Here is a 56,175-nt window from a genome sequence, read left to right as displayed (position 1 = left end):
ATTATTTTACCACGTTTGCGGAGAACGTTAGCTTTATTGGCATATTTTCTACGTTTGCGTATACATCTGCATATTTATTCACTGCTCCGTCAAAACTAGAAGAATCAAATTTTAAATTCACGAAACCTTTTTTACCAGGAAGAATAGGAGTTTTTGTATAATCTGGAACTGTACAACCACAACCAGGCTTCACTTCGGAGATAATTAAAGGATTTTTTCCTGTGTTTGTAAATTCATATTTATGATCTACAACTTGTCCTTTTTTAACGTCTTTAAAATCAAAGTTACTTTGAGACAACACCAAAGTAGTAACAGGATTTTTCTTTGCTGCTTCCATTGCTGCTGCTTCTGGATTAGCTTCTGCTGGAGCAGGAGGAGGTGGAGGTGGCAAATTTGGATCCATTGTTTGAGGTTCCATACTTGCATCTGGACTTGCAGTTGTAGCCATTGTAGAATCTACTACAGTATCTGCTTGTATTGTGCTAACTTCTTTTTTACAAGCAACCAAACTGATAGCTGCTAATCCTAAAATAAATGTTATCTTTTTCATGTTTGAATATTTATATTATTTAGTTGAAATTTAATTAGTATTTCTAAATTCTATTTATTTCTTTGGTATATTTATCTAAAATACCATTCACAAATACATTAGATTTCTCGGTAGAAAACACCTTAGAAATTTCTATATATTCGTTTAAAAGTACTTTTGTGGGCGTCAATGGAAAATAATCTAATTCTGTGATTGCAGCGATGATGATGATTTTATCCATCAATGAAATACGATCCAATTCCCAATTGATAAGCTTATCCTTTAATTTTCCTTCTGTTTCATCCCAGTGTTTTACGCTTTCATTCAAAAGTTTTTTTGCAAAATCTCTATCTTCGTCGTCTTTTATGGTTTTAATTAAAGTATGGCTTTCTTCATCTTCTTTCAAAAATCCTATTGTTTTTTGAAACATAGAATTAGCTATATGAAAATCCGAAGCCCAACTTAATTCTTTCTCTTCCAAATGCGCATGAAAATCTTCATTTTCTGCAATATATCTTAAAAAAAGTTTGCCAATAAATTTTTGATCTTCTAGATAAGAACTTGTTTCCAAATTCATAAAATCTTGGTAGCGTTTACCTTTTTTAATTTTTTGAAAGGTAGAAACCAAAAGATGCTCTTGCAAATCCCATTGCAAATCCTTGTGTTTACCCGTGAAAACAATGCGCTCCGCATTCGCTTCCAACTGCAATAATACTTTGTTATCTACAAATTTTCTATTGGGAGCATCTTCATTATCATCTTTGATGTATTTTGCTTTTCCAATTTCCATTTGCTTTTCCGCAACCTCTTTTAAGGACAATAAAAAATTTAGTTGATATATGTAAAGATGATAAATTTTATCGATCTCTCTTAGCATATTTCTTTCTAAAAAGTCATATTCCAACGGATTTTGTATGTTTCCGTACAAGCTTTCTATTACCTTCTCTCGTATTTGTCTTCTTCCTAGCATTTATATGAACTTTTGTGAGTGCAAAGATAGCAATTTTTTAATATTTCTAAAGGATTATAGAATGTTGCTTCAATAGTAAATCGTATTTTTGCAAAAGATATTATGAACGCATTAAAAACCCTAAACCCATATTTCTACAAGCACAAAATTCTACTTCTTTGGGGATTTCTGTTTATCATTTGTAGCAATTTTTTTAATATTTACAAAGTTCAGTTTGTGGGAAAATCTGTAGACGAAATTTCTAAAAAAGGACAAGCAGGTTTCAACCAAGATGTTTTGATTTACGTAGGAATTATCGTAGGAAGTTCCCTTTTGACAGGATTTTTCACCTTTATGATGCGCCAAACCATCATCGTTGCATCCAGAAGAATTGAATATCAACTGAAAAATAAAATTTACAGACATTACCAAGAAATGTCTCTCACAGATTACAAAACTACTAGAATTGGAGATTTGATGAATAGACTATCCGAAGATGTAGTTGCCGTGAGAATGTATCTTGGACCAGGCGTTATGTATATTGCAAATCTCATTATACTATTGGTAATAACAAGTATTTACATGCTAAATACGGATGTAGAAATGACGCTTTGGTCTTTGCTGCCATTGCCAATTTTATCTTTCCTGATATATAAGGTAAGCTCCATCATCAACAAAAAATCTAAAATTAAACAGAAAAGCCAATCTGATATTTCAACTTTTGTACAAGACAGCTTTTCCGGAATTCGAGTGGTGAAATATTTTGCCAAAGAAAAATATATAGAGAAAAGCTACGGAGAAAAAGTAATAGATTATCAAGATAAATCTTTAGATCTTGCAAAAACAGAAGCTTATTTCTTCACCATTATTTTATTCGTAATTGGGCTTTTAAATGTTGCAATCCTCTTCATTGGTGGAGAAAAATATATGGCGAAAGAAATTTCTGTAGGCAAAATTGCAGATTTCTTTTTGTACATCAATATTCTCATTTTCCCATTTTCTATGGTTGGTTGGGTAACTTCTATTAACCAAAGAGCAGAAGCTTCTATGTCTAGAATTAATGAATTTTTAGACAAAAAATCCAACATCATCAATAGAAACAATAGAGATTACGAGATAAAAGGCGATATAGAATTTCAAAATGTTTCTTATACCTACCCAAATACAGGAATTCAAGCTTTAAAAAATGTAAATTTCAAATTAAAAGCGGGGAATTCTCTAGCAATAATGGGTAAAACTGGGAGCGGAAAATCGACCATTGCATTGTTGCTTTGCAGATTGATAGATCCAACGGAAGGCAAAATTTTAATTGACGGGAAAGATTTACGTGAACACAACATCAATGTTTATAGAAAATACATCGGTTATATACCACAAGAAAGCTATCTTTTTTCAGATACTATTGCAACCAACATTGGTTTTGGAGTAGACGATGCTACGCCAGAATTGATAGAAGAATTTGCAAAAAAAGCAGATATTCACAAGAATATTTTAGGCTTCAAAGAAAAATACGAAACCATGGTGGGAGAACGTGGCGTAATGCTTTCTGGCGGACAAAAACAAAGGATTTGCATTGCAAGAGCACTCATAAAAAAGCCAGAAATTCTCATTTTTGACGATTCTCTTTCTGCTTTAGATACAGAAACGGAAGAAAATATTTTGGAAAACATAGAAAAAGATCTCAAAAACTGTACTTCCATCATCATTACGCACAGAGAAAGCAGCGCGAAGAATGCAGACAATATTTTGAACCTCAGTAGTTTGGACAATAGTGTTGTTGCATGATTTTGGCTCTAGTTTACAAATTTAAAATAATTCTCGAAAAATTTTTCTTAGGTAAAAGATTTCCATTATATTTGTTTGAGAAGATAATATTATCCAATTAATTTTTACGAATGAGTGATTTTAGAGAAAGACAAGAAGAAATTTTCACAAAAGTTTTGAAAGCTGGTAGAAGAACCTATTTTTTTGATGTACGTGAAACAAAAGCAGGAGATTACTATCTCACGATTACAGAAAGCAAAAAAATATTCCACGAAGATAGAGATCCAAGTTTTGAAAAGCACAAAATTTATCTTTATAAAGAAGATTTTGAAGATTTTAAACAAAATTTTGAGGAAGCCACAGATTTCATCATCAACGAAAAAGGCGAAGATGTAATATCAGACAGGCACGACAAAGACTTCAAAGGCAGAAACTTCACGATAGATTCTGAAGACGAAATATAAAAAAACGAAAAGCATTTAATTTAATTAGATGCTTTTTTTTGGCGGACAATTCTTGCTATCCGTTATATCTTTTTTGTCTGAAAAATTTTAGCAAGTTGAAAACGACGGCAAACAAAAAAGGATGCCACTTCTATCAAGGCCGCGGATTTTTGTAAGTTGAAAATTTGTATTTTTGATTGAGAAATTTTAATCAGAACCTATGCCTACTTGTTTATTATGTCCGATTTTATAAATGATAAGATATTAAGTTCAAAATGGATAGTAACTATACAATATTAATTATATTTTCTTCTGTACTATTTATTTCAGTTTTGTATTCATATATAAAAATGAACATCGACTTATATCATTCAAAAAGAAAGTATTCAAAAAATTTTAAAGACGAATTTGATTATGATAAAAATGTCGATTTCTATTATCATAATCTTATAAATTCATTAATTCTTTTCACATATACCAGCGAAGAATTGCAACAACTAGAACCAATTCTGATTGATCCAATTTCTGAATTGTATGAAGAAATTGATTATGCCTTCATCCCTAACCTATTCGAATCTGTTTTTCGGAATGGATTAATTGAGCAAAAAAATAAAAATTCACTAATAAATTTCAAAACAAAAATTGATGAAATCCCAAATGAATATTGGAATTATAAATCAATGGACACAATTCCTATTTGGAAAGAAATAAATTTAGAGGCCAATAATTTATTAAACAATATCAATTGTAAGCAAAGAATTTATGAGGATAAATACGTTTATTTTAATACTGCAAAATAATTAAATAAACATTTACATTTCTAAAGCAATTTAACAAAAAAAAACGCTTAAATAAATCTATGCGTTAAATTCAAAATCTTCTACAAATTAAAATTTGTAGAAGATATATCAATTTCAATAGAATTAAATACTCTTTAAATATTAATCTATATAATTATTAAATGCTCTTGCATTCGTATTCACATTTTCCACATATTTTTGCGGTGTTTTAATTCCTGTAACTGTACTAAGAATACCAGACGGATCATTTAAGAAAGTTTGCCTCGCATTAAAAAATGCTTGATAAGTTGTTGCAGCTACATTTTTCATTAAAATCATTGGTTTCTGAATATTCTTAAATCCTACCATTGTAAAATTTATAAAATCACTTTTATCATAAACTTCTAATATTAAACCCGGCAACCCTTTGAAAACATATGGACCATCTGGAATTGGAATAGTATCTGTATACCAAGCAATATAAGTACGACCTTTATACTTTCCTACTGCTTTTTTACATTGATAAGAGGAGATTTTTTTTGTTTCATTTTTCAATTCCCATACGATCTTATTTTCCAGAGGAAAAGAAAATTTCGTTTTTAATAGTTCTTTGTAGATAATTTGATTTCCATTATCAGAAAATACTTCAGATCTAAATATTGGTGTAGGAATACTACTGACATCTATAATTACTTTTCCATCCACTATATTACTAAAGCTTTTTACTCGTACAACTTCAGTGATAGAGTCTTCTGCATATTTAACAGAACTTCTAAACAAGGATTTTTGACCATTTAAGAGTAAAAATAAATCTTCCTCCGCAACTGCTCCATTTGCTAACGTATCCCCAACTTGTTTTAAACGATAAGTAACTTGGATTTGAGAATTTTGTTTATCTGTCTGCCCAAAAATATTTATAGAATACAATATGAAAATGAAATATAATAAACGCATAAGAATTAATTAACTAATTTGAGAGTGTATTATTCTGTCTTCCATAAAACCCTGGACAATAATAATTAACAAGACCTCTTGCATTATCAATGTGACACCTTTGTGCATCTTCGTAAGTGGGACTACTTGTACCTTCTCCCCAGCAAATAGTATCACTCAAAACTTCATTGGTACATGGAATAAGTATGCCTACAGATAAACATTCTGCTGTAATTTTTGGATTAGAGATTTTTACTACTTCATTTGATGTAGGATTTTCTAAACCTTTAGCTTGCGCTGAACTAATAGCTATAAAAGCAACTGCAAATGAAAACTTTTTCATTTTGTTTAATTTTAATATTTCTAAATTATTTTTCGTTGTAAATTGTGCACATCTAATCAACGATACAAAGCAAAAAAAAAAAAAACCAATTACGCAATAGTTTTTTTATTATTTTAAAAATAAAAAAAATTATGTTGCAAGTTTTTATTGAATTAATACCTATTATATCTACCCTTTATAAATATAATATTTTCAAAAGAAAGAAAGAAAAATTAAAATGAAAATGTTTCAGCATATCTTAAAAAACTAAACATGTAGACATAGTGAAGATTTTTAGATTTAGAATAAATTTAAATGAAAATATAGATGCATCTTGAAATTTTTAATTTCAAATTTTTTTTATTATTGGAAAATGTATTAAATGAGGAATTCAAAAAAAAAACGCATAGAAATAAATCTATGCGTTAAATGGGTGACTGACCGGGTTCGAACCGGCGACCTTCGGTACCACAAACCGACATTCTAACCAGCTGAACTACAATCACCGTTTTGTGGGTGCAAATATAGTAAATTTCTAAATGCTACAAAAGAATTCTATCAAAATTTTTCAAAGCAATTAACTTTTCTGTCGTAAAGCCTTCTGCAAAGGCTACACCAGACAATCTTCCCAGGTTTTGTGCTCTGTATGTTAAGCTTTCTTGGAAATCTTTAGTAGCAATTGGCGTCATTGGTTCTTTGCTATTTTCATCGTAAAATTGCGTTTTGTATGCCAAACAAGCTTCTAGTTTTTGCTCCATAAACTCGGATATATCAATCACAAAATCTGGCACAATTTCTTTCCACTGTATATAATTAAAAATATATTTTGGTCTCCAAATTTCTTGCAAATTTCCTTGAAACGTCGTTTCTATTTTTCGCAATCCTGACAAAAAACAAGCATCTGAAACTAGTTTACTAGCTTTTGCATGATCTGGATGGCGATCATCAATTGCATTGGCCAAAACAATTTCTGGTTGGTACTTTCTAATGATTTGAACTATTTTTAGTTGATACTCCTTGGTATTTTCTAAAAAACCGTCTGGTAAATCTAAATTTTCCCTTGCAGAGATGCCTAAAATCCTCCCTCCTTCTTCTGCCTCTTGCATTCTACTCTGTGCTGTGCCACGCGTTCCTAATTCGCCTCTTGTAAGGTCTAGTACTGCAACATTTTTACCTTCCGAAATTAATTTTGCAATGGTGCCACCACAACCTAGTTCTATATCGTCTGGATGTGCACCTATAGCTAATATATCTACTTTCATAAATTTTGTATTAAAATCAAAAAAAAACCTCAATTTTTCAATTGAGATTTTTTTATAATTGATATTTTTATTTTGCCATTAAAGCAGTGTTCAAAGTAACTGCTGGTTCATACGTTGGATTTAAGTTTACAGCTTGTTGAGCGTAGTCTTTTGCTGTAGCTAAATCTTTGTCTTGCTTGAAAAATGCTACTAAATAGTATGCATAAGAAAGTGCTTCTTTGCTCTTCATCTGTTCTGGTACTGGTTGCGCTCTTACCATATCTATATATTTTTGGTAAGATGCTTCTGCCATATCATTATTTTGTAATAATTGATAAGCAGCGCCCTTTGCGTAGTAAGAATAAGTGTAATCTGGTGCAACTGCAATCATCTTGTCCCACGCGATTATTGCGCCATCATAATTTTCTGCCTGAGTGTACGCTGTACCCAATGCTACGATAGATTCTACATCTTTAGGATTTGCAGCAATTTTTTTCTTCAAAGCCTCTATTTCTGGGGTAGTTGCACCTGCATTTGCAGCAGCCATATCTGCACCACCACCTTTAATTTTAGCCAATTCCATATCCCAATCCATTGTTTCATCTTTTGCAGCTTTTGCAATGGCAACTTTTTGCATTGCATCATTCATCAACAAAGTTTTCTTGCTTTCATCTGTCTCATTCTTAGCAAGACCTGCAGAGATTAGTCCCATCAAACCTTGATCTCCAGCAGAAAAAGTACTTTTATCTGCTTGAGACATAAATGTATTCAAACTTGCCAATGCTTCTGGATACATTCCATCTGCATATTGCAAAAATGATTTTAATTTATACTTAATAGGATCATCAACTTTATCAAATACCTTATCCAATGTTACCTTAGAGTTAGCATAATCATCATTAATAAAGAACAATTTTGCAATTTCTAATTGTGTATATGGATCTTCATCGGCATTTTTGGCATAATTAATAAGATTTTGCGTAGCCTCACCATTATTCTGATATTTTATGTTATAAGCTGCTAAAGCTTTATAAGCTGGCGCATAAGTAGCATCTGACAAAACTGCTTTATCCAAGCTTTCTTTCGCTTTTTGCCATTGTTGTGCAGCCATCCAAAGTGTTCCGATTCTTGTAAAAACAGAAGCTTTGTTTTTTGCACTAGGCAATGCTTTATCATAAGCAGTCATTGCAGAACCTGCAACTTGCGGGCTATTCGTCAATTTCAATCTATAAGCATCTCCCAAAGTATAATAATAGTTGGTCGGTACTTCTTTTCTTTCTCTTTCAATCGCTTTATCCAAATATTCTATTGCTAAATCTGGATTAGATGCTTTTTCAAATAAAGTTAAAGCTTCTGCTGCTCTATAAAGTATTTCAGAATCTTTTTCTCTAGAATCTTTCACCGCACTTTGAATTTCTGCAATTCCAGATTTGTCTCCTCTTCCTAATTTAATAGATGCCAAACCAATTTTATTCAAATTGCTTCTTTTATCAGCTGCCAAACCTTTGTCAAAATACTCTTTCGCTTTCGCAAAATTCGGTTGAAACTGTGTTAAATAAACATTTCCGTTGTAGAAATAGTTTTCCGCACTTGCATCTTTGCTAAGCATTTGCTCAAAATTTTGCTTTGCTTGTGCATATTTATGGCTATCAATATTATTGATTCCTTGTTGAACAGATTGTGCCAATGCAAAATTTGCAACTAAACCGAAAGCTACTCCGTAAGCTATTTTTCTTGATAATATCATGATGTTTTTTTTATTTTAAATTTCTAATTCGTGTTATACTACGCAATTTTTAGACCAAAAAAATTTAAGAATGTACAGTATTCATTTTCAATACATTTGCACTTCTCTGCTGTAGAGGTTAAATTTTTGCAAACCTTCTTTTGCTACAACTATTTGCCCTAGTTGCGTGCAAGAATATCTAATAAAACCATTTGCCATCCCAAAAGTACCGTCGCTGGTCAGAAAATAAAGTACTCTTGTAAAAGGATAGGTCATATTTCGAAGGTTTTCTGCATTTGGTTCATAAGTTTTTCCATTTTTTTCAATTGCAAGCACTTTAACTTTTGCTCGCAAAGCTTCCGCCTCTTTAGAATATGGTCTGCTGAAAGTATTAAGGGAAACTACTCCTATTTTGTCTTGATATTTGGATAATTGCTCTACTACATTTTGATTACCACTGATGATGGAATAATTTAATGAAGAAGGTAGTTTACCAAATTTTTGAGCCACAAAATTTAAATTGCTAGAATTTGTTCCATCAAAAATTAACTTTTTATCCTCAGACAAAAGCTCTTTTTGAATATCCTCATAGGAAATAGAATTTAATGAAGATTCTTTTGGTACAACAAATAAAACTGCATCTGCGGCAAATTTAGCTGGTTGAAAAGGTAGATCTATTTGCTTTTCGTATTCTGCTATTTCCTTAGCAGATAAATCTCTAGACATTACTATAATGTTTGATTTTTTATTCAACAGATTTAGAAATGCAATATCTTCCTTTGTGTTTTTCACCTCAATTTTTGCGTCTGGATAAGCAATCATATAACCTTCTGCCAAAGCAGTAGTGACGCTTTGAAAAGAATCATCTGCTGATATTGTCATCGTACCTTTAAAGTAGGATTCTGGCGGTTTTTCTTTTTTCGTACAATTCAATATAATTATACATAGTAATAATAATAATCCACTACTCTTCATCAGTATCTTGTTTTACTTTATACATCGCTCTTATTATACGGAATAATCCATATGCAATCAATAATGCTCCCAATGCATAAGATGTAAAATCTTCCAATGGATTGAAAAACCATTTCTTCCAAATCACAAATACACCCAAAACCATATAAAAAAATCCGATTACTGCGGACAACCATTTAAAAGCCATTTTACAAAAATAAGATTATTTTTTAAAACAAAAGAGAAGCAATTGCTTCTCTTTTTATAATATTTCGTTAAAATTTGATATTAGAATTGCATCGCTATCGGCATTCTAAATCTATATCTTACGTTTTGTCCGTTAATTTTTGCTGGTGTCCATTTGTTTTTAATAGATTTCACAGTTCTTTCTGCTTCCTGATTAAAATACTTGTTGTTTCCTGAAGCTTTCACATCACTGATTTGACCGTCTCTTTCAACGACAAATGTAACTTCTGCTCTCATTGTTCCTTCTTCACCATCCATTTCACCTTGATCAAAAGTAGTTTCAACTTTACTTCTAAAGGCTTTAATACCTCCTGGAAATTCTGCTAATTGCTCTACTTCACTGTAAACTTTTTTATCGTCCAACTGTGGTTTAACTGCAACCGAAACTGCTTTACCTGTAGAAGGTGGCGGTGGTGGTGGAGTATAAACTGGAGTTCTAACGCCTTCAACGTTTTCTGTACCAGTAGTAGTTTTCAACTGCTCCGAAATTGGCGGAGGTGGAGTTTCTACTTTTGGTGCCTTCACAGGTTCTGGAACAACATTTTGAATCACTTCTTGTACTTCCTCTTTTGGTGGTGGAGGTGGTGGAGGTGGTTCGTCTTCTTTTGGTTGCTCAATAACTACATCATCTGGTAGAATTTCTATCAAATTTGCGTTGACCTCTGTAGCATCTTTCGCATTCATTTGATTTATTTTCATAATTACAAATGGTGTAATTGCGAAAAATAAAAAGAGTATTGTTCCAAGAATGAAGGATTTCGTTAGAACTGAACGGTATCTAGATCTTAGATCATAGGCACCATACGTTCTATTTCTATTTTCAAAAACGATTTCGTCCAAAGTTGGAGAGCCATCGTATGATTTTTCGTCTGCCATTATTCTTTCTTTTAAAAATTAATTTAATTAGTAGGAGCTGCTGGTGTTCCAGAACTGCCTACTTTTCTATCATAAATTGCTTGCTCCCACGGCTTAAGATCGGTAATACCATACCTTTCATTTTTAGTAATAGCCATCTCGTCTAGCATATCTACGAAATTCTTATATACTGCATCGTCCGTCGGCTTAATAATAACTGTAAAAATGTCTTTATTTATCGCTCTGGCTTTTGCTTGCTGAATTATTTTAGTAATTCCTTCTCTATCAAAACTAGTTTCTTGCAAAGTTTGATCGTTCAAACCTGCTTCATCTAATTGATGATAGAAAATTTTATTGTCTTTACCTATAATTAATGAAATAGAATTAGATAAATCAATTTCTGTAGGTGCTGGTGGTGGTCTTGTTGGGTCCGGCTTCGCTGGTAATCCTAAATCCATTACGTTAGGTTTGTTAAAAGTGGTCACTAACATAAAGAATGTGATCAAAAGAAATGCCAAATCTACCATAGGAGTTAAATCTACGTGAGGCACTTGCTTTTTCGAGCGTACCTTTCCGCCTTTCCCGCTGCTGTCTTTTACTTGTACTTCTGCCATTTCTTATTTATTGTGCCTGTTCCTGACTTGTTATTAACCAGAATTTATAGAATTCAATATCTCTTAAACCTTCAAATAAAGATTTTACTTTTGGATATTTGGTACCAACATCACCTTTAATAGCTAATTTGTACTCTGGGTTTACTGCTAAACTTTGCTGTACCCAATCTATCAATTCTTTTTTTGTACTATCCATTGGAATTCCGTTCGGGCTTTTATAAGCTTTACGGTCTTCATCTGAAAGATCTAAAAATCCTTTTAATTGATTCATAGGAACACCAATTGCTTGAGCGTTAGAGAAAGCTACTTTTTCTTTGTTGGAAAAAGTCATATTATACTTCGCTCCCATTTTTTCTAAAAGCTCAATTCTCTCCGTTCCGTTTTCAACAGGTGTAAAATAAAATTTTCCATCTGTTGTACTCAATATTGTCATTAAACTAGCGTCTGGAAGCAATTTTTCAGATATAGAAGATGGCGTTGTAATTGTCTCTACATCAGGTTTTGCAAACTGAGCGGTGAGAATAAAGAATGTAAGGAGTAGAAAAGAAACGTCGGTCATGGCCGTCATATCTACCCTTATATTATGTCTTTTTGGTTTGACTCTCGCCATTGTAAATTATTTTTTATTAAACTTCATTTTTTGAAATACATCCTATTAGAATGATTTCCAATCTGATAAGAGAATTCTTAGTGGAATTCTGCAAAAGACTGCTGAATAGACATTGCTATCTCATCAATTTTGAACGTAAGTCCATCAATCTTAGAAGTAAAGAAGTTATAAAGAATAATTGCAACTGCAGATGTACCAATACCTAAAGCAGTGTTAATCAATGCTTCAGAAATACCAATTGAAAGTGCTGCAGAATCTGGAGTTCCTCCACCTGCTCCTAATGCACTAAATGCCTTGATCATCCCGATTACAGTTCCTAATAATGCTACCAATGTTGCAACAGTACCAAGCGTTGAAAGAATCATCATATTTTTCTCTAGCATTGGCATTTCCAATGTTGTAGCTTCTTCGATAGCTTTGTTAAGAGCAACCATTTTTTGTTCTTTGTTCAATGTAGTATCATGAGCTAGAGCTTTGTAAGTTGTTAAACCTTCTCTAACTACGTTTCCTACAGAACCTTCTTGTCTGTCACATTCTTCGATTGCTTCTTCAATTTTATTTTGATTAAGTAATTTTCTGATGTTTAAAACAAAAGCATCTACATTTCCTTTTCCAGAAGCTTTTCCTAAAGCTAATGCTCTTTCAATAGAGAATACGATTACAATAATCATAAAAGAAATAAGGATAGGTACAATTGGACCACCCATGTAAATAATTCCCATAAACCCATCTCCTGGATGCAATTCTTTGGCTTCTAAATCTGAAAATGCCACAGACATAAGACCATCCAATCTTGGATCTGCCTTAAAATTTCCTGGATTACCCAAGATAAAGATGTAAATGGCAACACCTACCAATATAAGGATAGGAATAATTAATGCAGGATTTAATCCTCCTACGTTTTTAGCAACTACTTGCTCTTTGTTTGAAACATTCATTTCCATATTAAACTAAATTATAATTGTTATTATGTTGTTGTTATAGATGCGTAAAATAAAGACATTTTTTTTTATAATGCAAGCATTTAAACTAAAGTTCATATAAAATTTATGATGAAAGTCATAATTACTTTTGCGATATTTTTAAAAATAGGCTTAATAATTATACACTTGAGGAACTTGAGAAATATATCTTGCAGTATTCTAAAAATAAAGTGCTTATATTATTGATTCTTTAAAAAAAAATTAAACCTAAAAAATTACATTACGATATTAATTATCTTCTTCGGAACAATAATTATCTTCGTTGGTACATTGCCATTTAAGAAATTTAATACTCTTTCATCTTGCATAGCGATCTTTTCTACCTCTTCCTTGCCTAAATCCGATGAAAGTAAAAGTTTAAATTTCATTTTGCCATTAAAACTCACTGGGTATTCTATTTCATCTTCTATTAAATAAGATTCTACCAATTCTGGCAATTTTTCAAACTCAATAGAGGTTTCATGTCCTAATGCTCGCCACAATTCTTCGCAAATGTGCGGTGCATAAGGTGAAATCACCACAGCTAATGGTTCTAAGATTGCTCTTTTGTTGCATTTTAATTTCTGTAAATCGTTTGCTGCAATCATAAATGAGGAAACGGAAGTATTGAATGAGAAATTTTGAATATCGGTTTCAAACTTCTTTATTAAAGTATGTAAAATTTTAAACTCTGCTTTTGTAGGCTCTTCTTCCGAAACTGAAAAAGTGTCTTCTATATAATATAGATTGTAGAATTTCTTCAAAAATCCGTAAACGCCACTTAAACCTTGCGTATTCCATGGTTTTGATTGCTCCAATGGACCAAGAAACATCTCGTACAAACGTAAACAATCTGCTCCGTATTCTTCGCAAATTTCGTCTGGATTGACTACATTGTACTTGGATTTGGACATTTTTTCTACTTCGCGCTCGCAGATATATTTGTCATCTTCTAAAATGAATTCTGCATCAGCATATTCTAAACGCCAGTTTTTAAATTTTTCTATGTCTAATTCGTCGGTTGTTCCTTTTAATAATGAAACATCTACGTGGACTTTTTGTGTATTATGACCTTCTATTAATCCTTTAGAAATATACTGATTAGTTCCTTCTATTCTATAAACAAACGCACTCATCCCCAAAATCATCCCTTGGTTGATCAATTTCTTGAACGGTTCATCTTGCTCAATAAAACCTCTATCTTTCAAAAATTTATTCCAAAATCTGGCATATAAAAGATGTCCGGTTGCATGTTCGCTTCCACCAATGTACAAATCTACTTGTCCCCAATAATCGGCTTTTTGTTTGCTAACAAATCCATTTTCGTTCTGTGGATCCATATATCTTAGAAAATACCAAGAACTTCCTGCCCAACCAGGCATTGTAGATAGTTCGATAGGGAAAACGATTTTGTTATCAATTAAATCTGTAGAAACAATTTTCTGGTTTTCTTCGTCCCAAGCAAATTCTTTTGCATTTCCTAAAGGTGGATTTCCATCTTCGGTTGGCAAATATTTTTCTACTTCTGGTAATTCTAAAGGCAAAGTAGAAATTGGTAAAGTATAAGGAACCTCATCTTTATAATAAACAGGAACAGGTTCTCCCCAATATCTTTGTCGAGAAAAAATAGCGTCACGCTGTCTATAATTGATAGTTCCCTCTCCTATTCCTTTCTTTTCTATTTCAGAAATGATTTTTGATTTGGCATCTTCATAATTTAAACCATTTAAAAATTCCGAATTGATACAAACAGAATCTTTAGAATCAAAAGAAGCTTCTTGCACATCTACATCTGCTTCTACCACCTGCAAAATTTCTATTCCAAATTTTTTCGCAAAACGATGGTCTCTTTCATCGTGGGCAGGAACCGCCATTACAGCGCCAGTTCCGTATCCCATCAATACATAATCTGATATATAGATAGGAATTTCTTTGTTGGTAAATGGATTTATGGCAAAACTTCCCGTGAAAGCACCAGAAACAGATTTCACATCTGCCATTCTATCTCTTTCGGTTTTTTTGGAAGTTTCTTCTATATAATTTTCAACTTCTGATTTTTGTTCAGCAGTTGTTAAATTTGCAACCAATGGACTTTCTGGTGCTAAAACCATGAAAGTGGCGCCAAAAATGGTGTCTGGTCTCGTTGTGAATACCGAAATGGCAACTTCTGATTCCTTAACCTTAAAAGAAACTTCTGCACCTATAGATTTTCCAATCCAATATTTTTGAGAATCTTTCAAAGGTTGTGGCCAATCTATATTTTCTAATCCTTGTAGCAATCTTTCAGAATAAGCAGAGATTCTCATGCTCCACTGCATCATTTTCTTTTGAAAAACTGGAAAACCACCTCGTTCTGATTTTCCATCTTTTACCTCATCATTGGCTAAAACAGTTCCTAAACCAGGGCACCAATTCACAGTGGTTTCTGCACGATAAGCCAATCTATAATTTAATAATAATAATTGCTGTTCTGCTTCACTACTATTTTTCCAATCTTCTGCGGAAAAAATCAAGCTTTCTGTTTGGTTGGCTTCTAAATTTTCTGTTCCGTGATTTTCTAAATGAGCGATTAAGGTCTGGATATTTTCAGCTTTATCTGAAGTTTTGTTATACCAAGAATGAAACAATTCAATGAAAATCCATTGTGTCCATTTATAAAAATTTGGCTCAGAGGTACGCACTTCTCTAGTCCAATCAAAAGAAAAACCTATTTTATCTAGTTGTTTTTTGTAGCCGTCAATTTTATTTCCGCTTTTATCTACGCCACCTTCTATATTTACTTTTGTGGTTTCTGCAGGATGCTGCCCAGTTTGTATGGCATATTGCTCGGCAGGAAGACCGAAAGAATCGTATCCAATTGGGTGCAACACATTAAAACCTTGGTGGCGTTTGTACCTCGCATAAATATCTGATGCAATATAACCTAGCGGATGCCCAACATGTAAACCTGCACCGGAAGGGTAAGGAAACATATCTAAAACGTAATATTTTGGAAGTTTTGTATCGTCTGAGGTTTTGAAAGTTTGATTTTCCTTCCAAAATTTTTGCCATCTTTCATCAATAGCTTTGTGATCGTAGAACATGATATTTTATAATTTTATTGAGATGCCTTTTAAATATTAAGCAAAATTAAAATAATTTAAAACAAAAATCCTCGTCAAATTGAAGAGGATTAAATATAAATAAATTTAAATTTTAGTTTGCCTTTACCAAACTGTAAGTTCTAGATTCGTATACAGATGGTTTGATGATTTCGGTTTTCAAATTCATGGTGGTTGCTGTAAGATCTGTTACAAAACCCTCATCTTGTTCTGCGGTGTAAGTAATTAAAATAGCACCAGTTTTAGAATTATAGTTATAAACCATAGATTTATCTGATAATAATTGACAGCCACCATTCAAAGGACCTTGAACCTTTACTTTACCAGAAAGATCTGCGTTGAAAACGTATCTAGACATTTGCTCGCAATCTGTATACATAAATGTTTGGGTAAGTGGTTGTCCTCCATTTTGCACAGTAGTATTTACCATTTTCAAAACTTTCCAACTTCCATCGATTTTCAATGGTTCTGGTGTTTCATCTTCTTTGCAATTAATTAAAAATAATAAAGCCGTAGCAAAAAGTAGAAATATTTTTTTCATAATTATTAATATAAAATTTACTTAATTTTCAAAACAACAATTATTTTTTTAATTGATTTTAAAAATCATCGCTAAAGATACATATTTTTTCAGATTGAACGTTAATTTTCATTTTAAAAAGTAAAAATTATCTTTGCAAAAATAAATTTTTAATGCCAGAAGTTTCTATCATCACACCTTGCTACAATTCTGCAAAATATCTGCAAGAGACGATAGATTCCGTATTAAAGCAGAGTTTTCAAGATTGGGAATGGATCATTACGGATGATTGTTCTTCAGATCATTCTATAGAAATAATTACTAAAAATTCTGATTCCAGAATAAAATTATTAAAAACCAAAAAAAATAATGGCGCAGGAAGTGCAAGAAATTCATCTTTGACAGAAGCTAAAGGTAGGTTTATCACTTTTTTAGATGCAGACGATTTCTGGGAACCCAATTTTTTGCAAGAAATGATTTCCTTTATGAAAACCGAAAATGCAGAACTTGCCTACTCCAATTATGCCAGATGCGACGAAAATCTACAACCAAAAATTGCTGATTTTATTGCAGACAAAGATGTTACATTCGATAATTTACTTAAAACTTGTCGACTATCTCTCCTATCTTCTATGTACGATTCTACAAGAATTGGAAAGGAATTTTTTCCCGAAAAAAGCAAGCGAGAAGATCACGTAATGTGGCTCAATTTATTGAAAAAAGTGCCCATAGGAAAGCCTTTGCAAAAAACAATGGCGAAATACAGGATGCACGAAGCGAGTGTATCTCGAAAAAAAACGAACATTATGAAAGATCAGTATTTGGTTTACAAAGATTTTATGGGATTTTCTATTGCAAAATCCTTGTATTATACCGCGAACTGGGCACTAAATGGATTTTTAAAATATTCTAAAATTTTTAATTAATGGAATACAGCAAAGAATTTAAAGAAGCACTCTCCAATTTTTCCCCAAAAGAAAAAGATAAATTAATTTTCCGCCTTATAAGAAAGGACAAAATTCTTTCTCAAAAACTCTATTTTGAATTGATAGAAAATATAACCGTAGATGAGAAACGCAAAGAATTAGAAGATTATATTGTAGAAAAAGTAGAATTTTACGCGAAAAATATTACCAACGCAAAATATTATTTGAAGCTCATACGCGAACTGAGTGCAAAAATTACGCTCCACGTAAAAGTAACTTCCGACAAATTTGGAGAAGTCTATCTAAATTTACTCCTGGTCTACAAAATTTTGGAATTCCATCATGTAAAAATGGTAAGACAAGGCCTGGAAGTTAATTACAAACTCTATATTTATATTATCAACAAAATTTATCGTGCATTAATTTTAACTTTAAAATTGGATGAAGATCTTCATTTAGATATCAATTCAATTTCTCAAAAAGCTTTAGATGAATTGGTGAAAATCCCAGATATGGTGAGACTTTCCATTAATAACGGATTAGATTTCAACTTTTTCCAAACAGAAAATATTCCAGAAGATTTGGCCTCGCAAATTCGAGAATTGAAAGCGGAAGGATTTTTAAGATAAAATTTTCTGTAAAATTATTTCTGTAGCGTTTGGTTGATTATCAATGAAACTTCTAGCATTTTCAGACATTTTTCTAAGTTCAGGTTTTTCATCTTTAAATAATTCAACAATAAAATATGCTGCATCGTTTTCATTATCAAAAGATTTTGCACCATTTGCTAAAATAAGACCATCTGCTTCAGGATTTTTCTTAAATTTATTTCCGAAAATTGTAGGAACTCCAAAAGTTGCCGCTTCCAAGATATTATGTAAACCTGCCGAATGAAAACCTCCTCCAATTACCGCTAAATCTGCATAACTGTACAATTTTGAAAGTAAACCGATAGAATCAATAATTAATAATTGATGATGGATGATGGCTGATTGATTTTCGCAAATTTGACTATACAAAACGGCTTCTGGAAATTTTTTTAAAATATTTGGTATTCTTTTTAAATCGTGGACTGCGATAATTATTTTTGTTTCTGGTGAATTTTTAGCAACAATATCCGCGATTTTTTCTTCTGCTTCCCAAGAACTTCCAAAAACAATCAGCTTTTTATCTTGTTTAAATTCTTTAATAAATTCCACAAAATTATCTCTCGCTTGAAAATGTTTTACCCGATCAAATCTGGTGTCGCCAGAAACTGAAGATTGTTCTATACCAATACTTTTGGCAAGTTCGCAAGATTCTTTTGTTTGATGAAAAAACCAATCTACATTCTGCTGCAATTGCGCTGTAAAAAAGCTTCCATATTTTTTGAAAAATACCTGCTTCGGATAAAATAATGCGGAAATAACATAAATTTTTGTTCCCTTCTTCTTTAAAATAGCTAGCAAATTGTACCAATATTCGTATTTGACAGTGAAAAATATTTCTGTTTGAAATTGATTAGCAAATTCTTGCAGCTTTTTTTTAGAATCGAATGGCAAATAGCAAATTGCATCTGCAATATTTTTTTTATGGATTACATTCTCATAACCAGACGGCGAGAAAAAAGTGATGAGTATTTTATGATCTGCGAAATTTTCTTTTAATTTTTCTAAAACGGGCAAACCTTGTTCGTATTCGCCCAAACTTGCAGCGTGCATCCAGATTATTTTGTCTTTTTTGGAAAAAGCATTTTGTACAATATTTAAACTCTTTTTCCTACCTGCAATTCCTTTTTTTAATTTTTCATTAAAAATAGCGCCCAATTTCATTCCGAAAATAAGCAGTTGAATAGAAATATTGTAGAGAAATTTCACAGAAATACTTTAATTTAAAATCCTTTTTACAACACGCAAAAGATAGGTATGCTTTTTCAATTCCTTATTGTAAATTCCGGTAGAATCTAATGCGTCTATGCGCACTTTTTCATCCGCATGTATGATTTCAAAATTGTTCAACATTACACCTACATGCACTATTTTGCCATCTTCGTCTCCAAAAAATGCTAAATCTCCCGCTTCGCTTTCTCCAACGAAAAATAGAGACTCTCCTATTTCGCTTGTTTCTTGTAGATTTTTTGGGAGTTTAATGCCATTAACTTTATAAATTAATTGTACGAAACCCAGAGCATCTATTCCAAAATAGCTTCTACCACCAGATAAATAGGGAACATTTAAAAATTGAAATGCGGTATCAGCAATATTTTGTCCGTTTCTAATTTGAGGTTTTTCCAAATTTTCCGTCACAATTTCTGACCCGATAGAAAGTAAAGTTTTTCCTCTAAAAGTTTCTACAAAACCGAAAGGCTCATCATAAACAAAGCTTTGTTTTTTAGGAAATTCGCTCGCAGAAACTTCTTTTAAGTGTCTGATATCCACAAAACCACTTTCGTTGAAATCGCATGATATTTTGGCAAAATCTTTTTGAGTTTCCAAAATTTCTACAGTTTCTCCATATAAAACTTGCGATAATTGTCGCGAAGAATGAGAAGCTTCAATGCGAATTGAACTTACAGAAACAATGCAAACTGCTTTTGCCATAAATGCTGAATTAGAAAATTTTAAAAATATTTTTAGCGTTTTCGAACGATTGAAAGTCCGTCTCGCAAAGGTAAGATAACATTTTCAAAATCTGTGTCATTTGCAATCATAGCGTTTAATTCTTTTATATTTCTGGTAGATTCCAAATCTGGATTTTCTTCCAAAACTTTTCCATACCACAATACATTATCAAATAAAAGTACGCCTCCAGATTTTATGTTTGGTTTTAATAAATTGAAATATTCTACGTAGTTTTCTTTGTCTGCATCTATAAAAACAAGGTCAAAAATTTCTTTATTTTTTCGTACAAAATCTAGCGCATTTCCAATTTTGAAATCAATTTGGCTAGAATATGAACTTTCTTCGAAGTATTTTTGAGGCAGATAAGCTATATCTTCGTTCACGTCCAACGTTATTATTTTACCATCTGCAGCTAGACCTTCTGCAAGACAAAGTGTTGCATACCCTGTGAAAGTTCCTATTTCCAAAATATTTTTGGGCGCAATAATCTTTGAAAGGATGGTGAGCAATCTACCTTGTTGATAACCAGAAAGCATATGAGGATTCAAAATTTTTTGATAGGTTTCTTTGCGCAATTTTGCCAAAATTTCGGGTTCTTTACTTCCGTGATTTTCTAAATACTCATCCATTTCTGGATCTAGTTTTTCAAAGTAGCTCATAATATTTGTATAAACCCAAAAATAAGGAAAATAAAATTAGACTTTTAGCAATGAAGTTCGATCTTCCAAAAAACTTAAAAAGTTATTGATAAAAAAATTCCCGAAAATTACTTTTCGGGAATTAAATATTTAAAAGAAATTTAAATTATTTTTTTGCTGGAGCGATGTCCATCAATTTCATAAATTCATCTAATTTTGGTAAGATAATAATTTCCGTTCTTCTGTTTTCTGATCTACCTGTTACAGATGCATTGGTAGTTTTTGGATTGTATTCACTTCTACCACCAGCTGTAATTCTGTTTGGATTTACACCGTATTCGTTTTGTAAAACTCTAGCAATGGAAGTTCCACGCAATGCAGAAAGATCCCAATTGTCTTTTGGCACGCTCGCAGAATTTAATGGAGCATTATCTGTATTACCCTCAATTAGAACTGAGTAAGTATCATAATCATTGATAACTGCTGCTACTTTACCCAAAACTTCTTTCGCTCTTGGCTGGATTGTAAAATCTCCTGTTTTGTAAAGCATATTATCTGATAATGAAATCATCACCACTCCTTTTAGAACTTTTACTTGTACATCATTATCTGCGATGTTATCCAAAGATCTTTTCAATTTGTTGGAAAGCGCAAGGTTCAAACTATCATTTTTAGCGTTAGTAGAAATCAAACGTTGGATGTATGCGTTGGAAGAATTAATTTCCCCAATTAATTTATCAATGTTCGCACTTCCTTTACCAGTATTGGATAGACAAGCATCTAAAGATGTTTTCAGAGAGTTATTTTGATCTCTCAAAAGGCCATTTTCGCTTTTCAACCCAGAATTTACACCTTTTAAATCTTGAATTTCTCGTTGTCTTTCTGCGAGATTTTCGATACTTTGTTTGTAATTCATATTTAAATTATCAAACTGTTTTTTGCTAACACAACTGGTTAAAAATAGTGCCACCACTGGAATGGCAATCAAATTTCTTGCTTTCATATATTTTACTTTTATTATTGTAAAGTTAAGGATAGTTTTCCACAGCTACAATTATAATGCCTAAATGCTTGTTTAAGATTTATTTCTATCATTAAATCTTTTAGCAATTAAATTTTTACGATTTTTGCAATAACTAATTTAATACCTGTGCTCAATTCAGAATCTTTTTTACAGAAAATTGAATATCTACAGCCTTGCTCTGCAGACAAAAAATACCTGTTGGCGATAAGTGGCGGCGCAGATTCTATGGCGCTTTTGAATTTATTTAGTGCAAGTAAATTTACATTTCAGGTAGCACACGTTAATTATAAATTACGTGGTCTAGAATCAGATTTAGATCAAGAATTAGTAGAAAATTTTTGTTCTCAAAACAATATTTCGCTTCATATTTATGAGGTTTCAAACAAAGATGAACCACCAAAAAATTCTGTACAAACTTGGGCGAGAAAACTTCGTTACGCATTTTTTAAAAAAATAAAACATCAAGAAAATTTAGAATTTTTAGTAACTGCACATCATCTTAATGATGATCTAGAAACATTTTTCATCAATCTTTCTAGAGGAAGTGGATTGAAGGGTTTAAGCGGAATTCCTAGTAATAAAAACAATATTTTGCGACCATTTTTGCACTTTAGTAAGCAAGAAATTTACGACTATTGCGCTCAAAACGAAGTTCCATTTCGAGAAGATGCATCTAATAAAAAAAATGATTATTTAAGAAATAAAATTCGGAATGAAATAGTTCCGAAATTATTAGAAACCAATGAGCATTATCTCAAGAATTTTCAGAAAAGCATCTTGTATTTAAAACAAAATGAGAGATTTATAGAAAAGCAAATTGCCGATATTGAAGAGCAAATTTTAATTAATGAAAAGCCTGATAAGACCATCTACGACAGAGAATTTTTTGCTCATCAAGAAGAATTTGTAAAGTTTGAAATTTTAAGAAAGTTTGGTTTTGTAGATATTCAGGAAATTGAAAAAATATTTCTAGCAAAAACTGGTAAAAGTTTTTTTTCGGAGAGATATCATTTATTGATCAACAGAAATGAAATCATTTTGAAGCAAACCACTGAAAAAACAGAAGATTTTTCAGAAATAATTATCTTAACTGAATTTTATAAAGATGATAAAAACATCGTAAATTTAAAAAAAATAATATCAGAATACAGCACAACATCAAACGATATTTTTTTAGAAAAACCTTGGGAATTTGACGCAGAAAAAATTAATCTACCTTTAAAATTACGACACTGGAAATCTGGAGATAAATTTTATCCAGCCGGAATGTTTGGATCAAAAAAAGTTTCTAAATTTTTCAAAGACGAGAAAATTTCGCTTGTAGACAAAGAAGAAATTTGGCTTTTGGTAGATGGGAATGATGATATTTTGGGCATAATTCCGTACCGACAAGACCGTAGATTTATCCCAGAAATAAAAACAGCCTACTACATTACAATTAAATAAATAATTTGCAATTATTAAATTATTCTTAAAATTAAGTAATCATTGAAAAAAATTCAAAGCATATATTTACTATTTTAGATAATCTTTTGCAAACACAAATCTCTTTTTTAGAGAAAATTTGCATTGCTGATTACATTAAAAAAATCCAATCCCTTGGCTATTCTTCCATCGATTGCCATACGAGACATATTGCAGAATTTTTGCAAATAGCAGTTGATGGTTATGATTTAGGAATTATTAATTACGACCACAGAAAGCGAAATTTAAAACTAGAAAATGAACCAACATTTGCTGCAGATATTTTTTCAAAAATCTTAAATTCTATTGAAAAACCAAATAAGCATTTGGAATTGCAACAAGATTTCGAAGGTGAAAATATCGAAATACAAACCACCTATTTTAGAGAATTATTGTACAATATAGAACATTGCATTCATCATCAACCCAAAAACTTTTAAAGTAATTGATGGGAAAACTTATTTATTCTACAATAAATTTTTCACCAATACGCTCGATTCTTGGAATCAAGATAAAAAAGTTTTAAAAAACAATGCCGATAAAAATTGGAGAAATTTACCTAAAAAATAATGGAATTCAACAAAAAAGCTATTTTAAATTGGGCATTCAGAATAGTTCCTGCGTTCATTCTTTTAGAAACTCTATTTTTTAAATTTTCTGCGCATCCAGATTCTGTGCATATTTTCAAAAAATTGTGAGCAGAACCTTATGGCAGAATTGGTTCTGGCCTCATTGAATTTATTGCAGCCGCTCTTATTTTATATCCAAAAACCATATTTTATGGTGCCATTGTAGCTTTGGCAATGATGACTGGTGCAATACTTTCTCATTTTTTCGTACTAGGAATAGCTGTGAATAATGATAGTGGAGTTTTATTTTCTTTCGCCATTATTACTGCAATATTTTCTATCATACTTATTGTTAAAAATAAAAAAACACTTCAAAATCTTTTTAAATAAAAGAGTAAATTTGGGGTTGAATTTTTCGAGTACAAAAAAATATTACTATGCAATTTAAAAATTGGCTTTTTCTCTTTTCAATTTTCGCTCTTCAGCTATTTTCTTCGCAAATAAAAGATCCTGTAAAGTTAAAAATGGAGGTGAAAGATCTTGGAAATAATGAATATGAAGCAATATTGCATGCAACTTTAGAAAAAAATTGGCACGTCTATTCTCAAGATTTACCAGAAGATTCTGGAATTCCTACGGAAATGAAAGTGAGTTCCAAAGATGGTATTCAGTTGATAGGGAAAGTAGTAGAAGTTGGTAAAAAAATCAGCGAATTTTCTGAAGCATTTGGGGTAAAGATTGTCTATTTCTCTAATAATGTTTCTTTTAAGCAAAAATTTAAATTAAAAAATCCTGAAAAACCAGCAAATATAGTTGCAGAAATCACCTATCAAACTTGTGATGATCGGGTTTGTTTGGCACCAAATACTTTAGAATTCGAGAAAAATATTACCTCAAAAGTTGGTGCAGTTGCCACTGCAGAAACGGCAACTGTAGATGGCACAAAAACCGAAGATTCTGTGAGAACTGCAGACATTCCAGAAGTTGCGTTGGTTGCAGAAAATAGTAATTCTGAGGCAAAACCCATCGACAGAAATTTAAAAGTACAATCCATCACTTTTGATCAACCACTCACAGATTGTGGTGTTGCAGCAGAAAAAAATAACGAAAATTTTTGGACTTATCTTATTCTTGGTTTCGTCGGCGGATTGATAGCACTTCTCACACCTTGCGTTTTCCCGATGATTCCACTTACGGTTTCCTTCTTCACAAAAGGAACAAAAGACAAGGCGAAAGGGAAACGAGATGCCTTAATTTATGGCTTCTTCATCTTCATTATTTTTGCACTTTTAAGCCTTCCTTTTCATATAATTGATGGAATTGCGGGTAATATTTTTAACCAAATTTCTACAAGCATTTGGCTTAATATTGCATTTTTTGTGATTTTCATTTATTTCGCGGGTAGTTTTTTCGGGTATTATGATATTACCTTGCCAAGTTCTATTGCCAACAAATCTTCCAAAGCCGAAGAAGCTGGAGGAATTATTGGAATATTCTTTATGGCGCTCACTTTGGTAATTGTTTCATTTTCTTGTACAGGTCCTATTTTAGGCAGTCTTTTAGGAAGTGCAGTTACGGGATCCACAAATGTTCCAATGCTATTAACGTATGCTTTATCTGGATTCGGAATTTCTTGGGCTATCGTTTTTGGTTTGCTCGCATTGTTTCCGCAAGCGTTGCAAAGTTTACCAAAATCTGGCGGTTGGATGAATACGGTGAAGGTAGTTTTAGGATTTTTAGAATTAGGTTTAGCTTTAAAATTCCTATCAAAAGCAGACTTAGTTTCTAAAACAATGTTCCTAAAAAGAGAACTTTTTATCGCACTTTGGATTTTGATAACAATTGGTTTAATTGTTTATTTATTTGGTTTGATAAGATTTCCACATGACGACAAAAAACCAAAAATCTCTAATGCTAGAAAGCTTTTCGGCGTTGGTGCAATTGCATTTTTAATTTATCTAATACAAGGTTTCATACCTGCAGAAAGACCGAAATTGCAATTGCTATCAGGTATTTTACCTCCATTAAATGTTAGCTATTTTCAAGATGAAAGCGATGGAATTTTAGGAATGCATCCAATTCACGATTATTATGATGCCATAGAAGTTGCGAAAAAAGAAAACAAGCCTTTGCTGATAGATTTCACAGGTTACGGTTGCGAAAACTGCAGAAAAATGGAAGAATTTGTGTGGTCTGAACCAGATATTCTCCCAATTTTGCAAAATGAATTTGTGCTTGCTTCTCTTTATGTAGATGATAAAGAAGCTTTGCCAGAAAGCGAGCAACAATCTGTAGATATGGGAAATGGACAGAAGAAAAAAGTAAAAACCATTGGAGATAAATGGAGTTTGTTTCAGCAATTAAATTTTAATAATAATTCTCAACCGCATTACGTTTTGGTAACACCAGATGGAAAAGTGATCAATCATCCAGTTTCTGGTTACATGCCGAAAGAAGATTTCAAACAATTTTTAGAATGCGGTTTGAAATATTTTAAAGAGAATAAATAGAATCTCAAATTTTCAACCAAAAAAAAATCCGTTCGGTAATGAAACCAGACGGATTTTTTATGTTCATTCTAGAAATTCTACTTCGTTTCCTTTTCCATATTTTCTAGGTTGATTCCATTTGTGACAGATTTTATTCCATTGTTCTCTAAAATTTCAATTGCTTTGGAACTTCTATTTCCAGTACGACAAAAAACCACAACAGATGGCTTATTTTTAAATTCTCCCACTCTACTTTCTACCTCTTCCAAAGGAATATTAACAGCACCAGGAAAACTTCCATCTGCAAATTCTGCAGGCGATCTCACATCTACCAAAAAGGCTCCGTTTTCAACTTGTTTTTTTATACTTAATTCTGTTTGTAAGTCACTTATTTCTACAGATTTTGGAGAATTGCACTGAACCATAAAAACTAAAATTGAAACTAATAATATTGTTTTTTTCATAAAATGTATTTAATTAATTGCTAAAACAAAGGTAAATAAAACAACGGCAATCCAAACTTTTTCTATGAAAAATTGGTATCTTCGCTTTTTTCTGAACTATGACAATAAGTAAAAAAACAGCAACAATTTTATTTTTTTCTCTGGCAACATTGTCTTTGTTTCCGTTTATTTCTCCTCCAGTTGCTTTGGTAATGGGAATTTTATTTATCAACATTTTTAAAACAACAATAGAAAAAACGGGAGATTACACCAAGAAAATTCTGCAGTATTCGATTGTAGGTTTAGGATTTGGAATTAATTTAAAAACAGCAGTAGAAGCGGGAGCAAGTGGTTTTGTATTTACGGTTTCCAGTATTGCCTTTGTATTTTTGGTTGGGATTATTCTTGGGAAAATTTTAAAAATAGATCAAAAAGTTTCAGAATTAATAACAGCTGGAACGGCTATTTGTGGAGGTAGTGCAATTGCCGCAATTTCTCCGATCATAAAAGCAAATAATAGCCAAAATTCTGTAGCATTGGGTATTGTTTTTTTACTAAATTCTATTGCATTATTAGCATTTCCATCCATTGGGACTTTATTTAATCTCACACAAAATCAATTTGGAATTTGGGCAGCAATTGCAATTCACGATACCAGTTCTGTTGTTGGTGCAGCAAGTAAATACGGCGATATTGCTCTGCATGTTGCAACCACTGTGAAATTGGCAAGAGCATTATGGATAATTCCCATTGCAATTCTTTTTTCATTCATCAACAAAAGTGATACGAAAGTGAAATTCCCTTTATTTATTGGCTATTTCATATTGGCAATTTTGCTAAATACCTATCTTCCTATTTTAGACAATGTATCTCCGTACATCTTCGAAATTTCTAAAACCTCTTTAAAATTGGCTTTATTTTTAATAGGAACTGGTTTGTCTTTAGAAATTTTCAAAAGTATGGGATGGAAACCGATATTCTTGGGTGTACTTTTGTGGGTTTCTGTCAGCGTACTTTCGCTTTGGGCAGTTATAGAATTTATCAAATAAAGCTCTTAACTTTTTAAAATTTAAATAGTTTCTTTATCAAAAATAATTAAAATGAAAAAAATAACATATACACTTTTTGTATTCTTATTCGTTATTTCTTGTAATAAAAAAGAAGAAAACCAGAAAAAAATAGCTGAACAGAAAAAGCACGAAGTAGACTCTACAAATGCTGCCATTACAAAACATAATGATAGCATTTTAATTTTAAACAAAAAAAACAAACATCAAGATCTATCTGGAAATCATAGATTTACGATGGATACTGATGGAGTTTCAAAATTAACAGGCACTACAAAATTTGTGAATACTGGTAGAGATGAATACACCATTTCTGGTGAAGCAACTTCTGGAAAAAACTCAATAAAAATTGAAGGAACTGGCAAATTAATTTCCGATGAATTTCTAAATTTTGAAGGAGAAATAGTTCAAAATATTGCAGGAAATGGTGGAAAATACGTACGGAAAGGCAAAAAAACCTTCCAAGCAAAAGGAAATGCACAATATTGGAGGCTGCAAGACATGGTGAATGGAGATGGTTTTGTAGATTATATTGATATTCATTTTAAATAAATTGTATGCTAAATTTTGAAATAAAAGGAACATCGGAAAACGTTTTGGTTTTGCTGCACGGCTTTATGGAAAATCTTTTCATCTGGGAAGAGATGGAAACTGAACTTTGCAAAAATTTCAAACTCGTAAAAATTGATCTTCCCGGACATGGAAAAAGTGAAAACTTCGCCGAAATTCATACGATGGAATTGATGGCTGAAAAAGTGAACGAAGTGATAGACTATTTAAAAATAGAAAAATTTCATTTGCTCGGACATTCTATGGGTGGTTATGTTTCTTTAGCTTTTGCAGAAAAATTTCCTGAAAAATTGAAAAGTTTAACGCTTTTTTTCTCCACCTATTTTGCAGACGACGAAGAGAAAAAACAACTTCGAGAAAAAAGTTTGCGCATCATCAAAGAAAATTTCAGAACGTATGTGAATGCGGGAATTCCTAATTTCTTCAGTGAAAATGAACGAGAATTTCTAAAAGATAAAATTGATTTAGCGAAAGAAATTGCACTTTCTACCAATAATGACGGCGTTTTGGCGGCTCAAAAAGGGATGAAAGAGCGAACAGATAAATTGGCTGTTTTAGAAAATTTTGAAGGAAAAATTCTGGTAATCGCTGGGAAATATGACAATGCTGTAGATTCTGAAAAAACGTTGAAAAATTTACCGAAGAAAAAGAATGTAAAATCTTATCTTTTAGATTGTGGGCATAATGGACATTGGGAAAAACCGACTATTTGTGCGGCGATTATTAATGAAGAACTTGCAGGAAATTAAAAGAATTTTACCATTAAGTTTTGGTGAAGAAATTAAGGACATTAAGGTTTGTCTACGACAAAATTCTCTGCACAACTTAATTTTCTTAATACCTTAATGGTTAAAGAAAAACAAATTAAAAAAGCTATTTTTACCCGGAAATCATTTAAAATAATAAACAAATATGGAAATAATCGCGAAAATACTCATCGGTTTTGTGGCTTTAGAACATTTGTATATTATGTATATGGAAATGTTTGCTTGGGAAACGTTGGGCAAGAAGACCTTCAGAGGTGCATTACCAAATAACCTTTTTACACCTACAAAATCTTTAGCAGCCAACCAAGGTTTATACAATGGATTTCTAGCAGCAGGATTGATCTGGTCTTTGATAATTACAGATGAAATCTGGGCAAAAAATATTGCTCTATTCTTTCTTATTTGTGTAGTTATTGCAGGAATTTACGGAACCTTCACCGCAGCGAAAAAGATATTTTTTGTACAGGCAGTTCCTGCAATTTTGGCGGTTTTGGCGGTGTTGTTTTTGAGTTGAGTTTTACCATTAAGATTTGGTTAATAAATAGGAATGCCAATAGTTTTTTAATTGTTCTCCAGTTGTACTTTCAATCTTTATTCTTATCTTTTTATTTGGAAAAAATTATCAATTTTTTATCAATAAAATCAATAAAGTTTTTTGAGTTGTATTGCTTTTGTCCAAGTTTATCGTCAGAAACAATTTCGAAACTTAAACTCTCAACTTGTTGTCCATCAATACAGCAAGATTTTCCCTGGCCAAAAAAAGTCGAGGGATTAAATCCTACAAGATTTTTTTCTAGATTTTTTCCGTCAATTTGTTTAACAATCGGTTTAGTATATGTCTTATTAAATGTCCATTTCGTTAAATATCCTATTCCGTTACTGTCAATTGTCAAAAGATTGTCTTCCACATTTGATAAAACTAGATGAACTTCGCCTTTGTAACCAATTGGAACTATAACTTTTAGTGTTGGCGAATACAATTGATAGTGAAATGCTAAAAATGAAATTGTTGTACTTATAAAGAGAATTGCAAGAAATGATGTCTTTTTAAAAATCAATTTTAAAAAACCTACAAAAATCAAACAACCTAGAATGATTCCAATAATCATCATTCCTCCTAAAAAAAATCCAGATAAAATCATTCCACCTGGAACATCTGTCAACTTTAAAAGTAAACTTGCAAAAAGTCCTGCGGATAAAATTCCAAAAATAATTTTTAATTTACGGTCTGTCATCATAAATGCTGGTATTTGTAGTATTTTTAAATTTTGTAATTAGTCAACATCATGTAATACTTCTGCAAATTTCCCATTCTCAAATTACCTCATTCTCAAATTCTCAAATTAAACTTAATCCTTCGGCATTACAGAATAACTCGGATCTTCCAGAATATTTACTTCTATCAAATCGTCTGCGTTTTTCAAAAGACGGATGCAGTCTGCGCTCAAATGTTTTAAGTGAACGATTTTATTGGCTTTTTTGTAGCGTTCAGTGATTTTGTTTAATGCTTCTATGGCGCTCATATCCGAAATTCGACTTTCTTTGAAATCGATAATCACTTCGTTTGGATCATTCAAAACATCAAATTTTTCCGAAAATGCTTTTGTAGATCCGAAGAATAAAGGTCCGAAAATATCATAATGTTTTACACCATTTTCATCAATAGATTTTCTTGCTCGAATTCTTTTTGCATTGTCCCAAGCGAAAACCAAGGCTGCGATTATAACGCCGATCAAAACTGCCAAAGCCAAATTGTGAAGAAAAACCGTAACCAAAGTAACGACAACCATCACAAAAATATCTGAACTTGGCATTTTTTTGAAGGTTTTCAAACTTGCCCATTCAAAAGTACCAATGGCAACCATGATCATCAATCCTGTGAGTGCTGCAACTGGAACTTTTTCTATCAAACTGCTTCCAAACATAATGAAAACCAGCAACATCACTGCTGCTACAATTCCGGAAAGTCTCGCTCTTGCTCCGTTGGAAATATTAATTAAACTTTGCCCAATCATTGCGCAACCTCCCATTCCAGAGAAAAATCCTGAAACGATGTTGGCTGCACCTTGTGCAACAGCTTCTTTATTACTACTTCCGTGCGTTTCTGTCAGTTCATCTACAATGTTCAAGGTTAGCAAACTTTCTATCAACCCAACACCTGCAACTATGGCGGCATAAGGAAAAATAATTTGCAACATTTCTAAATTATAAGGAACTTGCGGAATATTAAAGGGCGGAAAACCACCTTTAATTGAAGCTAAATCTCCTACAGTTTTGGTGTCGATATTTAAAAAATAAACCAAACCGAAAACCACTAAAATTGCGGTTAATGAAGCCGGAATTGCTTTGGTAAATTTCGGCATTCCCCAAATAATTGACATTGTAAGAAGTACTAAGCCAATTAAAATATACAGCATATTTCCTGAAAGCCAATTGCCATCTGCACTTTTGAATGTAGCCAACTGCGACATAAAAATAATGATTGCAAGACCATTCACAAAACCATAAATCACGGATTGCGGAACTAATCTTATGAGTTTTCCCAATTTTAAAAATCCTGCAACCATTTGAATAATTCCGGCGAGAATGACGGTTGCGAAAATATATTCGACACCATGCGTTTTTGCCAAAGCCACGATTACAACTGCAACTGCGCCTGTTGCGCCAGAAATCATACCTGGTCTTCCACCAAAAATACTGGTAACCAATCCCATCACAAAAGCGGCGTAAAGTCCCGTCAATGGTGACAAACCTGCAATAAAAGCGAAAGCTACAGCTTCTGGAATTAAGGCTAAAGCCACAGTTAAACCAGATAAAATTTCGGTTTTATAATCTACTTTTTGTTTGAAATCGAATAAATTGATGACTTTTTGCATTGTATTTTGGCTTTAGGCTATAAGCATTATGCTATAGGCTTTTAAAAACTCGTTTTATTTTTTGGCTCTAGATTCTTGATTCTTAAACTCTAAAACTCCTCTTCTTCTATAAATTTTTTAAAATCTGCGATGGTTTCTTCCAAAGTTTTATCATATCTTCCACCAGCTGCGTTGATGTGACCACCTCCGTTGAAATATTTTCTTGCGAACTGATTTACATCTACCTCATCTTTACTTCGGAACGAAATTTTGATAAAATCATGGTACAAATCTTCAATAAACAAAACCGAAGCTTGAACTCCCGCAATGCTTAAACCATAATTCACGAAACCTTCTGTATCTCCTTTTTGGTAACCAAATTCTTGTAATTCTTCTCTTTTTAAATACATTACCGCAGCTTTTCCATCTTTTACTACTTCTACTCTACCTAAAACAAGCGAAAGTAAATGCAATCTAGAAACGGAATTGGTATCCAAAGTATTGCTAGAAATTGCAGCAGGATCTGCACCTTTTTCTATTAAATTTGCCGTAATTCTATGCGTGTCTGCGCTTGTAGAACGGTATCTAAATCCACCAGTATCCGTCATTATTCCTGTATATAAACAAGAAGCTACATTTTCATCTATAAAATTTTCTTCACCCAAAGCTTCTATAAAATGATAAATCATTTGGCAAGTTGCCGGTACATTCACATCCGAATACATATAATTGAAATCTTGCGGTTGCTGATGATGGTCTATCAAGATTTTTGTTGCCCAAGATTTATCTAGCCAATCGCCCAAAATTCCTATTCTTGCACTGCTGTTGAAATCTAAACAGAAAATTACATTCGCATTGTAGATGGCTTCTCCGGCTTTTTTTCTTTTATATTCAGAAATTGTAACTTTCTTAGAATCTGGCATCCATTTCAGAAATTTTGGAAAATCATTTGGAACAAGAATGGTAGCTTCCAAACCTTTGTTTTTTAGGAAATGATATAATCCTAAGCTGCTTCCAATCGCATCTCCATCTGGATTTTGATGAGAAATAATCACAATATTTTTATCTGGCGTGAGAAGATTTTTTATCTCGGAAAGTTCTTTTTCGGTAAACATATTTATACTTTAAATTTTTGAACGCAGAGGCGCAAAGGTTTTTTGATAATTAAACTGCAATTTGCTTCGCAGAGGCATTTCATTTAGCAAAGTGTAATGTATATGATAATAACTAAAACTAATTTACAATTTTGAAGTTGCAAAGATACCAAAGCAAAATAGAAATAAGAATTTGAACAAAATAAAACTTATAAAATAAAAACCAATCAATCGTTTGATTTATTAAATATTATTGTACATTTGCGGTCTCAAAAAACAAAAAATATGATTTCTAAGGAAGAAAATATTTTATTTGCCGCAGAAAAATTGTTTGCAGAACGTGGTTTCGAGAAGACTTCTACTCGAGAAATTTCTAGAGAAGCGAATGTGAATATTTCAATGATCTCTTACTATTTTGGCTCAAAGGAAAAACTCTTGGAAAGCCTTTTTGAAATGAGAATGGCAGAAAGTCAGACCTACATTAAAGAAATAATGGCAAAACCTGACTTGAATGAATGGCAAAAAATTTCATTAATAATAGACAGATACACAGAAAGAGTTCGCACCTACAAAGTATTCTACACCATTTTGCAAACCGAACAATTGACGAATAAGAATGAGCAAATCATACGATATTTAGAAAATTCTAAAAAAGGTTTTCTGGATATGTATCAAAAATTGGTTGATGATGGTTTTCAAAATAAAACATTTAAAAAGAAACCAAACATCGCGATGATGCATGCAACATTATCTGGCACTATGTTTTACGCAATGAATGGTTTGCCAATGTACAAGGATTATTTCAGCATTAATAAAGAAAATATTGATTATGATCAGCAATATTTTCAAGATTTAAATTTACACATAAAAGAAATTTTAAAACATATTTTGGGTTATGAAGAAAATAAATAAACTCGTTTTCATTTTTAGTTTTATTTTAAACATTTCTATGCTATTTGCACAAGAAACTAAAAAACTGACAATTGATGAAGCGATAGAAATGGGCATAAAAAATAGCAAAAATTTAAAAATAGATGCCGCAAAAATTTCGCAATCAACTGCAGATCTTTTAGAAGCCAAAAACAGACAATTGCCAGATTTCAAATTGTCTGCTTCTTATCTAAGACTCGGAAATGCAAATATAAATCTAGAATTTCTGAATCAAAATTCTGGTAATTCTACGCCAGTTCCAAATTCTGTTTTGTTGGGACAAGCCAATTTATCTCTACCACTTTACGCTGGTGGAAAAATAAAATACGGAATAGAATCTGCAAAATATTTGGTAGAAGCCTCAAAATTAAAATCTGAAAACAACAGATTGTTGATTGCTTACAATATTTCTGAAGCCTACAACAATCTTTTTAAAGCTAAACAAGGCATCAAAATTTTAGAAGAAAATCTATCCGTTTCGGAAAAGCGAGATGCGACATTTTTAAAATTGGAAAAAAACGGCTTGCTCGCAAGAAACGATCGTTTGAAAGCTAACATCCAAACTTCTAATATAGAATTACAAATTTTAGAGGCAAAAAATAATTATGCCATCGCAAATATCAACATGAATTTGCTTCTAGGCTTAGATGAAAATACCATCTTAGACATCGATGAAAATTATATTGATGAAAGCATGGAGCTAAGCTTTGCAGATTATTATTGGAATGCTGCCCTAGAAAATAGAAAGGATATGCAAGCATTAGATATGCAAAGAAAAGCTGCAGCATTAGGATCTAAAGCTGCAAAAGCAGAAAATTTGCCAACCATTGCATTAACGGGAGGTTATATTGCGGCAGATGTTCCAAAAATTTTAACAGTTTACAATGCTGTGAATATAGGAGTTGGTATCAATTATGACCTCGGAAATCTTTGGAAAAAAAATTCATCATTAATGAAATCTGAAGCTGTAGAAAATGAACTTTCAGCTACTAATGAATTATTATCTGATCAAGTGAAATTGGATGTAAATAAGGCTTACCAAAACGTAGTTTTCGCAAAAGAAAAAACATTGGTATTTGAAAAAATTTCCACACAATCTACTGAAAATTATACTGTGGTGAAGAAAAAATTTGATAACGGTTTGGCTACGATTACAGAACTATTGGAGGCAGATGCAGCAAAAATTATCTCAGAAATAAATATCATTAATGCTAAAGCAGATGCCACTTTGACGTACAAAAAACTATTACAAAGCAGCGGAATTTTAATTAAATAAAACTAAAAATAATGGACAATAATATAGAAAATTCAATGGAAAACGAGGAGGTAATTATCACAGAAAATAATGTTCCTAAAAAGAAGAAAGGAATGATGTTTCCTATAATTTTAGGTATTTTAATTCTAACTGCCGGATTTTTTGGCTACCGTTTTTACAAATTTAGCCAAGTGCATGAAGAAACAGATGATGCTCAAATTGCGGCAAATTTAAGCCCGGTAATTTCTAAAGTTTCTGGCTATGTAGATGAAATTAGAGTAAAAGACAATCAATTTGTGAAAAAAGGTGATACTTTGATCATTCTTGAAAATAAAGATCAAAAATTAATGGTAGAACAAGCAGAGGCTGCATTGGGAACTGCGAGAAGTAATATTTCTAGCGCTAGAGCAACTTCTACTGCTGCAGGAAAAAACATCAACACTTCCAACGCTGCAGTTCAAGTGGCGAACGCACAAATAGAAGCTGCAAAAGTGAATGTGAGAAAGACCTCGCAAGATTTGGTTCGCTATTCAAATTTAGTGAAAGACAATTCTATTACACGTCAACAATATGATAATGTATTGGCTGCGAAACAATCTGCGGACGCTCAATTGCGAGTTTTGATTGATACAAAAAATCAAATTTCCCAACAAACTGGCGTTGTCAATTCCCAAACAGCAGCAACTTCTGAACAAATAGGCGTTGCATCTTCTATTGCAAAACAGCGAGAAGTAGATGTTGCAAATGCAAAACAAATGCTTGCTTACACCGTAATCACTGCGTCACAAGATGGTTTTGTTTCGAAAATCCCAGTGCAGAAAGGACAATTTTTGCAAGCTGGCGCGCAACTTTTTAGTTTAGTTTTAAATACAGACAAGTGGATTATTGCCAATTTTAAAGAAACCCAACTTTCAAAAATGGTAGAAGGACAAAAAGTAGAAGTTGAAATAGACGCTTTCCCAAGCACTAAATTTGAAGGGACAGTCAGTTCTTTTTCACCTGCAACTGGATCTACATTTTCTATTTTGCCTCCAGATAATGCAAGTGGAAATTTTGTGAAAGTAGTACAAAGATTGCCTGTGAAAATAGATTTCAAAAATTTAGACCAAAAAATTGCAGAAAAATTGCGAGCGGGAATGAATGTGAAAGTAACGGTTAGTTTAGATTAGAAGATAATAGACGGATAGATTATAGACCAATGCACAAGCATTTACAGAAATTCTGTCCAATTAATTTTTGAATATTTTAATTTTTGAATATTTTAATCTAAAAAAATGCAAGACGATTCTTTAGTAGAATATGGTGCAAGACGCATCATCATTACGCTTACCGCTATTTTGTGCGCGCTTTTAGAAATTGTAGATACTACAATTGTAAATGTTGCTTTGCCAGAAATGAAAGGTAATTTGGGCTCCACCTTGTCCGAAGTTGGTTGGGTAATTACGGCATACGCCATCGGAAACGTGATTATTGTACCAATGACGAGTTGGCTTTCGCAGCAATTTGGACGTAGAAATTATTTTGCCGCTTCCATTATTATATTTACAATATTTTCATTTTTATGTGGTAATGCCACCAATATCTGGGAATTGGTAGGCTTTAGATTTATGCAAGGACTTGGTGGTGGAGCACTTTTGGTGACCTCGCAAACCATCATCACAGAATCTTATCCTGTTGCAAAACGAAGTATGGCACAAGCAATTTATGGTTTGGGTGTAATTATTGGTCCTACTTTAGGTCCACCTTTGGGTGGTTATATTGTAGATAATTACAGTTGGCCGTTTATTTTTTATATCAATATTCCAATCGGGATTATTGCAACAATTTTGACTATACAATTTGTAAAAAGTCCAAAATTTTCTGAGAAAAGAAAAGCGATAGATGTAGATTGGGTTGGTATTGCATTGTTGGCAATAACGGTTGGTTCTCTACAATACATTTTGGAAAAAGGGCAAGAAGATGATTGGTTTGACAGCAAAACAATTATTCTATTTACATCCACAGCAATTTTAGGTTTCGTACTATTTTTGTGGCGAGAATTAACGTTTCGATATCCAATTGTAGAATTGCGAGTTCTAAAAAACACGAATCTAAGAATCGGGACCATCATGTCTTTCGTTTTAGGTTTTGGTTTGTACGGCTCAACATTTATAGTACCACTTTACACCCAAACAATTCTCGGTTGGACGGCTTTAGAATCTGGTGCTTTAATGATTCCTGCGGCATTGACGACGGCTGTAATGATGCCAATTATTGGTAAATTATTAACTGCCGGTGTAAAACAACAATATTTAGTAGCAGGTGGATTATTATTATTTTTTGTTTACAGTTTTTGGGGCTACAACATTTTGACACCAGATACAGGAAAAGATTCCTTTTTCTGGATGTTGATCGTTCGTGGAATGGGATTAGGAATGCTTTTCATCCCGATTACTTCTTTGGCATTAAGTACTTTGAAAGGACAAGAAATCGGCCAAGGTGCAGCATTTTCAGGGATGATGCGGCAATTGGGTGGCTCATTTGGAATTGCGGCGATTACGACTTTACTAGCCAATAAAAACGCATCTTATGGTGCAGATCTAGCGGCAAAATTAGATTCTAATAGCTTGATGGTGCAACAAAGAGTACAGGGAATTACCAATTCCTTTATCTCAAAAGGCATGACGCCAGATGTTGCGCTAAAATCTGCATACCAATCTTTACAATATTCTGTTGCAAAACAGGCTGCTGTACTATCGTATATGGATATTTTTCTCTACTTAGGAATTTTATTCTTAATATGTATTCCCTTTATTTTATTTGTGAAAGAAAGGAAAAGCAAAGAGAAAATTGATGTTGGCGATATGATGCATTAGTAGATCATTGATGATTGGATGGATGATAATTGATTTAATTGTAATCGCTTAGTAAGCTTTTTTAAATGTTTAAAGATTTATTTACAGTCATTAAACTTTTTGGTTTCTGTTGCTCAATATTTCTGTTCTAAAATGAGCGCCCCAATTTAAAATTTCATCCAGCATTTTATCCATTGTTTTTCCTAATTCCGTTAATGAATATTCAACCGTAACAGGCATACTGTCGTATAAAGTGCGCGTTATAATTTTGTTGGCTTCTAATGCTTTCAATTCCTGCGAGAGCATTTTTGGCGAAATATCTTCAATATCGCGCTGTATTTCGCCGAATCTTTTGTTGCCGTGCGTTAATGAAATGACAATCGGCAAACGCCATTTTCCTTGTATCACTTCTAATGCGTCTCTTAAAATTAATAATTTGGTTTTGCATAATTGTTCTTTTTGGCTCATTTTTTTAATTTTAAAGTTACTTACTTAAAGGTAACCAGTTACTTTCAGGTAACAACTACCTTTAATATAGCAAATTTAGGTATTTTTGCAATACAAATAATTTAAATATTAAAATATGAGCAATTTAAAAACGTGGGCAATTGACCCAATGCATTCTGAAATTCTTTTTAAGATCAGACATCTTGTAATTTCCACAGTCACAGGTTCTTTCAAAAAATTTGAGGGGAAATTTGTAACAGAGGGAGATCAATTCAGCAATGCGAAAGTTACTTTTAAAATTGACGTGAAAAGTGTTGATACGGGACAACCTGCACGTGATGAGCATCTGCGTAACGAAGATTTTTTCGAATGTGAAAAATATCCAGATATTGATTTTGAATCTACTTCTTTTATAAAAATTGACAATGAAAACTACAACATCATAGGAAACTTAACGATGAAAGGCGTAACAAAATCTGTAGAATTGAACGCGGAATACGGCGGATCTGAAGATAACGGTCACGGCGTTTTAAAACACGGTTTTGCAATTACGGGAACTGTAAACCGTATGGATTTTGGAATGACTTGGAATAAATTAACCGACACTGGTGGTTTAGGATTAGGCGAAAAAATTAAATTAGAAGCCAATATTCAACTTGCAGAGGAAGTTCAGGAATCTGTAAATTAAAATAATTAATAGGTGAAAATACACATTTTACAGGTTGAAGAAATCTGTGAAATGTGCATTTTTTGTTTTAATAATTAGAAATTTTAGTAATAAAATATTGAAAGCCATTCACAAAAAAACACCTTATAAAAAAAGGGTGTTTTTGTTTTAAATAAATTCTTGTTAAAATATTATTTTCCGCCTCTAGCAGGATAATCTTTGCTTTTTACAAAATCTATCGCTCCCAATAAATCATCAAATGCAGGTCTTGCAAAAGGCATTGTTTGTATGGATGAGCAATATAAAGTACCATCTTTTTTCACCAAAAATAAGCCTGGTTCCGAGAAAATTGCTGGTTCTTTGTCAGAAATACCATTAGAAATATACAAGCCCAAACTGCGCGCAGTTTCTTCAACTAATCCATAACCAATTGGCAATGAATCTGTTTTCCATTCTTCACCAGTTTTTTTGGCGAGTTCTTCATCATTCATGCTTATTGCAATCACGTTTACACCTCTTTCCGTAAAATCGCCTAATTTCGATTTCAATTCTGTTAATTGTTTTCTGCAAACTGGGCAATGGTAACCTCTGTAAAAAACTAATAAAGTAAAGGATTCCGGATCTTGTTTTTCTAATTCCCAAACGGTATCATTAATTAAATTGATTCTTAAATTTGGAAATTGTTCTGTTGGTTTTATCATAATGTAATTTTTATATTGAATTTAATTATCTATTGAATACTCAAAGTTAAATTTTTAGAAACTAAAAAATAAATTATTTCATTTAATCTTTAATAATCAAGTATTTACTTTATCTATTAGCACGTAAAAAAAAAATCCCTAAACAAGAAATAAATCCTGCGAATTATATAATTTTTCGTTACAAAAGACAATTACCTTTACAATCAAATTAATTTAATAGAATGGAAAAATATTCGTTGTTAGTAAGGCTAGAAGCCAAAAAAGGAAAAGAGCAAGACGTTGAAAACTTTTTGAAAAGTGCATTATCTTTAGTAAATGAAGAAGAAGGAACCATCCGATGGTATGCTTTAAAAATTGATGATTCTACTTTCGGCATATTTGATACTTTTGAAAATGAAGAAGGAAGAGATGCACATTTGAATGGAAAAATCGCAGAAGCATTGATGCAAAACGCAGAAGAATTGTTGGCAAAAGATCCCGTTATAGAAAAAGTGAGCATTTTGGCGAGTAAGTAATTTTAATAGTTACCAAATAAAAAATAAAATTACGCAAGGTCAATAGTACATCTTGCGTTTTTTTATGTTCTTATTCTGTTTTACTTTTTTAAATTCTACAAAAGAAAATCATGAGCAATCTTGTTGAAGATCTTTATTTCTCCATTGTATCCAATATTCTTGTAGATTTTCTGGTGTAGTTTTCAAAATACTTATATTTAAAGAATCACCTTGCATCAAAGTACTTTTTAATTGAATTTTCCGCTCTTCCAAAGCTGGTTCGTGATTCCAACCGCCAACATGATCGAAGGAAGTGAAAGCCTCGCATTTGCTTTCTACTTTTTCGAAAGGAATCTTCAATACATATATCACATTTCCAGAACCCATTCCTACAGTGGACATTTCTATCTTTTCAAAATCTACTTTGCTGTAATTTTTTGTTTGATACAATTCTTTCAACTTCTCGCCCACTTTTGCCGACATTTTGTTGGAAAATTGGTGGGCAATATCATCATTATTAATAAATTCTGGACCTTCATAAAAACCTTCGCATTGAGAATTGGTGCAGGTTATTTCGGTTTTGATTTCATCTTTATCCAGAGAAAGTTTTTCAGGTTTTTTGCAACTTGACAAAATAATTAAAATAGAAAAGACAAAAGTTGCAACAGAAATATACTTCATTTTTTTAATTTAAAATTCCGGTAATTTTGTATAAAAGTAATGTAATTTGTGGTTAATAAATTCACATTCGTATTTTCACATTAAAACTTTTATCTTTTTACTTCAAATAAAATTTGCAACAATAAAAAACTTTCTTATCTTTGCAATCTTAAAATATAGAGATAATTACGTCCTAAAAATATAGTAATGAGCAAAAGAACATTTCAGCCATCAGAAAGAAAAAGAAGAAACAAACATGGTTTCAGATTAAGAATGTCAACACCTAACGGTAGAAGAATATTGGCTGCCAGAAGAGCAAAAGGTAGAAAATCTCTATCTGTAAGTTCTTTACGTACAAAAAGATAATTCATAATTTATTATATAATTACTGCTTGAAAAGAAATTTTCAAGCATTTTTTGTTGTTAAATTTTCCTAAAATTTAGGTATCATTACAACTTTTAATTACTTTTGCTTAAATATAAAAATTCCTACAAATGCCACACAGAAATGATTCTGGAGATCAGATAATCAACTTGAGTAATGCTACCATTGCGCAGAAAAATTTCACCGTTCTCACCAATGTAGATTTGCACATCCAAAAAGGAAAATTCTGCTATCTCATCGGGAAAACTGGTTCTGGCAAAAGCTCTTTGCTGAAAACTTTGTACGGCCATATTCCTTTGGCGAGCGGAAAAGGCTCTATTGCAGGCTTTGATTTGGCAACACTCAAAACTTCCGAAATCCCAAGTTTGCGTAGAAAATTAGGAATTGTATTTCAAGATTTTCAACTATTGAGCGATAGAACAGTAGAAAAAAATTTAAATTTTGTATTGGAAGCTACAGGTTGGACAGACAAAACAAAAATTACTGAACGCATCAACGAAGTGTTGGAAAGCGTAGGTATGAAAACCAAAAAACACAAAATGCCGCACGAACTTTCTGGTGGTGAGCAACAGCGTATAGCAATTGCGAGAGCACTTCTCAATCACCCACAACTCATTTTGGCAGATGAGCCAACTGGAAATTTAGACCCAGAAACTTCTAACGAAATTATGGGCTTGCTAAAACGTGTAGCATTAGAAAATAATGCAGCCGTTGTAATGGCAACGCATGATTACCACATGATACAAAATTTCCCAGGAGAAGCAATAAGATGTGAAGACGGAAAAGTTTCTGTTTTGGAAACTACAGAACTTTTTGAGTAGAATTTATTTAAAATAAAAAATTTTAGCAATAATATTTAGCATTCAATTTGTCAAAGTTAAAATCTTTGACAAATTTTTTTTTGAAAACTTTTTGCTAGATTTAGAAAATTTGTGGTGGTTACTTTCCAAACAAATGAAACTCTTTCGTCAATTCTAAATAAGCTTCAGAATATTTTCTGGGGCTTTTTTCTATGGTGAATTTTAAGATTTCTGTAGTAAATTTCTCCTTGCTAAATTCTAATAGTACACGTTTCAAAGTTCCACCTTCTATGCCAAAAATTTCAATTTTCTTTTTTAAATAAAGTAAATTTTCTGTGGCTATTTGATTGAAATTTACAAAATCTTCGGCAGGAATTATCACAGAAAACAATCCGTTTTTATTTAAAATTTTCGATGCATTTTTAATTAAATCCTCAAAATTCAACGCCAATTTTTGACGAGCCAAAATGTCTTTTTCAGAAGGATTTACCTCAAAATAAGGCGGATTACAAACAATCAAATCAAACAAGTTTTCAGTATTGAATTTTGTATAATCTGCAGATTTCACTTGTAATCTTTTAGAAAAAATAGAATTTATAAAATTAATTTCTGCCAATTCTACCGCGTTCTCATCAATATCAATTGCTAAAATCTCTGCATTTTGATTCCGTTGTGCAAGCATCATAGAAATAATTCCAGTGCCACAACCAATTTCTAAAACATTGGTTTTACCTAGAACATCTGCGAAAGAACCAAGCAAAACGGCATCCGTTCCCACACGAAAAACTTTTTCGTCTTGATTGATGCTAAATTGCTGAAAAATAAATGCTTTCATCTAAATATTCGATGGTAAACTGATGAAAAACGTTGTACCCTTTCCTTCTTCGGATTTAAAGGTAATCGTTCCCTGATATTCTTCTATCATCTTGCGAACCATCGTCAAACCAAGTCCCATTCCAGAATTTTTGGAAGTGAAGTTGGGTTCAAAAATTCTACCCTGCAATTGCGCTGCAATACCAGATCCATTATCTTCCACATTAATGTTGATCCGTTTATTAACTTGTTCTACATCTACATTGATGATGGATTTTTTACCTTCTGTTGTTGCTTGCAATGCATTTTTCACCAAATTAGTAATGATTCTATTGAGATAAACTTTGTCCATTTTTATCAAAATTTTGTCTTTATTGGCATGCACAAATATTTTATCATCACTGAAAATCTGGAGAATATTATCTAATTCTTTGTTTAAATTAAACTCTTCGTCATTTTTTTGCGGAAGCTGTGCAAATTGTGAAAATGCAGTTGCAACTTTGCTGATGAGATCTATTTGGCTCACCATACTTTCGCTCATTTTTTTTACTTTTTCCTTTATCTGCTCATCATTTGGATCAAATTTTCTTTCAAAATTTTGAATCGTCAGTTTCATAGGTGTCAAAGGATTTTTCACTTCGTGGGCAACTTGTTTTGCCATTTCTCGCCACGCTCTTTCTTTTTCTATAAAACTTAATCGCTCCTTTTGTTCTTGAATTTGGAGAATCATCTTATTGTAAGATTTCACCAAAGTGCTCAGTTCATCATTGTGATAATATTTTATGGGCGCCATATCTTTATCAAACAATGTAACTCTGCTTATCATATCTGAAAATTTAGATAGTGCTTTCGTGAGATTGTTAGATATGATCCAACTCAACCAAATACTAAAAATGAGAATTAAGATATTAACTAAGAACATGTATTTCAAATACTTATTCAATACCCCTACATAAACGCTATCATTGTGATAATATGGAAGATACACAATTCCTATTGGATCTAAATTATTATTTTTCAATATGCTGTACGAGGAAGTTTTATTGGCCTTTATCTTGTCATCATATTCTTGAAAATCTACTCTGCTGTCTGTAGAAATCACCTTTCGCACAATATCTAGAGGTATATTTTTCACTTTTGCAGTAGAATTGTCTTGGCTAGAAATTAAAAAACTGCCATTCAAATCATAAATTTGAATTTCATGTTTGTTGACGTCTGCAATTTCTAAAATTTTATTTTTCAGAACTTCCGGAATATCTTCAGATTTAATAGTAGTTCTGCTTACAGCATAATCCAAAGACGCCATCAACGCATTATTGTCTTTCTGCATTTCCGTTCTGCTTTGTTCTATCGCATTATTTTTCAACACGATAAAGGAAAGGATAGAAGATCCAATCATCGTTAAAAGTGAAACCACCAAAAATCCCCAGAAAACCCTGGTTCGCAATTGATATCCTTTGTAGTTTGAGTAGGGCAATGTATTTAAGTGTTTAGATTTAAGATTTAGATAAATATTAAATTTTTAATGTGACTTTGCTAAAAGTTTTGCTACATATTTTCCAATGATATCAAATTCTAGATTTACGGCATCTCCTGGTTTTAGATTTTTCATATTCGTAAAATCCCATGTGTAAGGAATTATTGCCACAGAAAATTGATAATCTTCACTTTTTGCAACCGTCAAACTAATACCATTTACGGTAATAGAACCTTGTGGCACCGTTAGAAAATCGCTATTTTCATTGTATTTAATAGTTACAAAATAACTACCATCTCTATTTTCCACGGAAACCACCTCTCCCCTTTCATCAACATGACCTTGTACAATATGCCCATCTAATCTTCCATTCATCTGCATGCAACGTTCCAAATTTACAACATCACCAATTTTCCAACTTCCCACATTTGTTTTTTGCAAAGTTTCATCTATCGCTTGTACTAAATACTGATCGCCGTTTTTTTCTACCACCGTAAGGCAACAACCATTGTGCGCCAAACTCTGATCTATTTTTAATTCATCTGTAAAATCTGCGGATAACCAAAAATCTTTGTTGGTTCCGTGTTCAGTAATTTTTTTAATAATGCCTGTTGCTTCAATAATTCCCGTAAACATCTAATAATTTTGTTAAATTTGTAAAATTCTTATAATCCATCAAAGATAAATAAAATGAGCGCAAAAAACCAGAAAATAAAAGTAGGAATTTCCGTTGGGGATTTCAATGGTATATCTGTAGAAATTATCATCAAAGCATTGAAAAACAAAGATATTACAGAATTTTTTACGCCAATTATTTTTGCATCGGGAAAATTATTCACCTATCAGAAAAACGTATTCAAAGTACAGCAAACGTATAATTACATTACAGAAATTGCTGCCGCGAAAGACGGAGTTATCAATATGTTGAATCTTACCAAAGACAATTCAAATATAGAATTTGGCACGCCTACAGAAGAATCTACTCAAATGGCGATAGACTCTCTAGAAAGTGCAACAAATGCACTTATGAATGGAGAAATAGATGTTTTGGTAACCGCTCCAATCAATAAAGAAGAAATGATGAAGCAAGGTTTCAAACATGCGGGACATACAGGATATTTGGAAGAAAAATTTGGAAAAACAGGTTTAATGCTTTTGGTTTCTGATAATCTGAAGGTTGCAGTTCTTACACACCACATCCCGATTTCCGAAGTAGCGCAAAACATCACCAAAGAAAAAATAAAAAAGCAAATAAAACTATTGAATCAAACTTTGATAGAAGATTTTGGAATTTCTCGCCCAAAAATAGCAGTTTTAGGTTTAAATCCACACTCTGGAGATGGAGGTGCAATTGGAAAAGAAGAAATTGAAATAATAGAACCAGCCATAAAAGATTTATTTGAAAGTGGCATCATGACTTTTGGCCCATTTCCGGCAGACAGTTATTTTCAGCCAGAAAAATATTGTAACTACGATGCTGTTTTGGCCATGTATCATGATCAAGGTTTGGCGCCATTCAAAACTTTAGCTTATGCAGAAGGAGTAAATTATACCGCTGGCTTACCATATATCCGCACTTCCCCAGATCATGGCGTAGCATATGACATTGCAGGAAAAGATGTAGCAGACGAACAAAGTTTTTCTGAAGCCATTTTTACAGCCATTAAAATTTTTAAAAATAGAACCGAATATAATGATTTGATTGCCAACAAAATGCACGTGAAACCGAGAGAAAAAGATAATGGCAGAGATGATGATCCGCGTAGATTTTAAAATTTATTTTACCAAATGAAAACATTAACTATAAAAACGGCGCAAAACATTCCCACTTATCCTTCTTACATTATAGAAGTTGATGGGAAGAAAATTGGAGAAATGAAAGCCGGAACAACTGCCTATTTTGATGTTGATGAAAATTCTAAGTCCATTTTAGCCAAACTACAAGGTTCAAGAACGGAGATTTTAGATATCTCTGCGAATAGACACCATTTACTAATTATTGATTATAAAAAGGAATTAATACAAACATTTATATTGGTAGGTATATTCTTATTATTGAGTCAAGGAATGACTTTTTTATTTCAATTGCAGATACATTATAATATGTTGATCAATGTAACTCTGGCAGGAATGTTATATTTAATTTTCAAAAAAACCAGTTTCAATGGTATGAAAATATCAATAGCTGAAAATTAAACGTATAAAATTTGTAAATTCAAAATAAATACTTATTTTTGCAAACTCAATTATGGAAAGGTTAAGAAATTACGACATCGCATTTTCCGGACTAAAAGACGGTAAACATGAGTTTCAATTTGAGATTGGAAGCGAATTTTTACACCTATATGAGACAGAGCAGGAGTTCAGCAAGCCAAACATCACAGCAGAAGTATTGATGGATAAGCATTCCACGTTTTTGGAATTCTTTATAAATATTTCTGGAACTGTAGAATTGGTTTGTGACATTAGCAATGAAGATTTTTCTCATCCGATAGAAAATGAGATTAAAGTTTTGGTAAAATTTGGAAGTGAGTATGACGACAGCGATGTAGATGTAATCACGATTTCCGATAATGCACACAGCTTCAATGTAGCTCAATTGATTTACGAAGATATTGTGCTTTCTATACCAATGAAGAAAGTTTCGCCAAATTTGAGCGAAGAAGACTTGCAAATATTAGAAAAATTTAGTCCAAAAGATGAAGATTTTTTAAATATTGAAGAAGAAAAAGACGAAGATATTGAAGTTGACCCAAGATGGGAAGCTTTGAAAAAATTGAAAGATAAAAATTAAATAAAACATGATGAGGTAGTAAACTCATCTCACATAAATAAAAACAACTAGAAATGGCACATCCTAAAAGAAGACAGTCCACTACAAGAAGAGATAAAAGAAGAACACACTACAAAGCTGTTGTTCCTACAATCGCTAAAGATAGTACAAGTGGAGAAATGCACTTATATCACAGAGCACATTGGCATGAAGGAAAAATGTACTACAGAGGAAAAGTAGTAATGGAAAAAGACATGGAATCTACTGAAGAAATTTAGTAGCTAAATATACAATTTATATACAAAACCACTGAAATTTTATAAAATTTCAGTGGTTTTTTGTTTTTTTTAGTATCTTTGAAAGCATAAAATCAAAAAAAATATTATGGACATTAAAGACATCCAAAACTTAATTAAATTTGTTTCTAAAGCAGAAGTTTCTGAAGTAAAATACAAAACAAAAGACTTTGAAATTACGATCAAAACTCCACTTGGCGGAAACGAAAACATAAGCTATGTAGCACAGCCGCAAATGATGTCTGCTCCAGCTCCAACAATGCACGCTGCACCTTCATCTTCTCCTGCCGCAGAAAACAGTGCTGCAGAAACTGTGGAAGACGATAGTAAATTCATCACTATTAAATCCCCAATGATTGGTACATTCTACAGAAGACCTTCTCCGGATAAAGATTTGTTTGTAAATGTTGGTGATAAAGTAGAAGTAGGAAGCGTAGTTTGTGTAATAGAAGCTATGAAACTTTTCAACCAAATAGAATCTGAAATTTCAGGAAAAATTGTGAAAATCTTAGTTGATGATTCTACACCAGTAGAATATGATCAGCCATTATTTTTGGTAGATCCTTCTTAATATTATTGATGAATGTTGATTGGTACATAATGCCAATCTGCTATTTTCAAATTATTTAATTTTCAAATTCTAAAGTATGTTTAAAAAAATATTAATAGCCAATAGAGGAGAAATTGCCATGAGAATTTTGCGTACTTGCAAAGAAATGGGAATAAAAACTGTAGCAGTTTACTCTACAGCAGACAAAGATAGCTTGCACGTTCGTTTTGCAGACGAAGCAGTTTGCATAGGACCACCTTCAAGTAAAGATTCTTATTTAAGCATTCCAAACATTATTTCTGCAGCAGAAATTACCAATGCAGATGCCATACATCCTGGTTATGGATTTCTTTCAGAAAATTCTAATTTTTCTGGAATTTGCGCAAAACATAACATTAAATTTATTGGCGCATCTCCAGAGCAAATAGATAGAATGGGAGATAAAGCCAATGCAAAATCTACAATGAAGGAAGCTGGAGTACCATGTGTACCAGGTTCGGATGGTTTGATAAAAGATTTTGATGATGCCATAACAACTGCAAGAGAAGTTGGCTATCCTGTAATGATAAAAGCTACAGCAGGTGGTGGTGGAAAAGGAATGCGTGCCGTTTGGAAAGAAGAAGACATGCGCGAACTTTGGGATTCTGCCATACAAGAAGCTATAGCAGCTTTTGGAAATGGCGCTATGTATATGGAAAAACTGATTGAAGAACCACGACATATAGAAATACAAATAGCAGGAGATCAATATGGTAAAGCTTGTCATTTATCCGAAAGAGATTGTTCTGTACAAAGAAGAAATCAAAAATTGACGGAAGAAACTCCTTCTCCATTCATGACAGATGAACTTCGTGAAAGAATGGGCGATGCTGCGGTGAAAGCTGCAGAATATATTGCTTATGAAGGTGTAGGAACGGTAGAATTTTTGGTAGATAAAAATAGAGATTTCTACTTCATGGAAATGAATACCAGAATACAAGTAGAACATCCAATTACAGAGCAAGTGATCGATTATGACCTTATTAGAGAGCAAATAATGCTTGCAGCAGGTACAGCAATCACGGGAATAAATCATTATCCAAAATTACATTCTATCGAGTGTCGTATCAATGCGGAAGATCCTTTCAACAACTTCCGACCATCACCTGGGAAAATTACAGAATTAAATATTCCTGGCGGACATGGAATTCGTGTAGATACACATGTTTATTCTGGATACACAATTCCATCTAATTACGATTCTATGATTGCGAAATTGATAACAACTGCGCAAACCAGAGAAGAAGCGATCGCAAAAATGAAGCGCGCTTTGGAAGAATTTTACATAGAAGGAATTAAAACTACGATCCCGTTTCACCGTCAATTGATGGAAGATCCGGCTTATGTAGAAGGAAATTATACCACAAAATTTATGGAAGATTTTGAGATGGATGCAAGATATGCAAACCAGTAGATCTAATTTCTATTTTAAGTTTAAGTATAAAATACTGACGTTTTAAATGTCAGTATTTTTTTTACCTTTATTTAAAATTAATAATGAAAAAATTAGCGCTTTTGTTTCTTCTTTTTGCATTTATAAGTTCAAGTTTTGGACAAGAAAAAAAGCTTTTGAAAATTCTAAACCAAGAACTTAAAAAAGAAGTGAAAAACCAAGTCCAATCGAAAAATTTCAATGGTGATACACTTGTTATTTTAAAACCTTTTACCATCAATGAGCAAAAAATACTATCTTTTGAAGTAAGAAAATCCAACTATTACCAAGAAGGTTATGAAATAATAACACAAGAAATTCCGCTAAACAAAATAACAGCGATAGGAAAAGACATCCAGGTTTTTTTTCAAACAAGTGATAATTCAGTAATTACTATCACCAAAAAAGTTGCAAAAAATATAAATACAAACACCGAAAAAGGAAATTTTTTTCAACTATTTCTTTTCATTGAAAAACAGAACGAAAAGTTGGGAATAAATTTGCAAAACGCACTTTTGAAAACTGGAATAAAAGTAGATAAAGAATATTGGTATGATTGATTTTTTCAAATCTTAAATTCTTATCTTTGCTATAAAGCAAAAATATATGTCTGAAACTACAGTACAAAAAGATTCTCAATACTATATCGATTTAGAAAATGAGCATGGCGCTCACAATTATCATCCGCTTCCTGTGGTTTTAGAAAAAGGAGAAGGTGTTTACGTTTGGGATGTAGAAGGTAAGAAATATTTCGATTTTCTTTCGGCGTATTCTGCTGTAAATCAAGGACATTCTCACCCAAAAATTTTGAAAGCACTCGTAGATCAAGCTGGAAAATTAGCACTTACCTCTCGTGCTTTTTACAATGATGCACTTGGACCGTATGAAAAATATGTGACCAATTATTTCAGTTTTGATAAAGTTTTACCCATGAATTCTGGTGCAGAGGCCGTAGAAACCGCCATTAAATTGTGCAGAAAATGGGCGTATGAAAAAAATGGAATAGCAGAAAACCAAGCGGTGATTGTAGTTTGCAAAGGAAATTTTCATGGTAGAACGACTACTATTATTTCTTTTTCTGATGACAACAATGCCAGAGACAATTTCGGACCATACACTGGCGGATTTGTAAGCATTCCTTATGACGATATAGAAGCATTGGAGCAAATAGCGAAAGATAAAAACGTAATAGGATTTTTAGTTGAACCCATACAAGGTGAAGCTGGAGTTTATACACCAAGTGATGATTTTATAAAAAAAGCGCAAGCTATTTGTCATGAAAACAATATGCTTTTCATTGCAGATGAAGTACAAACTGGAATTGCTAGAACAGGAAGTTTGCTAGCAGTTTGTGGAAATTGCTCTTGCGAAAACCAGTGCGAACAACAAGAAACCTATACAAAACCAGATATTTTAATTCTAGGAAAAGCTTTATCTGGCGGCGCATATCCAGTTTCTGCTGTTTTGGCAGACGATGCAATCATGAACGTAATCAAACCAGGGCAACATGGTTCTACTTTTGGTGGAAATCCTATCGCAGCAAAGGTTGCAATGGCAGCATTAGATGTAGTTTCGGAAGAAAATTTAATTCAAAATGCGCGTCGTTTGGGAAATTTATTTCGTGCAGAAATCAACAAAATAGTAGAAAAATCAGAATTAGTAAATTCCGTACGTGGAAAAGGACTTTTGAACGCCATTTTAATTAATGATACAGAAGAATCTGAAACCGCTTGGAATCTTTGTGTAGCACTAAAAAACAATGGACTTTTGGCAAAACCAACCCATGGAAACATCATCAGATTGGCACCTCCATTGGTGATTACCGAAGAACAATTGATGGAATGTGTAGCGATTATAGAAAAAACAATTTTGGAATTTGTAAAGTAGAAAAATGCAGCTAAAGGAAAAAATTAGCGGTCTTATCATCACCTATAATGAAGAAAAAAACATTCGGGAAGTTCTCGAATGTTTTCATTTTTGCGATGAAATCATCATCATAGATTCCTATAGCACAGATAAAACTTTGGAGATTGCTTCTGCATTTTCCAATGTAAAAATTATTAAAAATAAATTTGAAGATTTCACTAAGCAAAGAAATTTAGCGCTGGAAAATGCAAGCAACGATTGGATTCTATTTCTAGATGGCGATGAGAGAATAACACCAAAATTAGAAGCAGAAATTATTGTAGAACTCAATAAAGACGACAAAAAAGATGCTTACTATTTCTATAGAAAAAGTTTCTTCGAAGGCAAAGCGTTGCATTTCTCTGGAACTAGAAATGATAAAAACTTCCGACTTTTTAGAAAATCTAAGGCGAGCTATATCGCTGAAAAAAAAGTGCATGAAACTCTTCTTGTCAATGGGGAAATAGGATTTTTAGAAAATAAATTACTTCATTATTCTATAGAAAATCATCAATCTTACAAAAAAAAAATGCTTGAATATGGAAGATTGAAAGGAGTAGAACTTTTTGAAAAAGGCAAGAAATACAATTTATTTACCCATTATTGGAAAACTTTTTTTAAATTTTTTAAAAGTTATATCTTGCAATTGGGTATATTAGATGGCAAGAACGGATTTTATTTCTGCAAAATGCAAGCAGAATATGTAGACTTCACACATGCTACCGTAAAACAATTGGAATCTAAAATTTAATTAATGAAAATTACCGTAATAAGTTTTGATTTTTGGAATTATGATGCGCACATTGTAGCTATGTTGAAAAAATCTGGTGTAGATGCAAATCACATCAATTTAGGCGCTTACAAACACAAAAACACTGCTGCGAAAGTAAAAAATGCCCTATCGAAAACCTTTGTAGGGAAAAATCTAAAGAATATTTACCGGCAAGAATTAATTTTGTCTACATTAAAAAAACTTGGTAAACAAGACCAGATTCTGGTCATTAATCCAGAATTGATTGAGGAGAAATACCACACAGAAATTAGAAAATACACCCCAAAATACATCGCTTATTTGTACGATAGTTTGGCAAGATGTCCAGCAAAACATCTTTGCCATTTTTTTGATAAAATATTTTCCTTTGATAAAACCGATGTGCAAAAACATGGTTTTCAATTAATTACCAATTATAATTATTTGCCAGAAAATAAAGTTTCTACAAATACGAAATACGATTTGGTATATCTTGCATCTTTTGATGATCGGATGAATATTGCGAACAAAATTGCTGAAAAAATTACAAACTTCGAGAAAACCTATCATTATTTAATAGTTGGAAAAAAATCTTGGAAAAAGAAATATTTTGGTAAAAAAAATCCAAATTGGTCTATCGGTAGTAAAAGATTGCAGCATAAAGATTTACCAAAATTCTACTCTCAGGGAAAAATAATTTTAGATTTGGTGCGAGAAAACCAAGATGGATTGAGTTTCAGGATTTTTGAAGCCATGGCTTTGAAAAAGAAAATTATCACCAATAATCAGACGATAAAAGACTACGATTTCTACAATCCGGAGAACATTCTCATCATCAATGAAAATTTATCCAATGTAGAAATAGCGTTTTTTGAAAATGACTACCAAGATTTACCCACCAAAATTTATTACAAATACACCCTAGAAAACTGGGTGAAAACCGTTTTTGAACTTTAACACGATGAAAAAAAAGAAATTATTATTTATAGCTCCAAACTACTATGGCTTTAATACTGTTGTAAACGATGGTCTTGAGAAATATAGTAACTATGAGGTTACTCATATTATTACAAATGGAACTTATATTTATAAAAACTTTGGTGAGAGAGCTTTAAATTTTTTGTCAAAAATTTTGCTAGGGAAAAACCTAAAGCACAAATGGATAGAAAATCAAACTTTGGACATTCTCAACCAAAGTGGAAATTTTGATTTACTTATTGCGAATAGACCTGATGTTCTAACAGAGAAAGAACTAGAAAAAGCAATTTCGATATCAGAAAAAACATGCTTTCTACTATGGGATAGTTTGGATAAGATAAAACAACAAAAAAATGTAATCCAATATTTTGACGTTTGTTGTAGTTTTGATTCTGATGATTGTAAAGAATACAATTTTAAAAAAATAAATAATTTTTACTTTGCAGAATATGAAGAACAAAAAGCATTAAATTTTGACGTATGTTACCTTGGCACTTACGATCAAAGAATTGATGAACTTATAAAAATTTTCGCCTATCTAAAAAACAACAATATAAAAGTAAAGAGTAAAATTTTCACATATCCATCTATAAAAATTAAGGAGAAAATACCTGCAGATATTGAGGTTATACATAGAATAATTCCTTTCCCTACTTCATTTAAATATTATTTAGACACGAAAATAATAATGGATATTGCGCATGAAAACCAAAAAGGTTTATCATTTAGACCTTTTGAGGCAATTGGTTTGAGAAAGAAACTTATCACCACGAATAAAAATATAAAAAATTATGATTTTTACTTATCTGAAAATATTTTTGTAATAGAGGACATTGATAATATCGAAATACCCAATGATTTTTTTACAACGGAATACAAAGATTTACCCAAAGATATTGAAGAAAAATATTTTATAAAAAACTGGGTAGAAAAAATATGCAATATTTAGAAAATGAAAAAACAAAAGATATATTTTATTTGTCCTAGCAACAAATTTGTAACTGGTGGCGTGAAGCAAATTTACAAAATGGTTGAAACTTTGAATGAAAATAATTTTGATGCAGTACTACTATTAAAAAAAAACAACAAAGAATCTTGGTTTAATTCTAAAGTTCCTATTGAAATTTCGCCTTATATTTTCAAAAAAATAAAATACTCTTATAAAAATAAAAGCTTTAATTTTTTCGGAAAATTAGTATTAAAATATCTTAAGTTAAAAAGCATTTCATTAGAAGAAAATAGCATTTTGGTATTTCCAGAAATTTATGGCCCAAAAATAAATGAAATAGAACCTCAATTAAAAAAGGTTATTTTTAATCAAAATTGTTATTATACATTTGAACATTTCTATCAAAATTATAATTCAAATCCTTACCAAAACACAAATTCTTTAGCGACTATAGTTGTATCAGAGGATTCAAAAAAATATTTGAATTTCACGTTTCCAGAACACCAAGTTCATCGCTTAAAAATTGGTGTAGATACGAGCACTTTTTTTTACTCTGAAAACAAACAGAAGATTATTTCTTATATGCCAAGGAAACTTAGTGAAGATTCCATACAGATTATTAATATTTTAAAAATTAGAAATAATCTTAAAACGTGGAGCATACTACCTATCGAAAATAATACAGAATCCGAAGTGGCAGAAATTTTAAAAAAAAGCGCAATTTTCCTTAGCTTTAATCATCGAGAAGGGTTTGGATTGCCACCAGTAGAAGCAATGGCATGTGGTTGTTTTGTAATTGGATATCAAGGACAAGCAGGTAGAGAATATTTCAAAGATGAATTTTCTTCTACTGTTCCAGAAGGGAATATAATTCAATTTGTGAAAGAAATTGAAAATATAATCAATAATTACGAAATTGACCCAGAAAAACTTGCATACAAAGGAATGTTGGCAGCGAAGTTAATAAAAGAAAATTATAACGTAGAAAAAGAGGAAACAATCAAAATATGGGAAAAAATTCTTTTCGCTCAAGAATAGGACAGTATTTTTTTCTTACCCCCCCTTTTTTCCAGTAATTCAATATATTTATTTTTTATTTCAGCGTTTTCATTTCTATACTTTACTATTTCATTTTGAAGATTATCAATAAGATTACAAACATTATCTGTTTTTAAATTTGGTGGAATACTACCTTTTTTAAACAATAACTGAATAAAATCTACCTCAATAATTTCTGCTATTCTAATTACTTTATTTAAAGTTATTTTGTTTTGATTATTTTCTAATTTAGCATATGCACTTTGAGAAATATCTAATTCAATAGCCACAGAATCTTGAGAAATATTCTTCATTTCTCTATGAATTTTAATATTCTTTAAAATCAATTTTTCTAACTCCAATTTTTAATTTAAATATAAACTTAAAAAAAACAAAAGGTAGTCCTGAAAAGAATATCTTATTCCAAAATGTTTTCTTCGATTTTTTATTAATCATCATTTTTGTAAAAATTAAATAAATTATGAAAAAATTATTAAACATTAGTGCCTTGGGGTTAGTTGCGTTGTTATCATTTTCTTGCTCTCGGGAAGAAGACATTGTAAATACGGTTACGCAAAAAGATAATTTCGTTAAAACAGTAAATGAAACAGATAAAATTTCATTTGTTAATACCAATCGTTTAGCTACTAGTGCAAGAATTTCAGAATTGAATATGAATCAATCACTATTATTATCACATTATGGTATCCAATTTAATTTGGTAATGCAGAATGACGCAAATCTGGTTCTATATAGAAATGGGATAGTTTATTGGGCTTCTGGCACACAACCTTTTAATATATATGATGGTTATCCTTATAATCCTGTATTTAAAATACAAAATGACAGGAATATTCTACCCTCATTTCTTTAGACCACAATTAGTTGTTTCTTAATTGTTTTTATGCTGCTAATTTATACATTTCCAATGGCTTTTTGAGTTTAAT

The 56,175-nt window shown here is 32.0% G+C and carries 63 protein-coding genes and 1 tRNA gene; 34 read left to right on the top strand and 30 right to left on the bottom strand.

Going from position 1 to position 56,175, the window contains the following annotated elements; all coding sequences use genetic code 11:
• Position 1: 1 nt before the first annotated feature.
• Together HNQ03_RS12515 and HNQ03_RS12510 are read right to left on the bottom strand one after the other, a co-directional pair.
• Positions 2-550: a DUF1573 domain-containing protein gene (locus tag HNQ03_RS12515; protein ID WP_173780025.1), complete on the bottom strand. Its 549-nt coding sequence runs from the start codon at positions 548-550 to the stop codon at positions 2-4.
• A 43-nt stretch (positions 551-593) separates the two neighbouring features.
• The gene (locus HNQ03_RS12510) at positions 594-1,499 is read right to left on the bottom strand and encodes a transcription antitermination protein NusB (protein ID WP_173780024.1); all 906 of its coding nucleotides are present in this window, start codon (positions 1,497-1,499) and stop codon (positions 594-596) included.
• A gap of 102 nt (positions 1,500-1,601) precedes the next feature.
• Here HNQ03_RS12510 and HNQ03_RS12505 point away from each other — a divergent pair, with 102 nt between their 5' ends.
• The 3 genes from HNQ03_RS12505 (at position 1,602) to HNQ03_RS12495 (ending at position 4,485) form a co-directional block, all read left to right on the top strand.
• Entirely contained in the window at positions 1,602-3,263 is a 1,662-nt protein-coding gene (locus tag HNQ03_RS12505) for an ABC transporter ATP-binding protein (protein WP_173780023.1), read from the top strand.
• Between the two features lie 110 nt (positions 3,264-3,373).
• On the top strand, positions 3,374-3,706 hold the full coding sequence (locus tag HNQ03_RS12500; protein WP_173780022.1) for a DUF3276 family protein: 333 nt from the start codon (positions 3,374-3,376) through the stop codon (positions 3,704-3,706).
• Positions 3,707-4,035: 329 nt separating this feature from the next.
• A complete protein-coding gene (locus HNQ03_RS12495) occupies positions 4,036-4,485 on the top strand; it encodes a hypothetical protein (RefSeq protein WP_173780021.1) in 450 nt (149 codons plus the stop codon).
• Positions 4,486-4,626: 141 nt separating this feature from the next.
• Here HNQ03_RS12495 and HNQ03_RS12490 read toward each other — a convergent pair whose 3' ends face one another.
• The 13 genes from HNQ03_RS12490 to HNQ03_RS12430 all read right to left on the bottom strand — a co-directional run bounded on the left by HNQ03_RS12490 (position 4,627) and on the right by HNQ03_RS12430 (position 16,569).
• Positions 4,627-5,418, bottom strand: a complete 792-nt coding sequence (locus tag HNQ03_RS12490; RefSeq protein ID WP_173780020.1) for a GLPGLI family protein — start codon at positions 5,416-5,418, stop codon at positions 4,627-4,629.
• Positions 5,419-5,431: 13 nt separating this feature from the next.
• Entirely contained in the window at positions 5,432-5,740 is a 309-nt protein-coding gene (locus tag HNQ03_RS12485; protein ID WP_173780019.1) for a hypothetical protein, read from the bottom strand.
• Between the two features lie 411 nt (positions 5,741-6,151).
• A tRNA-His gene (locus HNQ03_RS12480) sits at positions 6,152-6,225 on the bottom strand.
• Between the two features lie 36 nt (positions 6,226-6,261).
• Positions 6,262-6,981 (bottom strand): bacillithiol biosynthesis deacetylase BshB1, encoded by a 720-nt coding sequence (gene bshB1, locus HNQ03_RS12475; RefSeq protein WP_173780018.1) that lies wholly within the window; start codon positions 6,979-6,981, stop codon positions 6,262-6,264.
• A gap of 67 nt (positions 6,982-7,048) precedes the next feature.
• Entirely contained in the window at positions 7,049-8,707 is a 1,659-nt protein-coding gene (locus tag HNQ03_RS12470) for a tetratricopeptide repeat protein (RefSeq protein WP_173780017.1), read from the bottom strand.
• Positions 8,708-8,794: 87 nt separating this feature from the next.
• On the bottom strand, positions 8,795-9,568 hold the full coding sequence (locus tag HNQ03_RS12465; protein WP_262888566.1) for a PstS family phosphate ABC transporter substrate-binding protein: 774 nt from the start codon (positions 9,566-9,568) through the stop codon (positions 8,795-8,797).
• Between the two features lie 82 nt (positions 9,569-9,650).
• Entirely contained in the window at positions 9,651-9,848 is a 198-nt protein-coding gene (locus HNQ03_RS12460; RefSeq protein WP_173780015.1) for a C4-dicarboxylate ABC transporter, read from the bottom strand.
• 80 nt (positions 9,849-9,928) lie between these two features.
• A complete protein-coding gene (locus HNQ03_RS12455; RefSeq protein WP_173780014.1) occupies positions 9,929-10,762 on the bottom strand; it encodes an energy transducer TonB in 834 nt (277 codons plus the stop codon).
• Positions 10,763-10,785: 23 nt separating this feature from the next.
• Positions 10,786-11,355 (bottom strand): ExbD/TolR family protein, encoded by a 570-nt coding sequence (locus tag HNQ03_RS12450; RefSeq protein WP_173780013.1) that lies wholly within the window; start codon positions 11,353-11,355, stop codon positions 10,786-10,788.
• Between the two features lie 7 nt (positions 11,356-11,362).
• A complete protein-coding gene (locus HNQ03_RS12445) occupies positions 11,363-11,965 on the bottom strand; it encodes an ExbD/TolR family protein (RefSeq protein WP_173780012.1) in 603 nt (200 codons plus the stop codon).
• A gap of 77 nt (positions 11,966-12,042) precedes the next feature.
• Positions 12,043-12,909, bottom strand: coding sequence for a MotA/TolQ/ExbB proton channel family protein (locus HNQ03_RS12440; protein WP_173780011.1), 867 nt, complete (start codon positions 12,907-12,909; stop codon positions 12,043-12,045).
• Between the two features lie 254 nt (positions 12,910-13,163).
• Positions 13,164-16,010 (bottom strand): leucine--tRNA ligase, encoded by a 2,847-nt coding sequence (gene leuS / locus HNQ03_RS12435; protein ID WP_173780010.1) that lies wholly within the window; start codon positions 16,008-16,010, stop codon positions 13,164-13,166.
• 112 nt (positions 16,011-16,122) lie between these two features.
• The gene (locus HNQ03_RS12430; protein WP_173780009.1) at positions 16,123-16,569 is read right to left on the bottom strand and encodes a DUF5004 domain-containing protein; all 447 of its coding nucleotides are present in this window, start codon (positions 16,567-16,569) and stop codon (positions 16,123-16,125) included.
• 152 nt (positions 16,570-16,721) lie between these two features.
• Here HNQ03_RS12430 and HNQ03_RS12425 point away from each other — a divergent pair, with 152 nt between their 5' ends.
• Both HNQ03_RS12425 and HNQ03_RS12420 read left to right on the top strand, forming a co-directional pair.
• Complete coding sequence (locus HNQ03_RS12425) at positions 16,722-17,474, top strand: glycosyltransferase family 2 protein (protein ID WP_173780008.1); 753 nt, start codon at positions 16,722-16,724, stop codon at positions 17,472-17,474.
• Positions 17,474-18,103 carry a deoxyuridine 5'-triphosphate nucleotidohydrolase gene (locus HNQ03_RS12420; RefSeq protein ID WP_173780007.1) on the top strand — a complete coding sequence of 210 codons (630 nt, stop codon included), beginning with the start codon at positions 17,474-17,476 and terminating at the stop codon, positions 18,101-18,103. The genes HNQ03_RS12425 and HNQ03_RS12420 overlap by 1 nt, the downstream gene beginning before the upstream one ends.
• Here the strand turns inward: HNQ03_RS12420 and HNQ03_RS12415 are convergent.
• The 4 genes from HNQ03_RS12415 to HNQ03_RS12400 all read right to left on the bottom strand — a co-directional run bounded on the left by HNQ03_RS12415 (position 18,095) and on the right by HNQ03_RS12400 (position 21,715).
• Positions 18,095-19,330 carry a 3-deoxy-D-manno-octulosonic acid transferase gene (locus HNQ03_RS12415; RefSeq protein ID WP_173780006.1) on the bottom strand — a complete coding sequence of 412 codons (1,236 nt, stop codon included), beginning with the start codon at positions 19,328-19,330 and terminating at the stop codon, positions 18,095-18,097. The genes HNQ03_RS12420 and HNQ03_RS12415 overlap by 9 nt on opposite strands.
• Before the next feature lie 9 nt (positions 19,331-19,339).
• Positions 19,340-20,053, bottom strand: coding sequence for a C40 family peptidase (locus HNQ03_RS12410; protein ID WP_173780005.1), 714 nt, complete (start codon positions 20,051-20,053; stop codon positions 19,340-19,342).
• Between the two features lie 32 nt (positions 20,054-20,085).
• On the bottom strand, positions 20,086-20,733 hold the full coding sequence (locus HNQ03_RS12405) for an O-methyltransferase (protein ID WP_173780004.1): 648 nt from the start codon (positions 20,731-20,733) through the stop codon (positions 20,086-20,088).
• A gap of 145 nt (positions 20,734-20,878) precedes the next feature.
• A complete protein-coding gene (locus HNQ03_RS12400) occupies positions 20,879-21,715 on the bottom strand; it encodes an OmpA/MotB family protein (protein WP_173780003.1) in 837 nt (278 codons plus the stop codon).
• Between the two features lie 147 nt (positions 21,716-21,862).
• Here HNQ03_RS12400 and tilS point away from each other — a divergent pair, with 147 nt between their 5' ends.
• The 4 genes from tilS (at position 21,863) to HNQ03_RS12380 (ending at position 26,279) form a co-directional block, all read left to right on the top strand.
• The gene (tilS, locus tag HNQ03_RS12395; RefSeq protein ID WP_317170376.1) at positions 21,863-23,182 is read left to right on the top strand and encodes a tRNA lysidine(34) synthetase TilS; all 1,320 of its coding nucleotides are present in this window, start codon (positions 21,863-21,865) and stop codon (positions 23,180-23,182) included.
• Positions 23,183-23,268: 86 nt separating this feature from the next.
• Complete coding sequence (locus HNQ03_RS12390) at positions 23,269-23,640, top strand: SAM domain-containing protein (protein ID WP_173780002.1); 372 nt, start codon at positions 23,269-23,271, stop codon at positions 23,638-23,640.
• A gap of 129 nt (positions 23,641-23,769) precedes the next feature.
• Positions 23,770-23,898, top strand: coding sequence for a hypothetical protein (locus tag HNQ03_RS16190; protein WP_262888565.1), 129 nt, complete (start codon positions 23,770-23,772; stop codon positions 23,896-23,898).
• 308 nt (positions 23,899-24,206) lie between these two features.
• Positions 24,207-26,279: a protein-disulfide reductase DsbD family protein gene (locus HNQ03_RS12380; protein ID WP_173780001.1), complete on the top strand. Its 2,073-nt coding sequence runs from the start codon at positions 24,207-24,209 to the stop codon at positions 26,277-26,279.
• Between the two features lie 77 nt (positions 26,280-26,356).
• Here the strand turns inward: HNQ03_RS12380 and HNQ03_RS12375 are convergent, their stop codons facing one another.
• A complete protein-coding gene (locus tag HNQ03_RS12375; RefSeq protein ID WP_226927511.1) occupies positions 26,357-26,722 on the bottom strand; it encodes a rhodanese-like domain-containing protein in 366 nt (121 codons plus the stop codon).
• Between the two features lie 98 nt (positions 26,723-26,820).
• Here HNQ03_RS12375 and HNQ03_RS12370 point away from each other — a divergent pair, with 98 nt between their 5' ends.
• The 4 genes from HNQ03_RS12370 to HNQ03_RS12355 all read left to right on the top strand — a co-directional run bounded on the left by HNQ03_RS12370 (position 26,821) and on the right by HNQ03_RS12355 (position 29,619).
• Complete coding sequence (locus HNQ03_RS12370) at positions 26,821-27,750, top strand: YeiH family protein (protein WP_173780000.1); 930 nt, start codon at positions 26,821-26,823, stop codon at positions 27,748-27,750.
• Between the two features lie 51 nt (positions 27,751-27,801).
• On the top strand, positions 27,802-28,320 hold the full coding sequence (locus tag HNQ03_RS12365; RefSeq protein ID WP_173779999.1) for a hypothetical protein: 519 nt from the start codon (positions 27,802-27,804) through the stop codon (positions 28,318-28,320).
• A gap of 5 nt (positions 28,321-28,325) precedes the next feature.
• Entirely contained in the window at positions 28,326-29,087 is a 762-nt protein-coding gene (locus HNQ03_RS12360; protein ID WP_173779998.1) for an alpha/beta fold hydrolase, read from the top strand.
• Between the two features lie 163 nt (positions 29,088-29,250).
• Positions 29,251-29,619, top strand: a complete 369-nt coding sequence (locus tag HNQ03_RS12355; RefSeq protein ID WP_173779997.1) for a DUF1304 domain-containing protein — start codon at positions 29,251-29,253, stop codon at positions 29,617-29,619.
• 91 nt (positions 29,620-29,710) lie between these two features.
• On the opposite strand, the gene HNQ03_RS12350 is transcribed toward HNQ03_RS12355, so the two are convergent.
• The 3 genes from HNQ03_RS12350 to HNQ03_RS12340 form a co-directional block, all read right to left on the bottom strand.
• Positions 29,711-30,343, bottom strand: a complete 633-nt coding sequence (locus tag HNQ03_RS12350; protein ID WP_173779996.1) for a hypothetical protein — start codon at positions 30,341-30,343, stop codon at positions 29,711-29,713.
• Between the two features lie 111 nt (positions 30,344-30,454).
• Entirely contained in the window at positions 30,455-31,981 is a 1,527-nt protein-coding gene (locus HNQ03_RS12345; protein WP_173779995.1) for a SulP family inorganic anion transporter, read from the bottom strand.
• An 89-nt stretch (positions 31,982-32,070) separates the two neighbouring features.
• Positions 32,071-33,075 carry a DHH family phosphoesterase gene (locus HNQ03_RS12340; RefSeq protein WP_173779994.1) on the bottom strand — a complete coding sequence of 335 codons (1,005 nt, stop codon included), beginning with the start codon at positions 33,073-33,075 and terminating at the stop codon, positions 32,071-32,073.
• A 264-nt stretch (positions 33,076-33,339) separates the two neighbouring features.
• Here HNQ03_RS12340 and HNQ03_RS12335 point away from each other — a divergent pair, with 264 nt between their 5' ends.
• From HNQ03_RS12335 to HNQ03_RS12320, 4 genes are all read left to right on the top strand, one after another.
• The gene (locus tag HNQ03_RS12335; protein ID WP_173779993.1) at positions 33,340-33,966 is read left to right on the top strand and encodes a TetR/AcrR family transcriptional regulator; all 627 of its coding nucleotides are present in this window, start codon (positions 33,340-33,342) and stop codon (positions 33,964-33,966) included.
• Complete coding sequence (locus HNQ03_RS12330; RefSeq protein ID WP_173779992.1) at positions 33,950-35,260, top strand: TolC family protein; 1,311 nt, start codon at positions 33,950-33,952, stop codon at positions 35,258-35,260. Before HNQ03_RS12335 ends, HNQ03_RS12330 begins: the two co-directional genes overlap by 17 nt.
• A gap of 11 nt (positions 35,261-35,271) precedes the next feature.
• Positions 35,272-36,408, top strand: coding sequence for an HlyD family secretion protein (locus HNQ03_RS12325; RefSeq protein ID WP_226927510.1), 1,137 nt, complete (start codon positions 35,272-35,274; stop codon positions 36,406-36,408).
• Positions 36,409-36,513: 105 nt separating this feature from the next.
• Positions 36,514-38,094, top strand: coding sequence for a DHA2 family efflux MFS transporter permease subunit (locus HNQ03_RS12320; protein ID WP_173779991.1), 1,581 nt, complete (start codon positions 36,514-36,516; stop codon positions 38,092-38,094).
• A gap of 90 nt (positions 38,095-38,184) precedes the next feature.
• Here HNQ03_RS12320 and HNQ03_RS12315 read toward each other — a convergent pair whose 3' ends face one another.
• Positions 38,185-38,541, bottom strand: coding sequence for a winged helix-turn-helix transcriptional regulator (locus HNQ03_RS12315; RefSeq protein ID WP_173779990.1), 357 nt, complete (start codon positions 38,539-38,541; stop codon positions 38,185-38,187).
• A 115-nt stretch (positions 38,542-38,656) separates the two neighbouring features.
• On the opposite strand from HNQ03_RS12315, the gene HNQ03_RS12310 reads away from it, so the two are divergent.
• Positions 38,657-39,208: a YceI family protein gene (locus tag HNQ03_RS12310; RefSeq protein WP_173779989.1), complete on the top strand. Its 552-nt coding sequence runs from the start codon at positions 38,657-38,659 to the stop codon at positions 39,206-39,208.
• A 170-nt stretch (positions 39,209-39,378) separates the two neighbouring features.
• On the opposite strand, the gene HNQ03_RS12305 is transcribed toward HNQ03_RS12310, so the two are convergent.
• On the bottom strand, positions 39,379-39,888 hold the full coding sequence (locus HNQ03_RS12305) for a peroxiredoxin-like family protein (RefSeq protein ID WP_173779988.1): 510 nt from the start codon (positions 39,886-39,888) through the stop codon (positions 39,379-39,381).
• A gap of 221 nt (positions 39,889-40,109) precedes the next feature.
• Between HNQ03_RS12305 and HNQ03_RS12300 the strand changes: the two genes are divergently transcribed.
• The gene (locus tag HNQ03_RS12300; RefSeq protein WP_173779987.1) at positions 40,110-40,403 is read left to right on the top strand and encodes a putative quinol monooxygenase; all 294 of its coding nucleotides are present in this window, start codon (positions 40,110-40,112) and stop codon (positions 40,401-40,403) included.
• A 108-nt stretch (positions 40,404-40,511) separates the two neighbouring features.
• Here the strand turns inward: HNQ03_RS12300 and HNQ03_RS12295 are convergent, their stop codons facing one another.
• Positions 40,512-41,063: a hypothetical protein gene (locus HNQ03_RS12295; protein WP_173779986.1), complete on the bottom strand. Its 552-nt coding sequence runs from the start codon at positions 41,061-41,063 to the stop codon at positions 40,512-40,514.
• A gap of 186 nt (positions 41,064-41,249) precedes the next feature.
• Here HNQ03_RS12295 and rpmH point away from each other — a divergent pair, with 186 nt between their 5' ends.
• Together rpmH and HNQ03_RS12285 are read left to right on the top strand one after the other, a co-directional pair.
• Positions 41,250-41,408, top strand: a complete 159-nt coding sequence (gene rpmH, locus HNQ03_RS12290) for a 50S ribosomal protein L34 (protein WP_173779985.1) — start codon at positions 41,250-41,252, stop codon at positions 41,406-41,408.
• Between the two features lie 129 nt (positions 41,409-41,537).
• Positions 41,538-42,248, top strand: coding sequence for a cell division ATP-binding protein FtsE (locus HNQ03_RS12285; protein WP_173779984.1), 711 nt, complete (start codon positions 41,538-41,540; stop codon positions 42,246-42,248).
• A gap of 118 nt (positions 42,249-42,366) precedes the next feature.
• Here HNQ03_RS12285 and HNQ03_RS12280 read toward each other — a convergent pair whose 3' ends face one another.
• Genes HNQ03_RS12280 through HNQ03_RS12270 form a run of 3 tightly spaced genes read right to left on the bottom strand, consistent with a single transcriptional unit; the run spans position 42,367 to position 45,153 of the window.
• Positions 42,367-43,062, bottom strand: coding sequence for a tRNA1(Val) (adenine(37)-N6)-methyltransferase (locus tag HNQ03_RS12280; protein ID WP_173779983.1), 696 nt, complete (start codon positions 43,060-43,062; stop codon positions 42,367-42,369).
• Positions 43,063-44,517, bottom strand: a complete 1,455-nt coding sequence (locus HNQ03_RS12275; RefSeq protein ID WP_226927509.1) for a sensor histidine kinase — start codon at positions 44,515-44,517, stop codon at positions 43,063-43,065.
• Between the two features lie 45 nt (positions 44,518-44,562).
• A complete protein-coding gene (locus tag HNQ03_RS12270) occupies positions 44,563-45,153 on the bottom strand; it encodes a riboflavin synthase (RefSeq protein WP_173779982.1) in 591 nt (196 codons plus the stop codon).
• Between the two features lie 54 nt (positions 45,154-45,207).
• Between HNQ03_RS12270 and pdxA the strand changes: the two genes are divergently transcribed.
• The 12 genes from pdxA (at position 45,208) to HNQ03_RS12210 (ending at position 55,228) form a co-directional block, all read left to right on the top strand.
• Complete coding sequence (pdxA, locus tag HNQ03_RS12265; protein ID WP_173779981.1) at positions 45,208-46,290, top strand: 4-hydroxythreonine-4-phosphate dehydrogenase PdxA; 1,083 nt, start codon at positions 45,208-45,210, stop codon at positions 46,288-46,290.
• A gap of 15 nt (positions 46,291-46,305) precedes the next feature.
• Positions 46,306-46,713: a hypothetical protein gene (locus HNQ03_RS12260; RefSeq protein ID WP_173779980.1), complete on the top strand. Its 408-nt coding sequence runs from the start codon at positions 46,306-46,308 to the stop codon at positions 46,711-46,713.
• Positions 46,714-46,765: 52 nt separating this feature from the next.
• Positions 46,766-47,311, top strand: coding sequence for a YceD family protein (locus HNQ03_RS12255; protein WP_173779979.1), 546 nt, complete (start codon positions 46,766-46,768; stop codon positions 47,309-47,311).
• 53 nt (positions 47,312-47,364) lie between these two features.
• Positions 47,365-47,568, top strand: a complete 204-nt coding sequence (rpmF, locus tag HNQ03_RS12250) for a 50S ribosomal protein L32 (protein ID WP_173779978.1) — start codon at positions 47,365-47,367, stop codon at positions 47,566-47,568.
• 106 nt (positions 47,569-47,674) lie between these two features.
• Positions 47,675-48,157 carry an acetyl-CoA carboxylase biotin carboxyl carrier protein gene (gene accB, locus HNQ03_RS12245; protein WP_173779977.1) on the top strand — a complete coding sequence of 161 codons (483 nt, stop codon included), beginning with the start codon at positions 47,675-47,677 and terminating at the stop codon, positions 48,155-48,157.
• A 76-nt stretch (positions 48,158-48,233) separates the two neighbouring features.
• Entirely contained in the window at positions 48,234-49,589 is a 1,356-nt protein-coding gene (gene accC / locus HNQ03_RS12240; RefSeq protein ID WP_173779976.1) for an acetyl-CoA carboxylase biotin carboxylase subunit, read from the top strand.
• 83 nt (positions 49,590-49,672) lie between these two features.
• A complete protein-coding gene (locus HNQ03_RS12235) occupies positions 49,673-50,167 on the top strand; it encodes a hypothetical protein (protein WP_173779975.1) in 495 nt (164 codons plus the stop codon).
• 46 nt (positions 50,168-50,213) lie between these two features.
• On the top strand, positions 50,214-51,494 hold the full coding sequence (gene rocD / locus HNQ03_RS12230) for an ornithine--oxo-acid transaminase (RefSeq protein ID WP_173779974.1): 1,281 nt from the start codon (positions 50,214-50,216) through the stop codon (positions 51,492-51,494).
• A gap of 4 nt (positions 51,495-51,498) precedes the next feature.
• A complete protein-coding gene (locus HNQ03_RS12225) occupies positions 51,499-52,263 on the top strand; it encodes a glycosyltransferase family 2 protein (protein ID WP_173779973.1) in 765 nt (254 codons plus the stop codon).
• 3 nt (positions 52,264-52,266) lie between these two features.
• On the top strand, positions 52,267-53,220 hold the full coding sequence (locus HNQ03_RS12220; protein WP_173779972.1) for a glycosyltransferase family protein: 954 nt from the start codon (positions 52,267-52,269) through the stop codon (positions 53,218-53,220).
• Positions 53,221-53,224: 4 nt separating this feature from the next.
• Entirely contained in the window at positions 53,225-54,190 is a 966-nt protein-coding gene (locus HNQ03_RS12215; RefSeq protein WP_173779971.1) for a lipopolysaccharide core biosynthesis protein rfaS, read from the top strand.
• 3 nt (positions 54,191-54,193) lie between these two features.
• Positions 54,194-55,228 (top strand): glycosyltransferase, encoded by a 1,035-nt coding sequence (locus tag HNQ03_RS12210; protein ID WP_173779970.1) that lies wholly within the window; start codon positions 54,194-54,196, stop codon positions 55,226-55,228.
• Here the strand turns inward: HNQ03_RS12210 and HNQ03_RS12205 are convergent.
• The gene (locus HNQ03_RS12205; RefSeq protein WP_173779969.1) at positions 55,219-55,590 is read right to left on the bottom strand and encodes a helix-turn-helix domain-containing protein; all 372 of its coding nucleotides are present in this window, start codon (positions 55,588-55,590) and stop codon (positions 55,219-55,221) included. The genes HNQ03_RS12210 and HNQ03_RS12205 overlap by 10 nt on opposite strands.
• Before the next feature lie 119 nt (positions 55,591-55,709).
• Here HNQ03_RS12205 and HNQ03_RS12200 point away from each other — a divergent pair, with 119 nt between their 5' ends.
• Positions 55,710-56,102 (top strand): hypothetical protein, encoded by a 393-nt coding sequence (locus tag HNQ03_RS12200; RefSeq protein WP_173779968.1) that lies wholly within the window; start codon positions 55,710-55,712, stop codon positions 56,100-56,102.
• The last annotated feature ends 73 nt before the right edge of the window (positions 56,103-56,175 follow it).

The organism is Frigoriflavimonas asaccharolytica (genome assembly GCF_013294015.1).
Classification (GTDB): Bacteria; Bacteroidota; Bacteroidia; order Flavobacteriales; family Weeksellaceae; genus Frigoriflavimonas; species Frigoriflavimonas asaccharolytica.
Note: the sequence above shows the minus strand (reverse complement) of the source record. Positions and strands in the feature narration are given on the sequence as shown.

What these genes read in the sequence shown, in the direction of transcription:
- HNQ03_RS12515 (WP_173780025.1), bottom strand. Translation starts at nt 550, where the DNA reads ATGAAAAAGATAACATTTATTTTAGGATTAGCAGCTATCAGTTTGGTT.
- HNQ03_RS12510 (WP_173780024.1), bottom strand. Translation starts at nt 1,499, where the DNA reads ATGCTAGGAAGAAGACAAATACGAGAGAAGGTAATAGAAAGCTTGTAC.
- HNQ03_RS12505 (WP_173780023.1), top strand. Translation starts at nt 1,602, where the DNA reads ATGAACGCATTAAAAACCCTAAACCCATATTTCTACAAGCACAAAATT.
- HNQ03_RS12500 (WP_173780022.1), top strand. Translation starts at nt 3,374, where the DNA reads ATGAGTGATTTTAGAGAAAGACAAGAAGAAATTTTCACAAAAGTTTTG.
- HNQ03_RS12495 (WP_173780021.1), top strand. Translation starts at nt 4,036, where the DNA reads ATGAACATCGACTTATATCATTCAAAAAGAAAGTATTCAAAAAATTTT.
- HNQ03_RS12490 (WP_173780020.1), bottom strand. Translation starts at nt 5,418, where the DNA reads ATGCGTTTATTATATTTCATTTTCATATTGTATTCTATAAATATTTTT.
- HNQ03_RS12485 (WP_173780019.1), bottom strand. Translation starts at nt 5,740, where the DNA reads ATGAAAAAGTTTTCATTTGCAGTTGCTTTTATAGCTATTAGTTCAGCG.
- bshB1 (WP_173780018.1), bottom strand. Translation starts at nt 6,981, where the DNA reads ATGAAAGTAGATATATTAGCTATAGGTGCACATCCAGACGATATAGAA.
- HNQ03_RS12470 (WP_173780017.1), bottom strand. Translation starts at nt 8,707, where the DNA reads ATGATATTATCAAGAAAAATAGCTTACGGAGTAGCTTTCGGTTTAGTT.
- HNQ03_RS12465 (WP_262888566.1), bottom strand. Translation starts at nt 9,568, where the DNA reads ATGACAATATCAGCAGATGATTCTTTTCAAAGCGTCACTACTGCTTTG.
- HNQ03_RS12460 (WP_173780015.1), bottom strand. Translation starts at nt 9,848, where the DNA reads ATGGCTTTTAAATGGTTGTCCGCAGTAATCGGATTTTTTTATATGGTT.
- HNQ03_RS12455 (WP_173780014.1), bottom strand. Translation starts at nt 10,762, where the DNA reads ATGGCAGACGAAAAATCATACGATGGCTCTCCAACTTTGGACGAAATC.
- HNQ03_RS12450 (WP_173780013.1), bottom strand. Translation starts at nt 11,355, where the DNA reads ATGGCAGAAGTACAAGTAAAAGACAGCAGCGGGAAAGGCGGAAAGGTA.
- HNQ03_RS12445 (WP_173780012.1), bottom strand. Translation starts at nt 11,965, where the DNA reads ATGGCGAGAGTCAAACCAAAAAGACATAATATAAGGGTAGATATGACG.
- HNQ03_RS12440 (WP_173780011.1), bottom strand. Translation starts at nt 12,909, where the DNA reads ATGGAAATGAATGTTTCAAACAAAGAGCAAGTAGTTGCTAAAAACGTA.
- leuS (WP_173780010.1), bottom strand. Translation starts at nt 16,010, where the DNA reads ATGTTCTACGATCACAAAGCTATTGATGAAAGATGGCAAAAATTTTGG.
- HNQ03_RS12430 (WP_173780009.1), bottom strand. Translation starts at nt 16,569, where the DNA reads ATGAAAAAAATATTTCTACTTTTTGCTACGGCTTTATTATTTTTAATT.
- HNQ03_RS12425 (WP_173780008.1), top strand. Translation starts at nt 16,722, where the DNA reads ATGCCAGAAGTTTCTATCATCACACCTTGCTACAATTCTGCAAAATAT.
- HNQ03_RS12420 (WP_173780007.1), top strand. Translation starts at nt 17,474, where the DNA reads ATGGAATACAGCAAAGAATTTAAAGAAGCACTCTCCAATTTTTCCCCA.
- HNQ03_RS12410 (WP_173780005.1), bottom strand. Translation starts at nt 20,053, where the DNA reads ATGGCAAAAGCAGTTTGCATTGTTTCTGTAAGTTCAATTCGCATTGAA.
- HNQ03_RS12405 (WP_173780004.1), bottom strand. Translation starts at nt 20,733, where the DNA reads ATGAGCTACTTTGAAAAACTAGATCCAGAAATGGATGAGTATTTAGAA.
- HNQ03_RS12400 (WP_173780003.1), bottom strand. Translation starts at nt 21,715, where the DNA reads ATGAAAGCAAGAAATTTGATTGCCATTCCAGTGGTGGCACTATTTTTA.
- HNQ03_RS16190 (WP_262888565.1), top strand. Translation starts at nt 23,770, where the DNA reads ATGGAATTCAACAAAAAAGCTATTTTAAATTGGGCATTCAGAATAGTT.
- HNQ03_RS12380 (WP_173780001.1), top strand. Translation starts at nt 24,207, where the DNA reads ATGCAATTTAAAAATTGGCTTTTTCTCTTTTCAATTTTCGCTCTTCAG.
- HNQ03_RS12375 (WP_226927511.1), bottom strand. Translation starts at nt 26,722, where the DNA reads ATGAAAAAAACAATATTATTAGTTTCAATTTTAGTTTTTATGGTTCAG.
- HNQ03_RS12370 (WP_173780000.1), top strand. Translation starts at nt 26,821, where the DNA reads ATGACAATAAGTAAAAAAACAGCAACAATTTTATTTTTTTCTCTGGCA.
- HNQ03_RS12365 (WP_173779999.1), top strand. Translation starts at nt 27,802, where the DNA reads ATGAAAAAAATAACATATACACTTTTTGTATTCTTATTCGTTATTTCT.
- HNQ03_RS12360 (WP_173779998.1), top strand. Translation starts at nt 28,326, where the DNA reads ATGCTAAATTTTGAAATAAAAGGAACATCGGAAAACGTTTTGGTTTTG.
- HNQ03_RS12355 (WP_173779997.1), top strand. Translation starts at nt 29,251, where the DNA reads ATGGAAATAATCGCGAAAATACTCATCGGTTTTGTGGCTTTAGAACAT.
- HNQ03_RS12350 (WP_173779996.1), bottom strand. Translation starts at nt 30,343, where the DNA reads ATGATGACAGACCGTAAATTAAAAATTATTTTTGGAATTTTATCCGCA.
- HNQ03_RS12345 (WP_173779995.1), bottom strand. Translation starts at nt 31,981, where the DNA reads ATGCAAAAAGTCATCAATTTATTCGATTTCAAACAAAAAGTAGATTAT.
- HNQ03_RS12340 (WP_173779994.1), bottom strand. Translation starts at nt 33,075, where the DNA reads ATGTTTACCGAAAAAGAACTTTCCGAGATAAAAAATCTTCTCACGCCA.
- HNQ03_RS12335 (WP_173779993.1), top strand. Translation starts at nt 33,340, where the DNA reads ATGATTTCTAAGGAAGAAAATATTTTATTTGCCGCAGAAAAATTGTTT.
- HNQ03_RS12330 (WP_173779992.1), top strand. Translation starts at nt 33,950, where the DNA reads ATGAAGAAAATAAATAAACTCGTTTTCATTTTTAGTTTTATTTTAAAC.
- HNQ03_RS12325 (WP_226927510.1), top strand. Translation starts at nt 35,272, where the DNA reads ATGGACAATAATATAGAAAATTCAATGGAAAACGAGGAGGTAATTATC.
- HNQ03_RS12320 (WP_173779991.1), top strand. Translation starts at nt 36,514, where the DNA reads ATGCAAGACGATTCTTTAGTAGAATATGGTGCAAGACGCATCATCATT.
- HNQ03_RS12315 (WP_173779990.1), bottom strand. Translation starts at nt 38,541, where the DNA reads ATGAGCCAAAAAGAACAATTATGCAAAACCAAATTATTAATTTTAAGA.
- HNQ03_RS12310 (WP_173779989.1), top strand. Translation starts at nt 38,657, where the DNA reads ATGAGCAATTTAAAAACGTGGGCAATTGACCCAATGCATTCTGAAATT.
- HNQ03_RS12305 (WP_173779988.1), bottom strand. Translation starts at nt 39,888, where the DNA reads ATGATAAAACCAACAGAACAATTTCCAAATTTAAGAATCAATTTAATT.
- HNQ03_RS12300 (WP_173779987.1), top strand. Translation starts at nt 40,110, where the DNA reads ATGGAAAAATATTCGTTGTTAGTAAGGCTAGAAGCCAAAAAAGGAAAA.
- HNQ03_RS12295 (WP_173779986.1), bottom strand. Translation starts at nt 41,063, where the DNA reads ATGAAGTATATTTCTGTTGCAACTTTTGTCTTTTCTATTTTAATTATT.
- rpmH (WP_173779985.1), top strand. Translation starts at nt 41,250, where the DNA reads ATGAGCAAAAGAACATTTCAGCCATCAGAAAGAAAAAGAAGAAACAAA.
- HNQ03_RS12285 (WP_173779984.1), top strand. Translation starts at nt 41,538, where the DNA reads ATGCCACACAGAAATGATTCTGGAGATCAGATAATCAACTTGAGTAAT.
- HNQ03_RS12280 (WP_173779983.1), bottom strand. Translation starts at nt 43,062, where the DNA reads ATGAAAGCATTTATTTTTCAGCAATTTAGCATCAATCAAGACGAAAAA.
- HNQ03_RS12270 (WP_173779982.1), bottom strand. Translation starts at nt 45,153, where the DNA reads ATGTTTACGGGAATTATTGAAGCAACAGGCATTATTAAAAAAATTACT.
- pdxA (WP_173779981.1), top strand. Translation starts at nt 45,208, where the DNA reads ATGAGCGCAAAAAACCAGAAAATAAAAGTAGGAATTTCCGTTGGGGAT.
- HNQ03_RS12260 (WP_173779980.1), top strand. Translation starts at nt 46,306, where the DNA reads ATGAAAACATTAACTATAAAAACGGCGCAAAACATTCCCACTTATCCT.
- HNQ03_RS12255 (WP_173779979.1), top strand. Translation starts at nt 46,766, where the DNA reads ATGGAAAGGTTAAGAAATTACGACATCGCATTTTCCGGACTAAAAGAC.
- rpmF (WP_173779978.1), top strand. Translation starts at nt 47,365, where the DNA reads ATGGCACATCCTAAAAGAAGACAGTCCACTACAAGAAGAGATAAAAGA.
- accB (WP_173779977.1), top strand. Translation starts at nt 47,675, where the DNA reads ATGGACATTAAAGACATCCAAAACTTAATTAAATTTGTTTCTAAAGCA.
- accC (WP_173779976.1), top strand. Translation starts at nt 48,234, where the DNA reads ATGTTTAAAAAAATATTAATAGCCAATAGAGGAGAAATTGCCATGAGA.
- HNQ03_RS12235 (WP_173779975.1), top strand. Translation starts at nt 49,673, where the DNA reads ATGAAAAAATTAGCGCTTTTGTTTCTTCTTTTTGCATTTATAAGTTCA.
- rocD (WP_173779974.1), top strand. Translation starts at nt 50,214, where the DNA reads ATGTCTGAAACTACAGTACAAAAAGATTCTCAATACTATATCGATTTA.
- HNQ03_RS12225 (WP_173779973.1), top strand. Translation starts at nt 51,499, where the DNA reads ATGCAGCTAAAGGAAAAAATTAGCGGTCTTATCATCACCTATAATGAA.
- HNQ03_RS12220 (WP_173779972.1), top strand. Translation starts at nt 52,267, where the DNA reads ATGAAAATTACCGTAATAAGTTTTGATTTTTGGAATTATGATGCGCAC.
- HNQ03_RS12215 (WP_173779971.1), top strand. Translation starts at nt 53,225, where the DNA reads ATGAAAAAAAAGAAATTATTATTTATAGCTCCAAACTACTATGGCTTT.
- HNQ03_RS12210 (WP_173779970.1), top strand. Translation starts at nt 54,194, where the DNA reads ATGAAAAAACAAAAGATATATTTTATTTGTCCTAGCAACAAATTTGTA.
- HNQ03_RS12200 (WP_173779968.1), top strand. Translation starts at nt 55,710, where the DNA reads ATGAAAAAATTATTAAACATTAGTGCCTTGGGGTTAGTTGCGTTGTTA.